Origin of the sequence: Sediminibacterium ginsengisoli, assembly GCF_900167075.1 — a bacterium.
GTDB classification, from domain to species: Bacteria; Bacteroidota; Bacteroidia; order Chitinophagales; family Chitinophagaceae; genus Sediminibacterium; species Sediminibacterium ginsengisoli.
The window spans coordinates 139,299-192,539 of record NZ_FUWH01000005.1 but is presented as its reverse complement, the minus strand read 5'-3'; the positions used below and the strand labels follow the sequence as shown (position 1 = coordinate 192,539).

Here is a 53,241-nt window from a genome sequence, read left to right as displayed (position 1 = left end):
AGCGACACAGATGGCTGCACCCGCGTGGAGGTTGGAATCTATAAGCAACTTTAGAAATGGTGGCTGCGTGCTGCGCTGAGTCCCCTTCGGGAGACGTCAGCGGAGGCAAGGTTGAAATCTATAAGCAGCTTTAGAAATCACAAGTGCGTGCTGCGCTGAGCCCCCTTCGGGAGACATCAGCGTGGGAAGAAAGATGAGGCCGGAGAAGGCTGTGCCGAACATGACTGGCACAGTTCTGCATCTTCAGACGGTACGAATAATTTAGTGTAATGATTAATTAGAAAGAATATCAAACTTGCTTTTCGGCCTTTTGGCTTCCTGCCAGATGAAACCTCTTAACCGAAGCTCTTCATGGTTTACCTGGCGCATAGGATAAGCTGTTCCCTCCAGCTTATTGATAAATGTGATCCGTTGCGGTTTGCCTTCTTTGAACCTGGCTTCGATCACATCCGACTGGTTCCGGCTCACACCGATGAATTTATTATTATCATCGATGCCATAATAAATATTTTCTGCATTGCCCTTGGCCCGCATGAAATTGATCTTGCCATCTTCGAACAAAGCGTTAATGGTATAACCTTTCAGCTGGTTGTAATACTTCATGGCGCTGTCTACACGGCTGATGCCGATCCCGTTATTGAATACATAAACACGTTCGGGTTTCTTATTCTTGATATACAGGTAAATCGTATCGCCATTGAGCTGGTTGCTCTGTGCCCACACGATCGGCTGTTTGAAAAGCCTGAACACTGAATCCTGCAGCGCGTAAAAAAGACTGTCGCCCGTTGCCTGCAGCGAGTCTGAATAGATGCGTACGTTATAATAAGCTTCAAAATATTTGTCGTTGCTGCTGTCGGCTGTTGTCCTGTCTATGTGCAGGGTCGCTCTCGATGAATCCCTGATCGAAGGTACTGGTCTTAGTTTCTGTAGTTCCGATAAACGGGCGCTGTATAAAGTATCTGCAGTGATAAAGATCGAATCACGGTTCTGCTTGATCAGTAATACCGGCTTTTCCGTGGCCAGCAGAATGTCTTTTTTCCGGTTGATCATCACGTGATTGGCAATCATGTCAACACCTTTTGCCGTATCCTTTTCATGATATACCACATTGCCGCGTAACTCGTTCATGCCGGTTGTGTCATCGAATGCCATGTCATCTGCCGTAATGGTATACGTGCTGTCGTCTATGACAGACCGCTCGTACATGGTTGCTTTTTTATTCTTTATATCGATGATCGCATTCCGGGTTTTGATAATACGGCTTTCGTTATAGATCGTACTCGGACTTGTAAGGGTTGTGATCTCCGTATTGGTATTGTAAAACAACGTGTCTGTGAGCACGCGGTATTCAGGGTCGTTCAGTACCACTTTCTTCTTGAAATGCACATCTTTGGTATCGCCGTAGTAATAGCCTTCAGTACTTGTCAGAACCGTTTTCTTATTCACCACTTTGCCGCCTTTGAGGTAGGTTCCTATTTTCAGGGATACATCGTATTCCAGTTCTTCTGTGGTGAGGGTACCTTTGCCGTCTGTAAGTTTTACTTTCTTCTTCAGAAATGCTTTTTTCTCATTTCCGAGGTATTTCATGTACTGGGCATAAGTGTGTATGCTGTCGGCATCGTTGATATGTGCATTGCCGAATGCTTCAAGGGTATTGTTCTTTTTATCGAGCAATACACTGTCTGCATAGAAATGGGTCTTGCCCTGTACCATATGCACTTTTCCGGCAAGGGAAACCAGGTTATTGGTATCGCCCTGGCGTACGTTATAACGTTCTGCTGAAATGAATTCGATCAGTATGCCGTTTCCCGGCTGCGTGGTATCGGCAGTCTGCTGCGCACTGAGCTTTCCCGCAAATACGCATGAGGCGGTCAGCAGGATCGTATATAGCCATCTGTACATCATTATTTACGCAGCGAATCTGGTACGGGCAGTGGGGCCATTAAAGGACCGCTTTTGTCTTTCTTGCCGAAAACGGAAATGTTCACATAGCGTTTCGGGTGTACGCGCAGATCGTCCATCAGGATATTGGCACTGCGAACCGTATTGGTAAGGTTGTCGTACAGGGTCTTATCGTTCATTAAACGCCCGAGTGTACCGTCTGTTGAGCTGACTTTCGCCAGTATATTGTTCAGGCTTTCTATGGATTTCTTCAAGCCCTCTACTGCGCCGTCTATATCTGCCTTAGACAGGTTCTCCGTTGTTTTTTCAACGTTGGCGAGCATGTTCGTTACTTTGTCGTTATTGTCGGCCAGGTTTTTCGTAAAGCTGTTCACATTGTTCATGGAAGCTGCGATAGCGCCGGTCTGTGCATTCAGCATGGATTGTATGGATGCGGAGGAAACGGCCAGGCTGGCTGTGGTGCGGTTAATATTTGCGATTACAGCCTGCATATTGTTTTTTGTAGCCGGATCGAAAATGCTGTTGATGTTGGAGAGAACACTGTCGAGTGAGTGCAGTGTGGCTTTCACCTGGTCTCCAACAGGTCCGAGGGCGTTCATCACCTGGCCCAGAATACCCGGATTGGTAGCTGTCAGAACAGTATCTCCGGATTTCAGAAACTGAGCGGCATTTCCCATCCTGATCTCGATACTGGAAGTGCCCAGCGGGTTTTCGCGGATACTGGCCAGGGAATTGACCGGGATATTATAATTGTCTTTCAGCTTGATTGCAACAATGATAGACGACAGGTTTTTATCGGCATTATCGATCTCATAAACGGAACCTACCTGGAAGCCGTTGATGAAAACGGGATTGGATACCATAATGCCCTTGGTGTCGGCATATTTGGCATAAATGAAATTACCGGTTTTGAACAGTGTTTTTCCTTTCAGAAAATTAAAGCCTAATATCAGCAAAGTGATGGCTATCGCCGTTAACGCACCCACTTTGGTTTCGTTCGATATCTTCATAGGGTACAAAACTAAGGTTTCTTAGGCTCTTGCCTGTAGCCGGAGGCTGTTAAAATATTTATTTTGAACGGGTTTACTTACCGCCGCTGCCTTCGCTGGTGATACCCAGCTGCTTTTCGAGGGATAGTTTATAGATCCTGAGTGAGCGTGTGATCACTTCGGCAATGTCTTTCTGTCCCTGTTCGCTGTTGAGATAATCTTCCTCATCAGGGTTGGAAATAAAGCCGGTCTCTACCAGCACGGCAGGCATTGAAACAGCCTGGAGTACCCAGATGCCTTTTTTACGCTGCTGTGCCTGGCGGCTGATACGCCCGATCTTCTGGAATTCTTCTTCTACCGTAAGGGCCAGTTTGGCGCTGCGCTGGAAATATTGCTGGGTCATCACGTTCGCAAGCATTCGTTTGGTAGGATCGTTGGAGCTTTCCTGCTCAAGCGCTTTGATCTCTCTTGCGGAAATGCTGTCCATATATTCATCCAGACCTTCGCTTGCCGCCGCTTTACGCTGTTCTGTTTTGTCAACCCCGTAAATAAATGTTTCAGTTCCTTTTGCCGGGTTGGGCGTATACCAGGTACGGTATTCTTTTACCTTGCGGGTTAATTTTTTCCGGTTTTTGCCCTTTCCCTTATAATAGGTTTCTGTTTTATAGCCCACAAACTCGCGGTTCCGGATCGGGTCGGCAGAGTTTACGTGGATGCACACAAAGAGATCGCCTTTGGCCTGGTTGGCAATACGGGCTTTGGTTACCACGGAATGATAAATATCCGTTTTACGGGTGAGCACCACTTCCACATCCGGCATCTGTTCTTTCAGCTCCTGCTCCAGTTTAAGTGATACGGCCAGCGAAATATCTTTTTCTGTTGAGTACCGTCCTTTAGCCCCGATATCCTGACCTCCGTGCCCCGGGTCTATAATGATCCGTTTAAGCACCTGCTTCTGCATGGGCGGGGTATTTTTCGTCGAAAATGCACACAAAGCCAGAAATCCGAAACTTAACAAACCAAGGACAACATATTTACTCCGCATCATATCAATTCGTTAAAGGATTTTTTTGATAATACGATTTACAGGTTTAACACTATTTTTGCCCACTTGTGATTATGAGCAAACTCCGTAAAATTAACGTAAAAACATGGCTGCCTATTGTTGCCGGCGGATATTTGCTTTTATTTACCTTTTATGCGCAGGCCGGAGGTACTCCCGCTACCTACATGCGCCTGCTTACCGACACCATCCCTTCTTCACCGAAAACAGCAGTTCCGGGAAACGCCGACAGTACCCGAAAGGCAGACACAACCGGCCGGAAAGACAGTACCCTGCATATAGATTCACTCCGTATTTCAAAGGATTCGCTCGATGCCCCGGTGAAATACAGTGCTGAAGATTCGGGCGTACTGATCATGGAAACGGGCGATTTTTACCTCTACGGTAAATCGAAAGTAGACTACAAGAACCTGAAAGTGGATGCCCAGATCATCAGCTTCAATCAGAAAAGCCAGACCCTGAAAGCATATGGCGCGCTGGACAGCACCGGTAATCCCCTGAGCAAACCCAAGTTTGTACAGGATGATATGGAAACAGTGAGCGATTCCATCTTCTTCAACCTCGAAACAGGGAAAGGGCTTGTAAAAGGCACATTCCTCAAACAGGGGGAAATGTTCGTATATGCAGAACGACTGAAAAAAGTAAATGCCGAAGAGGCTTTTGCCTGGCGGGCACGTATAACTACCTGTAATCTCGATACACCGCATTTCGCTTTCCGCACACGCAAGCTGAAAGTGATCAATAACAAACTGGGCGTTTCCGGAAGTGCTTACCCCGAATTTGAAGGCGTGCCCATGCCTATCGGTATTCCTTTTGGTATATACCCGCTTTACCAGGGCCGGCATTCTGGCATCCTGGCGCCGGCATTTACATCGAGCGAGGATTTTGGACTGGGGATCGAAGGACTGGGTTATTATAAAGTGATCAACGATTATGTGGACGTTACAACAAAAGTCAATCTCTACTCTTATGGCGGCTGGCTTTTAAATGCCAATTCCAAATATATACAGCGTTATAAATTCACAGGAAGCCTGAACATTACCTTGCAGAACAGCAAAACGCTGAACCGTTTCGGCGCATCTAAGGAGGAGTTCAGCAAATCCAGGTCCTTTATGATCAACTGGACACACAGCCGCGACAGCCGTGCCCGTCCCGGAACCAATTTCAGTGCCAGCGTAAATTTCGGAAGTACGAAATTCAATGAGTCGCTGCTCAATAATCCATACCAGAATTACCAGAACCAGCTGAGTTCATCTATTTCGTACAGCAAGGACTGGAATGGTAAATACAATATATCGATCAACGCCAACCACAACCAGAACAATAACCTGAGGCTGGTGAACCTGAACCTGCCTACGGTAAACTTCAACGTTGTTACATTCTATCCTTTCCAGAAAGAGGAACAGATCGGAACGGGAAAATGGTATGAGAAGATTGGTATCGGCTATAGCGGTAACATACAGAACCAGCTGGCGTTCTATGATACTGCATTCAATTTCCGCCGCCTGCTCGATACCATCCAGTGGGGAGCAAGACATTCCATTCCTATTTCATTACAGCTGCCTTCACTCGGTCCGCTGACCCTTACGCCGGGTATTTCCTATGAAGAACGCTGGTACGGGCAAAGCATGTTCGCGAAGTGGAATACCACTACAAAACGTATCGATACAACCATCTCGAAAGGATTTTATACAGCCAGGCAGGCCGCGTTCAGCCTTGCGGCGAATACCAGGATCTTCGGAACCTATCTGTTCGGGCCTAAAAGCAATATCGTAGGGATCAGGCATGAAGTAAGGCCAACCATCAGTTTCAATTATACGCCGGATATGGCAGCATCATACTATTATGACCTGCAGGTAGATACCACAGGTCGTAAAGTGCGTGCATCGAGATACCAGGGATCACTGAACGGCAGTTTTTCCGAAGGTGCTTTTGGTGGTGTTTCTTTTGGTATAGATAACCTGCTCGAGATGAAGGTGAAGAATAAGAAAGATACTTCCGAGCCCGACCGTAAGGTTAAACTGCTCGATGGTTTCGGTTTCACATCTTCCTATAATTTCCTGAAAGACAGTATGCGTCTCGGAACCTTCAATCTCTACGCGCGCAGCACCCTTTTCGATAAGATCAACATTACCGCAACCGCATTGCTGGAGCCATATGATACAGACAGTATGGGCTTTGCAATCAACAAACTCATCTTCGATCCCACTAAATTCAAATTCGGACGGCTCTCTTCCGGTAATATCGCTGTAACTACTTCATTCCAGAGTAAGACGAAAGATGGCAAGGAGGCAAAAGACAAACAACTGCCTGTTGATCCGTTCATGACGCCTGATGAACAACAGCGCCAGTTGCAGTTTGCCAGAGCGAACCCGGCAGAGTTCACTGATTTCGATATTCCATGGTCGATCTCGTTCACCTATTCACTCAACTTTACACGCGCCGTAAAAGCGGATTACAGCGGCTTTGAAACCAGGACTTTCTCTACCCTGAACTTCAATGGCGATTTCAGTCTTACGGATAAATGGAAAGTAGGAGCCACCGGTTATTACGATGTATCGGGTACAGGACTGCAGCAGCTCAGTATGTTCATCACAAGGGAAATGCATTGCTGGCAGTTATCGATCAATGTAACACCGATCGGCCGCTATCGTTCGTTCAGCATTCTGATCAATCCAAAATCAGGTATCCTCCGCGATCTGCGGATCAACAGGAGCCGTACATTCTCGAATTACTGATCTGCCTGAGTGATGAAGCAGTCAGATAAAGTGAAGCTGTTTGGGGTACGCAAAGGTTTAGACAACTGAGATCGTTATTTGTTCCTGCTTTCGTAATAATCCCACATCTGCCTGAAGATCTTTTCTTTCAGTTCCTTCGCAGAAACTCCCTCTGATGCTACCGGCGGCAGAAAATGCATTTCAAGACGATGTGGTACAAGGTAAAAGAACTTGTTCGGTGGTAATACTTTTTTTGTGTGAAAGAGCAAGGTTGGTATCACCGGTTTCCCTGTTTCTGCAGCCAGCCTGAAAGCTCCGTCGTAGAAGGATTTCAGCGGATCATTGCTTTTGTTCCTGGTTCCTTCGGGATAAATAACCATGTCAAGCCCGATGCGCAGTTTCTCTTTCATTTCCTCATAACTTTTCCGCTTGCTCTCGTCGCTTTTGCGGTCTACAAGCACACTGCCGAATGTATAGACCCAGCCAAACACCGGTACTTTAGCAAAACTTTTCTTGGCAATGGTTTTATTGGCGCGCGGCATAAACGGCGTACTTACGGGAACATCCATCAGGCTGTTATGGTTGCAGACAACCACATAATTGGTGTCCGGACTGAAATGCTCTTTGCCATATACACTCAACGGACAACCGATCAGGCGCAGGTAGATCCACATCCATACAGCCGATACATGCCTGTGCCACCTTGCTTTGGCCGGATCCTGCAAAAGAAAACAGGGCAGGTAAAAAATGATCGCGATGAGTAAAGTGGCAATAAAAAGTACTAGTCCCCATAAGGCCCAGATCCTTGCAAACAGGTTCTTCATGAACGGTGTTTTTGGAATGAATAAATGATGATGTCTGGATTATGTCAGGGCCGCCAGTCGATTGGTTCAAGTCCTTGTTTTGCCAGCAGTTCATTGGTGCGGCTGAAATGTTTGCAACCGAAAAATCCTTTGTCGGCGCTGAACGGCGATGGGTGTGCAGCTTTTAATACGCTGTGTTTTGTTTCGTCTATCAGCACCTGTTTTTCCTGTGCAAAGCGTCCCCATAAGAGAAATACAACTCCTTCTTTTTCTGCCGATATTTTCCGGATCACCGCATCGGTGAAATCCATCCAGCCGATCTTGGAATGACTGGCCGGTTCGTTGGCTCTTACCGTAAGCACTGCATTGAGCAGCAGTACGCCCTGTTCTGCCCAGCGTGTCAGGTTGCCGGTAGCAGGGATCGGCATCCCGATGTCCGTGTATAATTCTTTGTAAATATTTACCAGCGATGGCGGCGGTTTAACACCATCGGGTACGGAAAAACTCAGACCGTGTGCCTGTCCGGGATTGTGATAGGGGTCCTGGCCCAGCAGCACTACTTTCACCTTGTTAAACGGTGTCTTCTCAAATGCATTGAAAATAAGGTGTCCGGGCGGATAAATGACTGCGCCGGTAGCTTTCTCCGTTTTAAGATGTGCGGAAAGCTGCATGAAATAGGGTCTGTGGAATTCCTGTTTTAATACTTCCTTCCAGCTGGGTTCTATTTTAACGTCCATAACCAGTGATTGGCTCGAGTTGATAAAACACGAATGTACTGAAGAATCCTGAGCTTGACCGGGGGCTACTTCAGCAATGTTACACTACCTGAACTTGGCTGGTGGAGGCTGCTTAGCCTGATGATGTAATAATAAGTTGCCACCGGCAGTTTTTTGCCTTCAAAGATGCCGTCCCAGGGTTTACTGTAGCCGTTTGAAGATTTGTAAACAGCATGACCTGCCCGGTTGTAAACCTCCACACTGCATTCCGGGTAATATTGCAGGATCGGAATCAGCCAGGTGTCGTTGATGCCATCACCGTTAGGAGAAAACGCATTGGGGGGAATGATCGGCGGATCTATAATGGTAACCTGCACGGAATCGACCAGGCTACAGGCATATGGGGTGATGGCTTTTACGTAGTATTTACCTGTCTTGGCAACCTGCTGGTATGCGCTGATCGGCCTGACCGCAGTTCTGTCGTACCAGTAAGAATAAACCCAGCTGCTGCTCACAGGCACAGTCTGCGTGAGATCCACAACTGCGGGACGTGTGGCAGGAAGCGGGTCGGTAGCTTTAAATACAGGTAATGGATGAATAGTTACTTTGGCGGGTTTCATAACGGCACAACCAACGGGTTCGGTTCCTTTTACATAAAAGGATGTAGTTGTCTTGAAAATATGACCGGGTGTTAAAGGAGAGGTAGTGCCGGCCGCGTCCAGCCAGTAAGAGAAACTGGTAGATGTAACAGCACTGCGCACACTTCTGCTGGCCGCATCTGTTAATGCGATCGCATCGCAGGCTTCGATATCCGATACACTGAATGCAGGCGGATTACTCAGCGTAACCATTACGGGCATTACATCGCTGCAATTATTGGAATTGGTCCCTTTAATGTAGTAAGTACCTGTTCTGGTAAGCGCTGCCGGTGTACTTAATGGTTTGGTTGCAGCCGGGTCTTCCCAATAACTGAAGCTAAGGCCCGGAGAACTTCCTGCTGTTACGGCTGAAACTGTGAGATCGACAGCGCCGGGGATACAGGCAACCGGAGGGCTTGTGATCTGCACGTTGGGGGTATTTAAAATTGTTACGCCGATCGGCCGTGTTTCACTGCAACCTGCAGCATTATTCCCTTTAATATAATAGATTCCGGACTTGATCAGCTTTTCCGGAGACGGAAGATATTCGGTCTCGCTCACATCCGTAAAATAAGTGAATGAGATACCCGGCGAACTCCCTGTGGTGACCGAGGCGGCCGTAAGATTTACGCCCGTGGCTTCACAGCCCGACAGCGATTGAACTGTAACCATATTGAAAGGATCGCTGGAACCTTTGATCTCAGTTTTCAGTGTATCCAGACAACCCTGGTTAGGAAAAGGTGTGATCTCAAGCACGATCTTCGTGCCCACAGGCGGGAGTGGGCTCAACTGCAGTATATTGTCTGTGCCCAGCAGCGTTGAAAAGTCTTCCGTATACCATTTGTAAGCCTGGAAACCGTAAGGTGCTTTAAGGTTAATAACAGAAGATCCGGCACAAAAAACGTTTCCGGTAATCGGCTCTGAACAGTTTTCATTCACATCGAGATATGCATAACCGAAATGACCTTTTCGCGCGCAGTCGTTTACGGTGAATTCAAGGCGGATCGTTTTTCCTTTAAATGCGGAAAGCTTCAGTGTGATCGGTGCCCATGGCTTATAATACACTTCTCTTTTTACCGTAGACTCTTTGAAGCCGGGCAGATTGGAAGAGGCTACAAACTGGAATGCACCGCAATCGATATACTGGTTAGCAGTTACATCAAATACTTTTACGGTGAACTGCGGCTGTTCAAAAGCATCATGCGGCGGGTTCTCCAATACAACCGCGTAATTATAGATGATGCTGTAATCCGATTGCACATTCGGTACAACAAATGTGTAAGAAACCCCGACAGCCCTGCCGGACGGATTACCCCCTGTATTCAATTTCAGTGAATATTTGCTTCCGTTCGGACAGCTGACCGGGAAATCGCCGAAATAATCTTTTACTTCAGTTGATCCTTTTTCGATCAGGGTATGCAGGTCGTTAGGCGGACCTTGTGCAAGCGAGATCTGGCCGGCCCTGTCGATTTCCCCGGTAAGGCATACCCAATTGTCAAGCGTACCTTTCTCAAAACCGATATTGTCAGGACAGTTTTGTCCGAATATGCACGCCGGCATAATAATCAGTAACAGAGAAATAAAGTGCTTCACAATAGTTACGGGGGTTTATTGATTGATCACCTGCACAAACAGAACGCTGCTTAAAAGCTTAAATATAAACGAAATAGCGCAGTTACTGAACTTTTGGAAAGTTTCAGAACTTTCCAAAAGTTGACTGAACCAGTGCAGTATGCTCATCGAAATGGATCAAAGGACCTCAGGTGTTGGGAAGAATTTAATAAATCTACCAGTCTTTGCAGAGGCGCCTCTTTGGTTCGGAACCCAGCGCAGGTAATCGAAATGCTGCGCAGCACACTTCGATAGAGGCTAAAGAAGCGCTGGCGCAAAGACGAGGCCCAGCGGCCGGGCAGCCTGAAGCAACTGACTTGAATCGATTATAGAATCGAAATACCTTCCGAACACTTGTGATCAAAGGACCGAAGTGCTGAACTTTTGGAAAGTTCTGAAACTTTCCAAAAGTTAATTTCCCGAAGGAAACTACTTTCTTTTCGGAAACCACTATCTAAAATAAAGTAATCTGCTTAATTTTGATGTTTAAACGCTGAGCATCGCTGCCGGCGTAATATCAAAAACCTCAAAACATCATACCATGGAATTACTCAACGCATTGCAATGGCGTTATGCTACCAAGAAAATGAATGGGAGCAGGGTGCCCGAAGAAAAAATAACCGCAATACTGGAAGCTGCAAGACTCGCACCTACTTCTTCCGGTCTGCAGCCTTTCGAAGTGATCGTGATCAGCAACCCTGAACTGAAACAACAATTACTGCCCATCGCGAAAAACCAGCAGCAGATCGTAGACAGCTCTCACGTGCTTGTGTTTGCAGCCTGGGACGATTATACAAAAGAAAGGATCGAAGAAGTATTCGACCGTACGGCAAAAGAACGGAATGTGCCTTCTGAAAGTATGGATATGTACCGGAATATGCTGCTTGGATTGTATGTAGGACGCAGTGCCGATGAAAACTTCGCGCATACAGCACGGCAGGCTTATATCGCATTCGGCCTTGCCATCGCGGCTGCCGCTGAACTGAAAGTGGATGCTACACCGATGGAAGGATTCGACAGTAAAGCATTGGATGAATTACTCGGACTGGATAAGAAAGGGCTGAAGAGTGTAACACTTCTTCCGCTGGGTTATCGCGATGCGGATAACGACTGGCTGGTGAACCTGCCCAAGGTTCGTATGCCGAAAGAGCGTTTCATTACCGAGTACAAATAATTTTTGATCACTTACAACTTCTGATATGATATTGATAACAGGAGCAACAGGGCATTTCGGAAATGCAGTCATTGATTTCCTCTTGAAAAAGATCCCTGCTGCAGAAATAGCGGCCCTGGTCCGCGATGAACAGAAAGCGGCTGGCCTGAAAGAAAAGGGCATTGCAATACGCACCGGTAATTATTTTGATAAGACTTCGCTGGTAAAGGCATTCACAGGCATCGACAAATTGCTCCTGGTGTCATCCAATGATTTCAACGACAGGTTCGGGCAGCACAGGAATGTGATCGATGCTGCGGTGGAAGCTGGTGTTAAATATGTGGCATATACAGGTGTTTCGCTGAAAGATGTAAACACATCAGTACTGAAAGATGCCATGCAGTCGCATACCGATACCGATGAATACCTGCGTAATTCCGGTCTTACGTACACGTTACTGAACAACAGCTTGTATGCAGACATCATACCGATGTTTACCGGCGTGAACATTGCCCAGACAGGAATTGCAGTGCCGGCGGGGAACGGTAAAGTACCGTTTGCAACACGCTCCGATATGGCAGAAGCTGCTGCCAATGTATTAACGCAGCCGGGCCATGAGAACAAACAATACCCGATAGGCAATGGTATCGCTTACTCTTTTGCTGATATTGCAGCAACCTGTGCAACTATTACAGGAAAGCCCGTTAATTATACGGATCTGAGTCATGAAGCGTTCCTCGAGAATTTAAAGAATGCGGGTGTGCCAGACGGTCTTGCAGCATTTACAGCCGGGTTTGCGCTGGCAATCAAAAATGATGAATTCAATCTCCCCGACGATACACTTGAAAAACTGCTCGGCAGAAAGCCGCAATCGCTGGAAGCATACCTGCGGTCAAGGCTTTTCAATGAACATAATACCGGCGTATAGCACAGCATCGTGTACATTTGTGCCCTTCAAAGCAATCTTGTGGATTTTTTAAAAGGGCTGATATTCGCAATACTGTGGGCTTCTGCTACTGTGGCTACCAAAATAGGACTGCATTCTGTAGAACCCTTTCTGCTTACCGCCATTCGTTTTGCGGTAGTAAGCATATTGCTGCTTTTATATGTTCATGGGTATAAAGGCAGGCAATATGCTTTTCCGCGCACGAAAGATTTCCGCGGGCTTGTATTGCTGGGTGTGCTGAATATCACCGTTTACATGACGGGTTATATCATCGCCATCAAACATGTATCTGCCGGGCTGATCAGCCTGGTAAGCGCCACCAATCCGCTGATACTGATCCTGCTGTCCGCAGCGGTATCAGGCCGTAAACTGAAATGGTATGAATACACCGGTATGGTGATTTCGCTGTCCGGACTTTGTCTTGCAGCAGTGCCCAATCTTTCCGATCCCCATGCTACCTTCACCGGCATCGCAGCTCTGGTGGCGGGAATTGTGGCATTGTCGGCCGGGAGTGTTTATTATTCCCGTTGCGGGCTTACCTTACCCAAGATTGTTGTCAATACCTGGCAGATCACGATCGGAGGGCTGCTCTTTATTCCTATCGTGCTGCTCGATCCCACACCACATTATCTTATACCGGATACCCGTTTTTTCCTTACCCTCGGCTGGCTGGTGCTGCCTGTTTCTATTGTGGCATCGGGCCTCTGGCTGTTCCTGGTGCATAAAGATGCCGTAAGGGCAGGGATGTGGCTATTCCTTACGCCCGCATTGGGTTATTTCCTTGCCGTACTGATCCTGCACGAAAAACTTACCTGGTTTGGCATCTGTGGTGCGGTGCTGGTGGTAACCGGGCTCATGATCGCCCGTAAGCGGAAACAACTGGCATAGCTTTTACAGCAGTTGAAGTAAAAAACATATGATTACAAGAATTACAGATGTGCCAGATAATATGGTCGCTTTCCATGCCGTAGGGAAAGTAGATGCCGCCGATTTTGAAACGGTGGTAGTGCCGGCAGTAAGTGAACTCGTAAAGCGTACGGGAGAACTTAATTACCTGATGCTGATCGATACGGAATTAAGTGATTTCACTGCGGGAGCCTGGTTCCAGGATATGTTGCTTGGTATTACAAAATTCACGAAATGGAAAAGGGTGGCGATCCTCACAGATTCAGCCGCAGTAAACAAATTCACAGATATATTCAGCATTGTGGCACCGGGTGAATTCAAAGGCTTTCGCAAAGAAGAATTCGATCTTGCGGTGGAATGGGTTTCAGCGGCTTAGCAGTAGATCAGGCTGCAACAGGCTTGCGGACAGTGCCGGAGCGGAGAATGCGTTTTCTGTGCTGCGCTCCCCATTTTGCGATCTCCCCGATGATCACATGCAGGGTTTTCCCGTATTCGGTGATCTCGTATTCAACAGTTACGGGCTTGGTATCATAAACGGTCCTTTTTACAAGCTCGTTTATTTCCAGTTCTTTCAATTCTTTGGAAAGCATTTTGGAGCCGATACCTTCCACTTCGCGCTGCAGTTCCATGAAACGCCTGGTACCGAAACTCAGCACACCGAGGATACGGATCTTCCATTTTCCGTTGAGGATATCCATGGTATCGTCAATGGCCTGGAGATGTACCCGGCAACTTTCAGGAAAAGGCTTTTTTTCAATTTTCTGGTTCATGGATCATGTGGTTTCTGTGGGGAAAGTACTTCCTGTCCGGAAATCGCTTTCAAAAATAAACTATTCTTTTGAACTTTGCATTCAGATCAATCAACGAAATAATATGGAATTAGGAATCAGTACGTTCGGAGAAGTGAGCCCCGACGGCAAAGCCGGTAAAGCGGTCAATGCGCACCGCAGGATGAAGGAAATGCTGGAAGAAGTAAAACTGGCGGATGAAGTGGGGTTGGATGTATTTGCAATGGGCGAACACCATCGTCCGGATTTTATCATTTCCGCTCCGGAAGTGATGCTTGCGGCAGCTGCGGCCATTACCAAGAATATCAAACTCTCGAGTGCAGTAACGGTATTGAGTTCTGCAGACCCGGTACGTACTTTCCAGGGTTTTGCGTCGCTGGATCTTTTGTCTGACGGCAGGGCTGAGATCATGGCAGGCCGCGGTTCTTTCATTGAATCCTTTCCACTGTTCGGATACGACCTTGGTGATTATGATGAACTCTTCATCGAAAAGCTGGATCTGCTGATGCGCATCAATGAATCGGAAAAAGTAAACTGGAAAGGTACTCATCGTGCGGCTATTCCCGGGCTCGGCGTTTATCCGAGACCTTTACAGGAGGCTTTACCCATCTGGCTTGCAGTTGGCGGAACACCCGCATCGGCGGTTCGCGCAGGTAACCTGCAGCTTCCGATGGCTCTGGCCATCCTTGGCGGTAACATGAAACAATATGTTCCCTTCGTGGACCTTTATAAACAATCCTGGGCAGAAGCCGGTCATGATGCATCGAAACTTCAGCTTGCCATCAATACGCATTTTTACCTGGCAGATAACAGCAATCAGGCGGCCGATGAACTTTACCCTTCCTATATCGCCATGATGAACAGGATCGGGCGGGAGAGAGGCTGGGGCGCAATGGGCAGACCTCAATATGACCAGTTACGTTCTGCGCAGTCGCCACTGATCGCCGGCAGTCCGCAGGAAGCCATCGACAAAATACTTTACATGCATGAACTCTTCGGTAACACGCGTTACCTGGCCCATATGGTAACCGGTTCCATCCCGCATGAAAAGATCATGCACTCGATAGAGATATATGGTACGGTTGTGGCACCTGCCGTTCGGAAAGCTTTGGGGCACTAATTCTTTTTATAGACATAAGTACCGCCATCGGCAACACAGTTGGAACTGCCGATCGTCATCGAGTCGCCTGCTGCATTGAAGCTGAGATAGCCTTCCTGTTTGAAGCTGCCTTTGTTCATGATGAGGTAGGTGTTATTTTCACGGGCGCTGCAATCATCTTTGGTGCCCACTACATACAAACCATTGATGGTGGCGTTTCCGGGATCTTTCTTGTCGAACCTGCCATCGCCCATAAATACCAGTATATGCCCGTTGCCGGCCGGATAATTGATATTGCCGGGATAGCCGATAAACCGGGCCAGTTCCCAGGTACCGGTGATTTTTGCAATATTGGGATCGTCTGCCTTCTTGTTACACGCAAACATGGCCACACAGGCAAGCAGGGGAAAAAGTTTTTTCATATGGCTTTTTTGGGAATGACGGCAAAATGTTTGCCAGCGTTGCAAATCATTAAGTCTTTATTTTTGCAGCTTCAAAAAAAGAGTATGAGAATAGCGATCAATGGTATGGGACGTATTGGCCGGTTGCTGCTGCGTCGCCTGGTGAAGATTGAAGGCCTTGAAGTAGTAGCGGTGAATGATATTATGACGCCGGCCCAGCTGGTTTATCTCCAAAAATATGATTCCGTATATGGTGCAGCGGAAGATGAAGTAGCACTTGAAAACGGTCAGCTGTGTATTGCCGGTAAAACGGTTCAGATACTGCAGCAGCCTGATCCGGCAAAGCTTCCCTGGAAAGAGCTGGATATAGACCTGGTACTGGAATGCACCGGGCTTTTCATGGACAGCGCCGGCGCCGGCACGCACCTTCAGGCCGGAGCGCGTAAAGTATTGCTGTCTACCACGGGAGCGCCGGATATACCGCTTTGTATCTATGGCTTCAACCAGCACCAGGTATCAACCGGAAGCCTGATCGTTTCCCCGGGCGGCTGCATGACCAACTGCTCAACCCACCTGATATACCTGATGCAATCCATCGGTATTGAGGCGGTTCATCTCAATGTAGTTCACTCTTATACTTCGCGCCAGCACCTGGTAGACGGTCCTCATAAAGATATGCGCCGCGGAAGGGCAGCAGCAGAATCCGTTATTCCCGTACCTGTAGACCTTGCAGAATCGCTCGAACGTCTTTTCCCGGTGCTGAAAGGCAGGATCCATACGGTAACCACCCGGGTGCCGGTGGCAAATGGTGCGCTTGCAGATTTTACTTTCCAGATGAAAGCGGATACCAGCGTGCAGGAGATCAACAGGATCTTTAAAGAAGCGGCTGCGTCTGAATACAAAGGCATCATTGCGTATACGGAAGATCCGCTGGTATCAAATGATGTACGTGGAAATACGCACTCCGCAGTTGTGGAAGGTTCGCTTACCGCAGTCACGGGTAGGATGGTAAAACTGATGGCTTTCTTCGATAATGAATATGGTTATACCTCACGGGTGGTTGATTGGGTTAAACTGCTGAAAGAGCAGCAGGCTTCTTAAACAGGCAGAAGTTTTACCAATGGTGATCAATTATGAGTAACTTGAAGCATGACTGCCAGAAAAAAATTCCTGCTTCTGTTCTCAGCTGTTGCATGGTTTGCCCTGATATGCCAGTTCATGCTGCAGCAGCAGGTAACTGCGATCGCAAGAGCAGAATTACTTATCCGGTTCTTTAGTTTTTTTACGGTGTTATCCAACCTGCTCGTTGCTGTTTGTGTAACATCGCTCCTGATGAGGCCGGCAGGATTTTTCCGGCGGCCGGGCGTGCAATCTGCTGTTACGCTTTATATTCTTATTGTAGGACTTGTTTACAACATGGTATTGCGTCATTTATGGTCGCCGGAGGGTATGCAGGCTGTTGTGGATGATCTGCTGCATTCGGTTATCCCGTTGATGATGTTGTTTTACTGGTGGCGATGGACGGATACCCGTTCGCTGCGCTATAACCAGGTTCCCTTCTGGCTGATCTACCCCGCCTGTTATACTCTTTTTATTCTTTTACGCGGACATTATGCGACATGGTATCCTTACCCTTTCATAAACGTAACGGTGCTTGGGTATCCGGAGGTGATGGTCAACAGTTTTTTTATAATGCTGGCATTCCTTGCGGTGGCATTTGTTATAGTGTGGTATGGAAAAAGAAAAAAGTACGGCCCGGTAAATGTTGCCGCATAATGATCAGGCGGATAAATACAACTCCTCAACAAGCGCAGGTAATGCAACCGGGATTTCAAGAAAGAAGCGGCATTGCCATTGCTGCGTGCGTTTTGCCTGCGGACTTTCCGTAGCATCCCAGGGCGCATAGACACGGATCCCTCGCTTTCCTTTTTTCCCCGAACCGGATATGATTCCCTGTTTGTGAAACTGGGCTGCGGGGAAAACAAACTGACCAAGCCGATTGCCATTGCTTACGGCGATCACGAAAAGATCGATTCCATCGGATAAATCAAAAGGTGCTGTCAGCCCATCAGCATCTCTTTTCCATATGGTAACGAACTGGCCCGTTTTCAACGGTGTGATCTTAGCTGCCCGGAACACAACAACGCGATCGTTAAGGCGGAATCTGCATGCTTCATAAGCAGCACTTTCTGGTTCGGTAAGCAGCCCGGCGCAATGCAGCCCGAATTTTTCAAATACATATTCCTGCGCAGTTGAAAACTGTTCCATGTTGCCTTGTATCAGAGATGAATATCAGAACTGCCTGATCAACTGAGCGAGCAGGTTCATGTCGGTTTTCTCAATAGCATGCGGTGTTCGTGGCAGAACGGCGAAAGCTGCGTCGGGCAAAGCCCTGTATACGGTCAAAGTTTCTTCCGCAGGAGCCATTTTGTCTCTGTCACCAACCATCACCAGGCATGGGCAAAGAATGTTTGGGTAATCCTCTTCTTTCAATGGATTGTTGCTGCCGACCGCGAGCAGCATATCGCTGGTTCTTCGTACTATTTCCTGCCAGCTGTTCGGGGCATGACGGCTGGCAAGTGTTGCTGCAAATGCAGGCACTTTAGCAGCTATCGCATCGGCATCGAGCATTTTGGTTTCCTGGCGTGCGATGGTTTCTGTCCACCGGAATTTCGTACCCAGGCAAATCACTTTTTCGATTATTTGTGGATAATGGCGGGCCATATATAATGCCGTATATCCGCCCATGCTGTAACCAAAAATGACTACTTTTTCAAGTTGCTCCTGTATGATATAGGCAAGCGCGGCTTCTGCAAAAAGCTGAATAGAAAAGGGTGCGTCGGGCAATTGTTTGCCGCCGTGTCCTGGAAAATCGAACAGGTGAACTGTATAATCTTCTTCCAGTTTTGCAGCAAGCGGCACCAGTTCCGCAGCAGAGCCGATTGCGCCATGTAAAAGCAACAGGTGTTTTTTCATAAGTATGAAGATAGGTTCTTTATACAGGTTGCATGTGTAAAATCCAGCAATGGTAATACCGGCAGATTGCCCTTCATCAACAGGCATGCAGCAGGTTTGGTGGTCGTTTTTTACATAAGAGAATGAAGGCGCAGAGAGGGCTGCGTATCCCGGCATATTACTCTATCATTTCAGTAGCCTTTTTTGTCATTCTGTTCCTTTCGCATTAAATTTTTATCATCGGTTATGTCTATGAGGGTTCATCTAAATTCCTTCATGAATATGAGTAAAAGACTAACTCTACTATGTGCCTTATTCTGCATGCTGGCAAGCAGTTTTGCAGTTAAGGCCCAATCCGTTTCAGTGAACGGGGTGGTGCACGACAAGACGGGTAATCCTTTGTCGGGCGCCTCTGTTACAGTAAAAGGTACCGCCCAGAATGCGGTAACCGGTGCAGATGGTAAATTCCAGTTAACGGCATCTGCCAATCAGAGCCTGGTGATCAGTTTCACAGGTTATGCAACAAAAACGGTATCACTCCGCAATGCAACGTACCCGCTTAAAGTTGTTCTGGAAGAAGATGCAGCACAGCTGGATGAAGTGGTTGTAACCGGTCTGGCCACCACTGTAAAAAGACGTAATTCAGCCAATGCCGTAGCCGTGGTATCTGCAAAAGATCTTACGGGTACAGCGCCTGCACAGACTTTCGATGCGGCGCTGAACGGTAAGATCGTTGGTGCGAACATTACAGCCAATTCAGGTGCACCGGGTGGTGGTATCTCTGTGAAAATGCGTGGTGTGACTACCATTTACGGTAATACCCAGCCCCTGTATGTGATCGATGGTGTGTATGTCAGCAACCGTACTGTATCTACCGGTCTCAACGCAGTAACAAGGGCTTCAGATAACGGAAGCATTACTTCAGACCAGGATAACGGAACCAACCGTATCGCAGATATCAACCCTGCGGATATTGAAAATATCGAGATCCTAAAAGGGGCATCGGCCGCAGCGATTTATGGCTCACAGGCTGCAGCGGGTGTGGTGATCATTACAACCAAGAAAGGTAAATCTGGTAAAACAAGGATCAATGTTTCGCAGGACCTGGGTGTGTTATCTGCGTCTCACCTGCTTGGTCAGCGTCAGTTCACTGCAGAAACAGCTGCCAATCTCGGTGGCAGTGCTACCAGCACTAATCCTGCAACCATTGCCGCAAGGGCAGCTATCCGCCAGCAGTTCCTGGATGCGCAGGCGGCAGGAAAGATCTATGATTATGAAAAAGAACTGTATGGTGAAAAAGGATTTATCCGTAACAGCCGTATTTCTCTGAACGGAGGTAATGATAAAACAACTTTTTTTCTTTCAAGCGGTACGCAGAAAGAAGATGGTATCATTAAAGGAACAGGTTATCAGAGAAGCAGTATCCGTCTTAATGTGGATCACCGTATCACCAATACGGTTAAAGTGGGATTAACTTCATCTTACACCAATTCATCTTCAGACAGGGGTGTGACGAATAACGATAACGCGAGCGTTTCATTTGGTGTTGCGCTGGCCGGAACTCCTGGTTTCATGGAATTGCATAAGAATCCGAATGGTAGTTATCCGCGCAATGGTTTCAGCTCTTCCAACTTCCTTGAAACAAGAGATAAAATGAAGAACAATGAAACTATTAATCGTTTTACTACCGGGTTTAATTTTGAAGCAGGTCTTCAGCAATCTGAAAAATCTGTAACAAAGCTTGTGGCCAGGGGTGGTATCGATTTTTATCACCTGAAATCATTTGTGCTGTTCCCTTCATCACTTCAGTTTGAAGAAGGAGCAACAGGCGGACATAATATACAGGGCAATGTAAATGAACTGAACACCAACTGGAATGCAGGTCTGGTAAACGTTTTCAGGCCTAATGAAAATCTTTCATTCACCACTACAGCCGCGCTGACGCATGAGTATGGCAGCTATGATAATATTATCAATAATGCAACCCAGCTGATCGGTTCAGAAACCAACATCAACCAGGCCGGTGCGATCAACGTAACACAGCGCAGAACAAGCTACAGGAACGACGGTCAGTTTGTGCATGAAGAGGTCAGCATCAACGACTATCTGAATATTACTGCAGGTGTGCGTTTCGATAAATCAACCAATAACGGTGACCATAAAAAATACCTCGCTTATCCGAAAGGTAGTGTGGCGCTGAACCTTTCAAAAATGCCGTTCTGGAAATCAAACCTGATCAATGATCTGAAACTGAGGGCTGCTTACGGCGAATCAGGAAACTTCCCTTCTTTCTCCAGCCGCTTCATCACTTTGGGCGGAACTAATATCGGCGGACTTGCGGGTTCCCGCGTAGACCTGGGCTGGGGTGATCCTTCCATCAAAGCAGAAAGGCAGACCGAACTTGAAGTAGGTGTGGATATGAGCCTGTTCAATGGCAGACTCAATCTGGAACTCTCTTATTACAACAAACTTATCAAAGATCTGTTACTGCTGAGCGATGTTCAGGGTTCTACAGGATTTGCGAGCAAATGGGTAAACGGTGGTAATCTGCGCAACCGCGGTATTGAGGTTGGATTAAGAACAACACCGGTATCGAATAAAAACCTGCAGTGGAATTCAAATGTAAACTTCTGGTTAAACCGTTCTAAAATGACCAAACTGGATGTTCCTGCATTTGACCCGGGTAGTGCTTTTGGTGCTGGCTTTGGTTCACTGTTTATAGAAGAAGGTAAGTCTGTAAGCCAGATCCAGAGCAACCGTGGTGGTGTTGTTACCCAGGTGGGAGATATGGAGCCTGATTTCCAGATGAACTTCTTCAACGAGATCACTTTTAAAAAGAACCTGAGTCTTCGTTTCCTGCTCCATTGGAAAAATGGTGGTGATAACGTGAACCTGACACAACTGCTTTCTGACCTTGGAAGAACAAGCGTGGATTATGATGAGGTTAAAGGAAACAGCACAGCCGGTGCAACACGTCTTTCCCAACTCGGCGTAGAAGCACCTTATGTACAGGATGCAAGCTTCGTTCGTTTGAGGGAGATTGGTCTTTACTACCGTTTGCCACTGACTTCGAAAGTATTACAGAACGTAAGGGTAGGTGTTTCAGCGAACAATTTCTTCACATGGACAAATTACAAAGGATATGATCCGGAAGTATCCAATTTCGGCGCAGGCTTCGGTGCGGGTGTTGACGTTGCACCTTTCCCGCCTTCCAAAAGATTGCAGTTCCATTTATCCTTTGACTTTTAAATCTAAACTTCTATGAAGATAAGTAATATGATATGTGCGGCTGCTGTTGCAAGTTTGTCGCTATACAGTTGTAAAAAAGATGCGATTCCTAATCCGAATGCACCAACCATTGAGGAGATCATCAAAAACCCGACCATCGCGCAGCTGAATAACCTTGTTACTGGTACAGAATCGGGCATGCGCAGTGAACTCGCCACCTATACAGATGTGGTGAGTGTACTTGGTCGCGAATACTACCGTATGTCTTCTTCAGATTCAAGGTTCACGCAGGATCTGCTTGGACTTGATAATACGGTACTGGATAACAGTGCTTTCTATATCGGTAATCCATGGCTTTACCGCTACAATACCGTGCGTACGGCTTATGTACTGATAGAAGGTGCTAAAAATTCACAGTATATTTCTGCAGAGCAGCGCAAAGCTTATAACGGTTATGCAAAGACCATTATCGCTTACCAGCTGCTGATGAACCTGAACCTTACGTATGCCAATGGTATCAGAACGGATGTCAGGGATTACAAGAACCTTGGGGCAATCGTTTCCAAAGATCAGGCTTTGACTGATATCGCCGCAATGCTTGACGAAGCGCGTACCGATCTGACAGGATCTACTGTCAGCTTTAGCCTCTCGTCAGGGTTCGATGGTTTTGCCGATGTGGCCGGCCTCACTAAATTCAACAGGGCTCTCGCTGCCAGGGTTGCCGTATATCGCCAGAACTGGCCTGCAGCGCTCACCGCACTTGCCGCTTCTTTCATGAATATGAATGGCGATCTTAACACCGGTGTGTATCATGTATATGCTGCTGCTCCGGGCGATCAGCTTAATCCGCTGTTCGTTGATAAGAACAAGACAGGTGAGATCCGTGTTGCACATCCTTCCTATGCAACATCCATCGATGCAAATGATGACAGGATCAATAAAACCTCTCTGCGTACCACGCCAGCCAGCCAGGACAATCTGACCAGCGACAGGGATGTATGGGTTTACCACAGTAATACTGATCCGATCCCAGTGATACGTAATGAAGAACTCGTACTGCTGTATGCAGAAGCCAGTCTTCAGAGCGGAGGTACAGGACTGAACGATGCCAGGACGGCTATAGACAGGATCCGCGCCGCGCACGGTGTTGGTCCTTATGCAGGTCCTTTTACTGCAGCTGCACTACTGACCGAAGTATTGAAACAACGCCGTTTTTCACTTTTCGGAGAAGGTCACAGGTGGATCGATCTGAGAAGGAACGGCCTGCTGAATACATTGCCAAAAGACAGAACGAACGATGACATATGGCCCCAATTGCCTTTGCCATTGAGCGAGAACTAGACAATCTCGTGTGCTTTTAAGTTTTGGGAGGCTCCGGTGACGGAGTCTCCCTTTTTTTTGTCCCGCTCTCGCTGAAATGTAAAAAAGCGTAACCGGTAATTACTGATGAACGGTAGTTTTTGCTTTTCACCAAGGCATCACCGGCCACGCTAACCGGATCATAAGAGGCATTAATTTAATCGTCCCTGTAAGACCGGAATTATACGAAGCTTATGAGTTATTATCCTTTTATCAGGTTGAAGAACATGGTCAGATCTTTAACGTTCAGGTTATTCAGTTTTTATAACCGTGAACTGAAACATAAATTACCAGTGTATGACCTTCAAACCATAGAACTGATCCGGCGCCTGCCGGCAGATGCCGTATGTGTGGACATCGGTGTAAATGAAGGTCAGCTTTTTCATGCCATGACCAGGCATTGTACAAAAGGCACCATACATGGCTTTGAACCGATCCCGCACCTCAACCGTTATCTCGCCAGGCGTTATGCTTCGGGAAGAGTAAGTATCTATCCTTATGTTCTTTCCGATACGATTGAAACGGCCAGTTTTTATTATTTCCCCGGAAGAACAGGTGTAAGCGGACTTTCGAGACGATGGAATGTATTGCGCAAACTGGAAGCCAGGGAATTAAAGGTGCAGACCAACAGCCTGGATGCGTTGCTGGAATTGCAAAAGCTGGATCTGATCAAAATAGACGTAGAGGGTGCGGAACTGAAAGTGCTGAAAGGGGCAAGAGCGAATATTATGCGATGCAGGCCGGTCATCGTATTCGAATGCGGTTATGGCGGGCTTGATTATTTCAAAGGCACACCTGAAGAAGTCTATGCATTTTTTGAAGAAACAGGCTATGTGATTTCCCTGCTGCGTTATTACCTGGATGGTTTGCTGCCACTGGATAAGCATACATTTCTGTATATGTATAAGCATCGTTATGAGTTCCAGTTTGTGGCGTATAGTGCATGAGCAGGAGACGCGGAACACTGTAGTTTGGAAGATTAAGTATAGTGAGGGAGAATTGAGGAATGGTGCGGGTGTAAGGTTGGCAACCTCACTTCTCCTCACCATATGATCAGTTTAAATCCCTGTACAATACCTGTATGGTATCAGGCGAGCGTTGCATCAATACAATGCTTTTACCTGCGGTTAATGTTTGTGTGAGTTTTTCATTGCCATGCCGGATGGTGAGCAGGTGCAGCCCTTTTTCTATCTGCACATCAAAATGCTCACTGGCAGCCGCAGCAAGCTGGTCTGTTTTATCGCCTTTGTCGTCGAGGCAAACCATTACGCTGATGGCACCTGTCTGTACCAGATTGGTGCTGATGCGCAGTTTGCTGAATAATTCATAAAGCGCGGCAACCGGTTTTTCTCCCACGAACGAAAAATCCTGGCTGTTGAGCTGCACCAGTGCCTGGTTGTTCTTGATTACAAAAATAGGAGGCAGGTTCTTGTTCGTTTTACCGTGAATGACCGTACCTGGTAAGGCGGGGTTGAGGAAACATTTTACGTAAAGCGGGATATTCTTGTTTTGTAAAGGCTTGATGGTTTTCGGGTGAATGACCTGTGCACCGTAATAAGCCATTTCGATCACTTCCCTGAAGCTGAGCTCGCTGATCAGTTGTGTATCTTCAAATGTTTTAGGATCGGCATTCATCACGCCTTCCACATCTTTCCAGATCGTAAGGCTTTCTGCGTTGAGGATATTGGCAAATACTGCGGCCGTATAATCACTCCCTTCTCTGCCGAGCGTGGTATTTTCATTGTCGTTCGTAGAACCGATAAATCCCTGGGTAATATATAATGCGCCATCGCCGATCTCATCACGGATGCGTTGCGTAGTGGCAGGCCAGTCAATGGCGGCATCCCGGAAATTATTGTCAGTCCGGATCAGGTCGCGTACATCCAGCCATTCGTTACCAATGCCGTCCTCTGCCAGGAAATGACTGATAATGGCCGTACTGAACAACTCACCGGCGCAAACGATCTGGTCGTAATAATAATCGAACTCTCTTACCGGCTGATCATGCAGCAGCCATTCAACCTCAGTGAAAAAATCGTTCAGCTGGCTGTAGCAGGCATTGTAGCGCGTAACCAGCAGGTACTTCGCCGTATTAAGATGCTGGTTTTTAACTGTATTGAACAATTCAAGGGCTTCCTCTTTTTTGCCGGCATAAAAAGCTTCTGCCACTTTCTCCAGCGCATTGGTGGTTTTGCCCATGGCTGATATAATAACAACCAGTTGTTCCGACGGATATTCACGCAAAACCGCGGCCAGGTTTTTGATCCGTTCAACACTGTTAACACTTGCGCCTCCGAACTTAAATACTTTCATATGTTTACTATTACCTGCTCTCTTAAAGAAAACCATAAAAATAGTTAATTCCCTTATTACAAAGCGGCGTTGGTACATTTGTTGCATTCATGCAGGAAAAAAACAATGACCATTTCCCTCATCTCCAAACATATTGCAACGGCCCTGGTGATAACTGCCATATTATCCTGCAGCAGGAATACACCCGTTGCCAGTACACCGGCACCGCCTGTTAAGGCCGCACCTGCGCCTAAAAATGCGCTCACGGGTAAACTGAATGAGGATATCTTATATTATGTGAACGATTACCGCCGCTCCCGGGGGCTTGCCCCGCTGCAGATGCTGGATGCTGCTTCGGTGCAGGCTTATAATCACAGCAAGAGCATGGCAACGGGCTCTACTTCATTCGGACATAACGGCTTCGAACAACGGGTTGCGAACCTGATGAAGACAGAAGGTCGTATCACGGCCTCCGCAGAAAATGTGGCATACGGTGAATTGTCGGCCAAAGAAGTAGTGAAAGGCTGGCTCAATAGTCCCGGTCATAAAAAAAATATCGAAGGCAATTACGCATTAACCGGCATAGGAACCTATAAGAACAGGGATGGAGTCATCTATTTCACGCAAATTTTCCTGCGTAAATAAGCAACATTCTCATACCGCATAAAGCATAAAAATTTTATCAGCAGGATTAAACGGCACTTACTACCTTTATCCAAACGATTCTGAGCTTTATGATGGTAAACAGGAACATCCTTACACTTGACGAATTTACACTACAGCAATTAAGACAATTTCCTTCCGCTACCGGCGAATTAAGCAGCCTGCTCCGTGATATCGGCCTGGCTGCCAAGCGGGTAAATGTAGAAGTGAACAAAGCCGGCCTGGTAGATATCCTTGGCGATGCCGGCTCGGTGAATGTACAGGGTGAAGATGTGAAAAAGCTCGACATCTATGCCAACAACCAGTTCATGGGCGTACTGAAACACGGGATCAGCTGTGCTGGTATCGGAAGCGAAGAACTGGATGATTTTGTGGTATTTAATGATGAGGTTAGCAATAACAGCAAATACGTAGTACTCTTCGACCCGCTCGATGGCAGCGGTAATATTGATGTAAATGTTTCTATCGGTACTATTTTCAGCGTATACAAAAGGGTAAGTGAAAAAGGAAAACCCTGCACCAAAGAAGATTTCCTGCAGCCCGGCAACAGGCAGGTGGCAGCGGGGTATGTGATCTACGGATCCAGCACCATGCTGGTATATGCCACACGCAGAGGCGTAAACGGTTTTACATTGGATCCTTCTATCGGCGAGTTCTCGCTCAGTCATCCGGACATTCAATGCCCGGCGGAAGGCAAGTTCTATTCTGTCAACCATGGTAATTTCTTTCAGTATGAGGAACCCGTGCGCAGGTATATCGATGCCTGCCAGCGGAAAACCAAAGAAACCGGCGGTCCTTACACCCAGCGGTATGTGGGTAGCATGGTGGCGGATGTGCACCGTAACCTGATCAAAGGCGGCATATTTATGTACCCCGGAACTACAGACAAGCCCAAAGGCAAGCTCCGTCTTCTATACGAAGCAAATCCATGCGCGTTTATCGTGGAAATGGCCGGAGGCAGTGCTACAGACGGAAAGCAGCGCATCATGGATATCGTACCCGATGAACTGCACCAGCGTACGCCGCTGTTCATCGGCAGCAAGTTGATGATGGAAGAACTGGATAATTATCAGACAGGAAAAATATAAACATGAAGCAAATCTGTATTCTTCTGCTGGTTGTGCTGGCTTTGACAAAAAACGGCTCCGCGCAGCAGAGAATTGAACCGGGATTGATGAACTATATTGTTGGTGCCAAACCAAATAATATCATTTACAGGGATACTTTATATAAGGGCAGTACACAGTTCATGCGTTTATTTGCGCGTACGCGCGATGAAGAACTGATGAAACTGTACCGCAGACATCAATCGAATAAAATTACCGGGCAGGCGCTGGGGCTGGTGGGTACCGTTGCCATCATCGTTGGTGTTGGCCAGATCTCACGCGATAACAGCGGTGTTGGCTGGGGGCTGGTTGGCGGCGGTTTTGCGGCTACACTGGGCGGAGGCTACCTCACATTAATGGGACAGAAAAACCTGGCAATGGCCGTAACTTTGTTCAACCAGCGGTATAGTCGTGCTTCTATCGGAATCGGAGTATCTGACAATGCAGCCGGACTGGTTGTAAAATTCTGATCTATGGCTAAAGCGATTATTACAGTAAAGGACCTGCATAAGAAATACGGCGATTTTGAAGCCGTGAAGGGATTGAGTTTTGAAGTGTATGAAGGTGAGATCTTCGGTTTGCTCGGGCCGAACGGGGCGGGTAAATCAACTACGCTGGAGATCATAGAGACGCTGCGCGAAAAGACCAGCGGGGAGATCTGGGTAGACGGTATCAATCTCGACGAATCGCCCAACGAGATCAAAAAGATCATTGGTGTGCAGTTGCAGACCTCGGGTTACTATCCCGGGCTGAATCTTTCAGAACTGATTACGCTTTTTGCGGGGTTGTACAATGAGGATATCGATCCGGGTAAATTGCTCGATACCGTTAACCTGCGCGATAAAGCGAAAGCGAAATACAAGGAATTGAGCGGCGGACAAAAACAAAGATTTTCAATTGCAACCACACTGATCAATAAGCCCAGGATCATCTTTCTCGATGAACCTACCACCGGCCTTGATCCGCAGGCGCGCAGGAACCTCTGGGACCTGGTGCAGCAAATCCGCGAGCAGGGAACAACCGTTATTATCACCACGCATTATATGGATGAGGCAGAAGTGCTCTGCGATCGCGTTGCGATTGTAGACAGCGGCAGGATCATTGCCCAGGGATCGCCGGATAAACTGATCGATGACCTGGTGGCCAGCGGATTTGAAAGACCGAAAGAAGTGAAGAAGGCCAACCTGGAAGATGTGTTCATCCAGCTTACAGGCCATGCATTGCGTGGAGAGTGATTAAGGTTCTGATACTATAAACGATATTTATGAGCAGCGATCCCCGTTATCCCATCGGCCAATATGAACCGCAGCCTTTTTCGGAAAAACAGAAAAAAGAATGGTTGCTCGATCTCCGTTTCCTGCCCGAAGAACTGGAACGCTCCATACTGAATTTAGATTCGGCGCAATTACAGACGCCTTACCGCGAAGGCGGCTGGACTGTGCAGCAGGTGGTGCATCATGTTGCCGACAGTCATATAAACGCTTACACACGTTTTAAACTGGGGCTTACGGAAGACAAGCCGGTGATCAAACCCTACGAGGAAAAGGAATGGGCATTGCTGCCGGATAATGACAGCATACCTGTGAATGTCTCTCTCACTTTGCTGTATGCATTGCACCAGCGGCTTGTTGCCACTCTGCAGGATCTTACCGGAGAACAGTGGCAGCGCAGTATTGTGCATCCGGAACATGGAAAAGAGATGACGCTCTGGCACCTGCTGGGCATGTACGCATGGCATGGCAGGCATCATACCGCACATATTACGTCATTAAGAGAACAAAGGGGCTGGTAAAATGGAACGGAACCTCAGGTGGAAAAAACTCAAATCTGAATATGTTTATAAGGACAGGTGGTTCATTGCGCGTGCAGATAGCTGCGAACTGCCGGATGGCCGTGTGATTGAACCTTATTATGTAGTAGAACTGCCCGACTGGACCAATGTGATTGTGCTCACAAAAGACGAACGAATGGTCTTTGTGAAACAGTATCGTTATCCTGTAGATGCTGTAACCTATGAGTTGCCCGGCGGCATTATAGAAAAAGGTGAAGAGCCTCAGCAGGCAGCGCTTCGTGAAATGGAAGAGGAAACCGGTTATACGTCTGCGGACATATCGTTCCTGATGAAGTTATCACCCAATCCTGCCATTAATAACAATACAGCTTATTTTTATCTTGTGCGGAATGCAGAGCCCAATGGTAAACAGCAGTTCGATGCATTCGAAGACCTGGATGTAGTGAGCTTTTCAAAAGAAGAAGTGCTCAGTTTGCTTCGTGAAAACAAAATACAGCACGGCGTGCAGGTTGGGGCGGTATACCAGGCGCTGTTAAAACTGGGCTGGCTTACGGAACAATAAGAAAGTTTGATTACAACGATACTTCAGCTACAACAAAAACACTTCCGCAAACAAGGATCATATCCTTTTCATGTGCCCTGGTAAGTGCTTCGCGAACGGCGAGTTCAACGGTTGCATAGGCTTCGCCGTGGAGCTGATGAGCGGCGGCGAGTTCCTGCAGGGCAAGCGCATCCATAGCACGTGGTAATTGCGCCCTGGTGAAATAATAAGAAGCATGTTGGGGGAGATGTTCAAGCACCTGTTCCACATCCTTATCTTTTACCATGCCGATTACAATATGGAGGTGATGGTAGTCTGTGTATTCGAGCTGTTCACGCACCTGCTTTATTCCATCTGCATTATGCGCTACATCGAGTACAACCAAAGGTTGCTCCCGTACAATTTCCCAGCGTCCATGCAGCCCGGTACTCCGCTTTACCTGTTTTAAAGCTTTGTGAACGATTTCCCGCCCGATGTTCCAGCCCTGCAACTGCAGCTGGTGTGCCGCTTCCAGTACGGTAAGAAGATTGTGGCGCTGGTATATACCGGGAAGATCCAGTTCGTAAATATGATGGGTGTCCTGCTTCCGGTCAGCGACCTCTACATGCAGGTGATGGGCCTGGTATTTCCAGTCGGTTACGTACCTGCATTCCTGTGCAAAAATGATGGGGGCTTCTAATGCATTCGCCGTTGTTTCGAATACAGGTCTTGTTTCTGCAATAGCTTCACCAATTACAACGGGGATGTTTTTTTTGATGATCCCTGCTTTTTCCTCTGCGATCAGTGTTAACGTATCACCCAGCATATTCATATGGTCCATGCCGATATTTGTGATCACACTGAGTTCTGGTGTGATGATATTGGTACTGTCTAACCTGCCGCCCAGGCCGGTTTCGATCACGGCAATATCCACTTTCTGCTGTGCAAAATAATCGAAAGCCATGGCCACCGTGATCTCGAAAAAGGAGGGTTCGACACTATCGATATAAGGCTGTATGCGGCGGGTGAAATCGACAACAAAAGCTTCATCACACCATTCGCCGTTGATTTTGATACGCTCCCTGAAATCTTTCAGATGCGGCGATGTATACAATCCCGTTTTATAACCGGCTTCCTGCAGGATCGCTGCCAGCATATGACTGGTAGATCCCTTGCCGTTGGTTCCTGCAATGTGTACCATTTTTATATGCTGCTGCGGATTGCCGAGCGCTTCACATAAACGGTAGGTATTGGTAAGGTCTTTTTTGAATGCATCTGCGCCGATACGACTGAACATGGGCAGCCTGCTGAACAGGTATTCGACGGTCTCAGGATAGGTCATGGGATTACATGTTTGAAATCAGGTGCAATATCCTGAACATGCAGCAACTAACAATGATTATCCGCGTACTTTAAAGCTGAACACCAGTGTGCCGCTCTGTTCTTCATTGCCGGCAGTCAGCTTCAGGCTTCGTGCTTTCCGGAGCGCAATGTTGCGGATATTCTGATTGGTGGTTGTGGTTCCTTTATTATTGACAATCGCCTGCAATACATTACCTGCTTTGTCCACCGTAATATCTACCGCTACTTTGGCGTTTTCATTAAAGTCATCTTCAAAAGAAGGCAGCCTGGAAAACCTGCGGCCGTCCAAACCGTTACGGATGCTTACTCCGCCACCACCTGCACCGCCGCTTCCTCCATTGCCACTGGCAGCATTGCCTTTGTAACTGTCTGAATTCGGATTGCCATTCGGATTTCCCTGGTCTCCTTTACCGCCTGCAATACCCTGGTCGCGCACGCCATTGTAGCTATCGGCCCTGTTGCCGCCGGGTGCAGCTGTTGTTCCGCCTTTAAACACGGCTTTTGCTTTCGGAGGTGCCGGCGTAACATTGGTCACCGTTGCTTTTACGGGCTTCTTTACGGGTGGGTTTTCCTTGATAACAGGTTTGTTCAGCGGTTTTGTGGTTTTATTGACCACCGGTGCATCTTCATCCGCATGTTCATCTGCCTCAACGCTGGGTTGTGCGGGTGTTTCTGCCGCTTGTTGTGGAGCGGCTTTCACATCTTCCAGTGCAGAAGGCTCACCGGGTATTTGCGGGGCGATATCGCCAAGTCCGGTCTCACTGTTCCCAAGATTCACTTCTATCCCTTCCCCGAACTCGGGCTGTGTTACCTGGGGCAGCGTCCACTGCAGGAAAAAGAACAGCAGGAACAGCAACACACACACGAGTGCGGTGATGCCTGATGCTTTCAGATTCTTTTCCCTTTCGAAGGAGGCAATGGCCATATATTGCTGATTGGTCATATCAAATATACGTTTACCGGGCAACGGGAACCGCCGGTGTTGAAAAGTACAGCTATAAGACTGCCATAATCCACTTTTTACAGATAAAGAAAGGTTAAGATTGGATCTCTGGCCAGCCGGAAGAAGAAATTCTATGCTTTACGGAAGAATACATCGTACCCGAAACGCAGCAGGGTGGCGGTAACCACCAGCAGGAAAAAAATACGGATAAACCGGTTACCCTTGGATAAGGCCAGTCTTGCACCCACCATTCCGCCCACCGCATTGCTGATGGCCATGGGAATCGTGACTGTCCACAGGATACTGCCTTTCACCAGGAAAAAAACAATAGAGCCGAAATTGGTCGACAAATTGACCATTTTGGCATTCGCACTCGCATGCAGGAAGTCGAAGCCGAGAATGGAAATAAAAGCCAGTACCAGGAAACTGCCAGCGCCGGGACCGATGAATCCATCGTAAAACCCGATCACAGAACTGATCAGCAGACTATACCATAACATTGCCTTCGGCGAATGATTTCGCTGGGTATGCTGACCAAAATCTTTTTTGGCATAAGTGTAAACAGCAACAAGGATCAAGATCACGAATATCACCGGTTTCATGAAACGGTTGCTCACCACTGATAATAACATCGAACCCAGGAATGCCGCTGTAAACGCTGTGATGCACATCAATCCAAGTATGCGCCAGTTCATTTTCACCCGCCTGAGGTATTGCCTGGCCGCAAAAGCTGTTCCGCTGAACGCCGGTATCTTCAAAGAGCCGATCACGGTGGAGACGGGGTATTGAGGTAGTAATACCAAAGCAGAAGGTGTCTGAATCAGTCCGCCACCGCCTACAATGGCATCTACAAATCCGGCAGCGAAAGCAGCAGTACAAAGAAGGGTCAGGGTGATTGCGTCCATAGCTGCCGCAAGATAAGCCGCTATGCTTTATCTTTTCGCGCAAACAGTGATTTCATGCTCAGTAAACCTGATACAGGTCCGGGCACAAGCAGTAAGAACAACCATTGCTGATAATGGGATGTGGTAAGCGAGAACCAGAGTTCGTTCATCAGCCTGATGCTTACAATGGTAATGGCGAAGCCGATGCTGGTTACCAGTGTCAGCGCCGTTCCCTTATGTGTCTGCTCTGCATTTCCTGCAACCAGTGCCGAGAATTGAGGCGAATCTGCCGCCGCCAGTGTTCCCCAGCAAAGCATGCCTGATATAAAAACAACAGGTGGTGCAAGGAAAAGCAGCGGCAGTAATAAACAGAAAAATCCCGATCCGGCCAGTGCAACAAAAGCAATGGCTGCACTTCCTTTTTTCTGCGCAAGGATACCGCCGGCCATACAGCCGATGCTGCCTGCGGCGATGATGAAAAAACTGGTAAGTGCTACCGGCAGGGTAGTGCCATGCTTTTCATTATATAAACTCAGCAGGGCCGGCGTGAATGCCCATAATGTATACAGTTCCCACATATGACCAAAATAACCTCTTGCCGCTGCGCTGAACTTTGGCGCACGGAACAGGCTCCTGAATACAGACAGCTGAAACCCGCTGCCTTTTATGCGGAAGGGGCCGTCCTTTACAAAAATCCCTACCAGTAATCCACCCGTTGCAGCGAACAGGCTGGTAAAGGTAACCACCTGCTGCCAGGGTAATTCATAAGAACCGCTTCTTACAAGATAAGGCAGCGCTGTTCCTGCAACCAATGCACCCACGAGTAGTCCAAGGGCTTTGCCGAGCTTGCCTGCAAACCAGTCGGCCGCAATCTTCATCCCGATCGGGTAAACGCCGGCGAGACTGCAACCCGTCATGAAACGGAATGCCAGCAGTAAAGGGATACTTCCGTTTGCATAGATCACCAGCTGGTTGAATAAGGCTGCGGCCAGTGAAGAGACCAGGAATAGCTTTACCGGTGAAAACCGATCAGCGAGCATGAGGATCGCAAAGAGTAATGTTCCGCTGATAAAACCCAACTGCACCGCAACGGTCATATTCCCCAGCAGGCTCGCCGGTAACCGGAATTGCTGTTGTATGCCCGGTAATATGGCATTGCCCGCAAACCAGGTTGACGTACCTGCAAACTGGGCTAGTACAATAACTGGTAAGATATAAGGAGGTGTTTTCTGCATCGTTATGTTTTAGTCCTGCGGTTCGCTATGATGATCCCCGCAATAACAAGTATGCCGCTGTAAATATGGATCGCCGTGATGCTTTCGTGCAGCAGTGCTACCGCTTCCAGTGTGCTGAACACCGGGATCAGGTTGCCGAAGAGCACGGTCCTTGTTGCTCCCAGCGTTTGTATGGCATTGTTCCAGCAGAGAAAGGAGATCACTGATGCGCCGAGCGCCACATATAAAATAGCTGCTCCGAGCGGCCAGCTCCAGTCTGTTGCCGGCGTATAATGGCTTTCATAAAGATAAAAGGGGAACAGTAAAAAAGTACCCAGTGCAAAAACAACGAAAAGAAATGCAACAGGCGGTAATGTTGCCGGTTTGCGTTTTACAAGTATGCTGTATACAGCAAAGGCAAATGCACCGGCAAGGATCCACAGATCGCCACGTGAAAAACGAAACGCAGCCAGTTGCTGCAGACTGCCGCCGGAAAGCAATAGCAGGATACCCGAAAGGCAAAGCAGCATTCCCGCAAGACGCGCAAAAGTCAGCCGCTCTTTCAGAAAAACAACCGCCATTACCGTTGCGAATACAGGTGAAGATGTTGTGCCGATCAGTGCCATATTGATGGCAGATGTATGATGTCCGGCGATGTACACACAGGTATTGAATATCGCGATTCCTGTGAGCGCTACCGCAAAGAGATAAAATTTGTTTTGCAGGAAAAACCTGAATGCTGCGCGCAACTGCGACCAGGCCAATGGTGCAATCAAAAGAGAGGCGAGCAGCCAGCGGTAAAAAGCAAAACTCACCGGCCCGATCTTACTGATCACGCCGCGCGACAATATGAAATTTCCCGACCAGATAATCACGGCCGTTAATGCCAGCATCACACCGGCAAGCTGGGATCTGGAGGTAATACCGGTGTCAGATGGCGCCTGCAAAGTCTTTGTTATAATCGCCTCTGATACGTTCCATCGGCGGGTTGAAATAACCGAATTTCAGGTTGGTGAACTCTTCCCTTATCAGGCTCATCAGCTGTTTGATGCCCAGCATATCGCCGGTCTCATTCACGCCGATCTTTCCCATATACCAGTCTGGATCGATATTGAAATTCCGCCACTGGATCATGGAAAGGTCTGTGTCTATGATCAGTTTGCGCAATGCTTCATATTCTTCCTCGCTGTCTGTCATGCCCGGGAATACAAAGTAATTGATACTTGCCCAGCCTCCGAAACTCCGCACTACTTTCAGACTTTCAATAATGTCTTCAAAACGGTAATTGTTGGGGCGGTAATAGGGTTCGTAAATATGTTTGCGGGCAGAATTGGTGCTCACGCGGATACTGTCCAGTCCTGCTTCGCACAATGCCTGAACTGCCGCCGGCTTGGATCCGTTGGTGTTGATGTTGATGCTGCCGCGTGGTGTATGCTTCCTGATCTCGATGATGGATTCACGGATCGTTTCCCACATCAGCAATGGCTCGCCTTCGCAACCCTGGCCAAAACTCACGATCGGGAAGGGCGCTTCCATCAGGTGCGGTACGGTAAATTCCACGATCTCTTCTGCCTTTGGTTTAAAAGTAAGGCGGTCCTGTGTGGATACGATCGTTTCTTCTTCCGGCTGGAATGAAATGCAGCCGATGCAGTTTGCATTACATGCCGGCGATGTTGGTACCGGGCATTCCCAGCGCGACATGGAAAAATTCCTGGCTGCAGGGCAGTGGTATGTCATACAGCAGGTTTCCATCAGGTGTTTTACAAGCCTGTTGTGCGGGTAGGTCTCTAACAGGTGTTCTGTTCCTGATTTGATCAGTTTGTCGTCATAACCGGCACATTCCTGCCTGATATCCTGTTCTATCCTTACTGCCGGAACATAGGTCTTTTCGTTCAGCCAGCCTGCGGCCGTGTAACAGAACAGCGGTAAAGTGGGTGCGTCTGGTAATGTTTCGTAAGCCGCGATATAAAGCCCGGTATGCGCCGGCGGAATGAATGCTGCTACAGCCCAGCCTTTTTCACAGATACGCATTTCACCTGTCTCCACGTCTATGCCAATGCCCCTGCGGCCCGGCAGTTCGTAAAGATTACCACCTTCGGGCAACTCTATCCAGTCTTCCTCCGGGATGGGAAATGCATCCCAGCCCGCCCGGCCCGTTACATAAAGGCTGGTATCCTCAAAAATGTTACCGTTGCCGTCTGAATACATCAGGTAAGGCGATTGTGTTAATGCCATATTGTTTCTATTCCTTGATCAGATTTATTCGCTTACTGCCTGGCGGCAATGAGCTGCGCTTTGCAAAAGTCGTTAAATTCCTGTTCTGTACGCGCGTTCACTGTGGTGGATGTTTCTTTCTGGAACAATTTGTTGTTGGTGAAGTCGATCGTCAGTAATCCGTCCTTCAATACCACATTATTCAGCTCAGACCAGCTCACCCTTCTTTTGGGTAAACTGTTGAAAATGATCTCTTCGTTGTCAAAACCTATTTCCTGCGGGAATTTTACCTGTTTTTCCACCAGTGCGGCCACGAGGTAAACGATACCCGGGATAGTACCGTCCGGCAGGTTGAACCATCCTGCGGAGGCAAAGATCAATGCCAGCCTGTAATAAGGATATTGTCCTTTTTTACGCTGGATGTAACAGTACACACACCAGCCCGCGATCAGCGCTATGATAGTAAGTAAGTAATAATTTTTCTGCTGTGCGGGTTCCTGAAGTGTAAACAGAAAAATGGATACTGCCAGCAGGAGCATGAAAAGACTGATCCTGTCTGCCAGCTTCGTGCTTCGCTGCTTCAGCGTAATGATATAATCGTAGGTTTTCATTCTTAGTGATCTGCAGCAGTGGTTTTCGGCTGTTGATTTTTCATCAGCAGGTTACACATCCTCCATAATAATTGTGCGCCCACCACACTGTCCCAGTCCGTTGCGCCGATGCCTATTTCCACCAGGTCGAAACCGATGATCTCACGGCCGCTCGCAGTTATTTTTTTGAAAAGATAAAGTATTTCCTCGCTTTCGAAGCCTCCGTGGACCGGTGTGCCGGTATTGGGGCAGAGTTTCCTGTCGAGCCCGTCCACATCAAAACTGATATATACTTTCTGCGGCAGCTGCTCTATGATATCTTCCGCGATCCGTTTCCAGGTTTCGCCTTCGTATTGTTTTTCCTTGATCCAGCGGTCGAGATAGGTAAGCACCCGGCCGTTGCTGTTGCATACAAGATCCCATTCTTCCTGACAGAAATCCCTTACACCTACCTGTACCAGCCTGATGAGTTCGGGTATTTCGTTCAGTGCGTTGTACATCACAGACGCATGTGAATAAGTGAAATTCTCATAACCTTTGCGCAGATCGCAGTGTGCATCTACCTGCAGTACGCCGAAATCGCCGTGTTTTTCTGCCAGTGCCTTCATAAAACCGAGTGAAATGCTGTGGTCGCCGCCAAGCAGCCCTACCAGTTTACCCTTTGCCAGCAGGTTCTTCGACTGTTCATATACCCACTGGTTCATGTAAACGCCGCCTTCGTTGATCTCTTTCAGGCTTTTACACATGAACTTGTTCTTCTCGATCGCTTCGCCTTTGGAAATATAATCGATATACAGTTCGGCTTCCTTGCGCAGGTAATCGCTTTTAAGGAGCAGGCGTTTGTCGGTTTCCTTCATATAGAATCCCTGCTTCCAGCCATCGGGCATGTCGCTGTCGTAGAGATCCACCTGTGTACTGCATTTGAACACATGGTCGGCCGCGCGGGCCGTACCGGCTCCGCAGCTGACGGTAACTTCCCAGGGAACGGGTAAGATCACCAGGCGTGCATCTGCTTCCGTAAAAGGAAGACCGAAAATGTTGTTGTTGGGATTTCCGACGGCGTTGGGGTCGAAATTCGATAGATCTGCCATGACAATGCTGATTTGCAAACAGCGCGCAAAGTTAGGCTAAACTTTGGGGTTTGGATGAGCGGGGTGTTAAATTTATCAAACTTCGCATAACAGGGCCTAAACATCAAACTAAGACGTACTTTTGCAGCCTAAAAGGGGCCAAATGAAGAAATTGCACATTGTACTGCTCGTAATGATTGCCGCTGCCATTGTTGTACTGATCAGCTATACCGGCGACCTTACCACTTATGAAACCATCGCTTCGGCTAAGCAGAAAGAAGGAAAATTCGTGAATCTGATCGCGAAGCTGGATAAAGAAAAGCCGCTTGAATACGACGCCGTTAAGAATCCCAATTACCTGAGTTTTACAGCGATAGATACGCTTGGTCACAGCATTAAAGTCATTTATCACAGTAATAAGCCAACCGATATGGAAAAAAGCGAGCGGCTGGTACTGAAGGGAAAAGTACAGGGAGATCATTTCGAGTGCAAGGATATCCTGCTGAAATGTCCTTCCAAATACAAGGACGATCCCAAAGCCATGCAGAATAACCTGCAGGCATCCAACAACTAATTCAGATCCCGATCCCGGCACTGCAAGCAGCCGGTTCTCTGTATCCTAAAAGCACCTGCGTACATGAAGTATCTTGGAGAACATTTACTACCCGGACAAACAGGACATTTTTTTGCGATCCTTTCACTCGTAGCATCCATTGTAGCAACGATCGCTTATTTCAGAGCATCAAGAATACTGGCACCTGCAGAAAAGCAAAGCTGGATCCGCATGGCGCGGGTGGCATTTTTCGTGGAAACCGTGAGCGTGCTTGCCATGTTCTTTACTTTATATTATATCATTTCGAACCACCTGTTCGAGTATAAATATGCTTATTCACACAGCGACCGCAGCCTGCAGGTGGAATACCTGCTGAGTTGTTTCTGGGAAGGTCAGGAGGGAAGCTTTATGCTCTGGAGCTTCTGGCATTGTGTACTGGGCTGGGTACTGATCAAACGTGCGGGCGACTGGGAGGCAGGTGTAATGACGGTGATCAGTTTTGCACAGTTCACGCTGGCAACCATGCTGCTCGGGATCTATTTCTTCGGAACGAAAGTAGGCAGCAGCCCGTTCTCGCTTCTGAGGAACGAGATGGATGGTCCGATCTTCAGCAGGCCGGAATACCTGAGCCTGATCAAAGACGGAACGGGTCTGAATACCTTACTTCAAAACTACTGGATGGTGATCCACCCGCCGGTACTGTTCCTCGGTTTTGCATCAACCATTGTACCTTTTGCTTACGCGATCGCAGGATTGATGAGCAAAAAGCATGAGTGGGTGAAACCGGCATTGCCATGGGCATCGTTTTCAACTGCGGTGCTTGGAACCGGTATCATGATGGGTGCTGCATGGGCTTACGAAAGCTTGTCGTTCGGCGGCTATTGGGCATGGGATCCGGTGGAGAACGCATCGCTGGTGCCATGGCTGACACTGGTGGCAGGGTTGCATACCAACCTGATCTATAAGAACAGTGGTTATTCGCTTCGTCCCACTTATTTCTTCTACATTATTACATTCTCGCTGATCCTTTATTCAACGTTCCTGACCAGGAGCGGAATATTGGGCGATACTTCGGTGCACGCATTTACGGATCTCGGCATGAATACGCAGCTGCTGCTGTTTGTACTGGTATTTGTGCTGCCGGCATTCTTCCTGTTCTTCAGGAATTATAAAACGATCCCGTCAATCGTAAAAGAGGAGAATACCTACAGCCGTGAGTTCTGGATGTTCATCGGTGCACTGGTATTATTCCTGTCGGGCGTGGTGATCATTGCAAAGACCTCTACACCGGTAGTGAATAAATTATTCGGGACCAATATCGCACCGCCGGAAGATCCGGAGTTTGCACATAACCAGATCCAGGTATTTGTAGCGGTAGTGATCGGCGTGCTGACAGCCGTTTCACAATATTTCAAATACAAGGATACGCCTAAGGCCTTCTTCGGTAAGAAGATCTGGCTGCCTACATTGATCGCAGTGCTGATCAGCATTATGATCAGCGGCTTCGGGCAGGTGGGGTATGATAAAAAAGGACCAGGCTTCCTGGTAGCGATTCATCTCGCCATTTTCGCAGCTGTTTACGCGGTGGTGGCAAACAGCGCTTATATCTGGCTGGGACTGAAAGGTAAGCTCAAGGCAGCCGGCGCTTCTGTAGCGCATATCGGTTTCGGTATGGTGCTGGTAGGGATCCTGATATCGAGCAGTAAAAAAACGGTACTGAGCTGGAATACAACCGGTGTAACGCCGCTGCAGGGCGATCCGAAAGACAGGAATAACCCGGCCGGCAATCCCGCTGAAAATATTACCCTGTTCAAAGGTGTAGCTACCGATATGGGTAAATACATGGTAACCTATACCCAGGATACGATTAATGAAAAAGACCGCAAACGTTATTTCGAGATCGATTTCAAGGGGAAAAATGGCGACGAACAGTTCAAACTGTACCCGGATGTGATCAAGAACAATAAGGGAATGGAAGGTTTTGCGGCAAACCCGGCGGCAAGGCATTACTGGTATAAGGATATATTCGTTTATATCACTTCTTTCCAGGAAAATACGGGTGAAGACACTACCGGGTTCCGCAACCGCGAAATGAAAGCGGGCGATACGGCATTCTACAGTAATGGTATGCTGGTATTCAATAAAGTGATCAAGAATCCTGCAGATAAAAAAGCATTATACCATGATGATGAAACGGCATTGTTCCTCGACATGACCGTGATCTCCAAAGACGGCAGGCGTTATCCTGTTTCGCCGGGTATTGCACTGCACGACGGAGGCGCGGATATGAGAGCCATTACAGATACGGTGATCTCACAGAGCCTGGTACTCAAATTCAATAAAGTGATCAACCAGGAAGAAGGCAAACTGGAGATCGGTGTGAAGGAAAGCGGGGCCATTACCGACCTGATTACGCTGAAAGTGTATGAATTTCCGATGATCAACGTATTGTGGCTGGGGATCCTTGTAATGGTAACCGGCCTGGTGATGTCGATCGTGCAACGCGTAAAGAAAACCGGCAGCAGCAGGCTCAGGTCTATTTAAACAGCACTGGTTTTGCCGGGAATTGTTAGCGAAAGATTAAACGCGGGTTACTTTTTCATTGCAGCGGCTATTAATAGGGCAGAATCCCTAATTTTAACCGAAGTGAAACCTGGCCGGGCAAATATTATCCCTGTAATATTATGTGTAGCAATTGCATGCAGCTGCTTTTGTACAACTGCCGGCGCGCAGGCAAAAGGCCCGTACGATACGGTGAAAGTATACGCCTATATTACGCCCGAAGGCGATACGATCGGCCAGAGTATTCTGCCGGGTGTTGAAGTGATTGGCAAGCTGACACGTAAGTGGCGGAATTACTGGGCCGACTGGACAAGGCTCCGCAACGCGGTCTATGTAACCTATCCTTATGCCAAAGCAGCCAGCCGGATCATGAATGATATCAACAGCAGGCTGGAGCATGTGACCGATAAAAAGCAGCGAAAAGCCATCATCCGTTCGAAAGAGAAAGAACTCAAGAAAGAATTTACCGACAAACTCACACAATTATCGATTTACCAGGGTAAGGTATTGATGAAGCTCATCAACCGCGAAACCGGTAACAACTGTTACGAGATCATAGAAGAGTATAAAGGTCTGGTAAGTGCGGCATTCTGGCAAACTGTGGCGCTTGTATTCGGCAGTAATCTCAGGCAGAGTTATGATGCTGCGGGTAAGGATGCGGCCATGGAACAGATTGTGCGGGATGTGGAAGTGATGTATGGTTACAGGCGGGGCAGCTGATGTTATAAATTTTTCTCCAGCATATTGATGAATTCAGTTCTTGAGATCATGCGGGCGCCGAGGCTTTCAAGATGTGCGGTATAGACCTGGCAATCGATCAGCGCTACATTTTCCTGCTGGAGTTGTTTTACGTATTGTATAAAGGCAAATTTGCTCGCATTGCTTTTACGGCTGAACATGCTCTCGCCGAAAAATAGTCTACCCATTCTGATACCATAGAGTCCACCCACCAGTTCATCACCCTGCCATGCTTCCGCACTGTGTGCATAACCAAGTTGATGTAATTCGTTAAAGGAAGTTTCCAGTTCATCTGTGATCCAGGTGCCATCCTGGCCTTCTCTGTTCTGGGTTTTACAGGCGGCGATCACATCGGGGAAAGCAGTATTGGTAGTGAACCGGAAGCTATTTTTCCGTTGCAGCACTTTCATGCTTTTGCTTTCTTTCAGCTCTTCCGGGAAAAGGACAAACCTGGGGTCGGGGCTCCACCAGAGCGGTATATCACCATCAAACCAGGGGAATATCCCGCAACGATAAGCCAGCAGTAATCTTTCTAGGCCCAGATCGCCGCCCATGGCCAGTAAACCGTCTTCCAGCGCTTCATGCACCGGGGGAAACCAGATCTGATCATCGAGTGCGTAAAGTGGCATATGCTGCTGCGGGTAAGAGAAATGAGTTGTATCAGCCGGAATTAATCGGCAATGGCTTCTATCGTGGCACCGATACCGCGGTCAGTAATGGCATCACACATGGGTTTGAGTGTTTCGTAATCGCCTTTTTTAACTGCGTATTTACCTTTGAAATGGATGAGAATGGCAGATTGTTCGGCCTGCTCGTGCGAATGGCCGCAGATGGTGACCAGTGTTTCGATCACCCACTCGAATGTATTCACCTCATCGTTCCATACAATAAGGCTGTACGATTGCGCAGTTTCAGTAAGAACATCGTGTTCTGCTGATTCCCAGGGCCGGGTTGCGTCATTAAACGGAGAGAGGTTCATCCGGCAAAATTAGAAATTGTAAGGGGGATTTTAAAATTTGAGCTGAAAAGATGGGAAAAATGGTTTTCTGAACGGGAAGCTGATTGTTGGTCAGGAGACCCCGGGTCTGCGGAAGACTCTTAATTCTCTAACCATTTTAAATTCATTGCTTGCGGTTGCTCGGAACGCCGGCCTCATCTTTCTTCTCTCGCTGATGTCTCCCGAAGGGGACTCAGCGCAGCACGCATTTGCTATTTCTAAAGTTGATTGTACATTTCAGTCTCAGACAGGTGCAATCATCCGCTCAGGCGACCAATAACGGTTGAGGTATTAAAAGGCCGATTCGTCCTTCTGCTATACATGGAATGACATTTGTCAGGATCTTATTTATGTAAGAAAACAGGCTGAAACTGATTTTAGTTCGGGTGGATGGCCGGAGTTGTTAATAACTCCGGGGGACTACAATACAAAGTTTGCTAACGGCGGATATACCATTTGGCTTTTCCAGTCAATAGAGAATACCTTTTTGATTTTTTCAGCCAGATCTGCAATAGAATCAGCCTTTCTGATAAATAAGTTAGCACCTAACCTGTATGTTGTTTCTATATAAGAGCCTTGCCGCGCGGCTGTTAACATAATAACAGGCATTTCGTCATACCGTGAATCCTGCCTGATTTCACGTATGCAGGAAATGCCATCAGTACAAGGCATCATAATATCCAGGAATAATATATCGGGGATTTGCTGCCTGAGCATGTCGAACAGGGTTTTGCCATCCTGCGCATGCCTGATTTTAACTTTGATGGAGATATCGTTCAGTGCAAGTGTGAAAATAAAAACCTCTTCCTTGTCATCGTCGGCAATAATGATATCTTCAATCATTGATGTGTTGGCCACGGAGCTATTTTTTAATAGTCAAAAGCAACAATATCATGATTTGATTATCATTACTAAGAATGAAAGTAAGCTTTATAGTTGATTTTTAAGCTAAAAAGGCAAACAATTACCGTATTAACCCGGACTGTGTAGAGGCTGGCAGATTTTCTACTGTGTCGCCGGAACCATGAGGTCTCGTTCCCTCAATCTCTGTAAAAGCCATGTTGTATATACGGTACAGAACGCAAAGAACCGTTTCTGCAAATACCGGTAGATTTGCTATTGAATGTGAAGGCAGGATCGTAAATTCAGGGTTATATCTTCTGAACGATAATCATTTTTTTATAATACGCACTATAAACTGAAAATGTCAAACCCATCAGCATCAACCCATTTCGCTCCACAATTGTATATTCCTAAAGGGCAAACCGATATACAATTTTATATCAACCTGGGCGCAATAGAAATCTTTTGTTTCCGCAACGATGACGGCACGATCCACGTTGCGGAACTGGAGCTTGATGGTGCGATCTTTCATGTGCATGAGACCATGAGCTCAACTGCGATCATGGATCCGTCAAAACTGGGGGCGGTTACATCGATCATCGGCCTGTTTGTTCCGGATGTGGATGCAATGATGCAGAAGGGAATAGCTGCAGGCGCTGTTGAAATCGATCCGGCGCAGGATTATGATTATGGTTACCGCCAGGGTATGTTCCGCGATCCTTACGGGCATTACTGGCAGATCCAGAAAAAGATCGGGCTCAAATAAAAGCGTTGATTTGTCAAACTTTATAATATTGAATCATGGTTGTACAGGAATTTACGCTTAAGTTATGTGTAGCATTGGTATGCGGGTTGCTGATCGGCCTGGAAAGACAGGTCAACCGGAAAGAAGCGGGCATGCGGACGCACAGCCTCGTGGCATTGGGCTCGGCGATCTTCATATTGATGTCTTACGAAGTGGTGACCAAATTCGGCGGCGATGTGACGCGTATCATCGGTCAGGTGGTAACCGGCGTAGGCTTTATCTGCGCGGGCGTGATCATGCATAAGGGTGCCAATATCCATGGCCTTACCACATCAGCAACCATCTGGTGCGCTTCTGCGGTGGGTTGTATTGCTGCCGGTGGTTATTTTGCCGAAGCATTCATCAGCACCGCGCTGGTAATCTTTGTGAATGCAGTGCTGAAGAACGCGGATATGTATATTAATGCAAGATATAAGAATAAGAAGGGGGAGGAGGATAATGTTTAGATTTCATCCGTTTATTATTTCATTCTATCATAAATCAACTCTTTAATTTCCTCGCCGTTGTTGGTCGCTGACCAACAATAACGTTATATCGCAGCAACATGCATTTCTTTATTTGAAAGCTGTTTATCAATTCCCACCTTTAGGCGCATGCTGTCATCCGTGTCACTCAGCCGCTGGGCCTCGTCTTTGCGCCAGCGCTTCTTCGGCCTCTGTCGAAATGTGCTGTGCATCATTTCGATTACCTTCGCTTCGCTGGGTACCGAACCCAAAGAGGCAGCTCTGCAAAGACTGGCAGATTTATTAAATAATTCCGAATACCTCGGATTTATAACAAACCAACTCTTTAATTACCCCCCGCCGCATCATCATTATTAATCCCCCTGCGGTTCTTTTTCAAGCCACTGCTCAATCCCCCGAACTTATAACTCACGCTCAGGTTGAAATTACGGTAGATCATATGTGATGTGTTGGATTGATGAAAATCTTCCGTAGCGGTAAACATCGTAAAAGAATAATGTGTCATGAACGGGTTATTCGCAATAGCCGAGAATGACCATTTTTTCAGGTTGCAGGTAGCGCTGAAGCTTGTGTACCAGTAATCGTTCGAGCCACCCTGCAGATTCACGTAACGCCTGTTGTAGCCGCCGCTGGCACCAAACTGCCAGATGCTGTTCGGTTTGTAGGTGGCATTGGCAAATGTGTTGGTACGCGGACCATGATTGCTGAAAAATTTCCCGTTGTATACGCCGCGGACCCACACATAAAAAATACCGGTATTGAAATTCACAGACCATTTGGGGTTGATGGTAAAATTGCCTGCCACATTAATGCGCGCAATACGACTCTGGCCCACATTATCGAACGTAGTCTGGCTAAGCGTATCCGCCAGTATCCTGGTAACCGATTCTATGTTATTGTTGGTATACATATAACTCAGTTTGGTATTCAATGATCCGCTTTTATACACTTTATTATATCCCAGCTCAAACAAATGACTGATCACAGGGCGCAGGTCAGGGTTACCGCCGCTGATGATCTGCGGGTTGCTCCTGTCAACAAAAGGATTGAGCATGGTAATGCCCGGACGCATCAGGCGGTTGGTGATCCCGAATGTGAGTGTGCGGCCTTCCTCCAGCAAACGCATGACCGATACTGTTGGTACAAGGTTGGTGTATTCCAGGTTGAGCCGGGTAGCGGTAGATGTAAAGTCCGCCGCAATGCGGGTCAGTTCTGCCCGTACACCGCCCTGGAAAGTCCATTTGGTAAGTTTCGCCTGGTAGGAATTGTATATACTATATACATCCTGCGAATAACGGAACTGGTTGGCACGTGTCGGATCGTTTATATACCCGTTGGCAGTTGATGAATAGATCTGTCCCGTTGCATCACTGTTCATGGTACGCAATATAGCTTTGGCACCGGCTTCCATTGTTATTTTGTTCAGGGGATGAACATAATCAACCTGGATCGTGTGCTCATTGAAGTTGGCATCGTTACGCTGCGTATTGTTGGGTTGGGTGAATTTGAATACATCAGTTATCCGGATGTCTGCCGCCTGTTCATTGAGTGAGTAAGAATAACGGTACGATGTGGTGAGTAACTGGTCTTTTCTGTGTTTGAAACCGAGCTGGTAATTAAGTCCCACATCGATGCCTTTATTCCTGTAATAGCCTTCGCTGCTCAGGCGGTACGACTGAAGAACGGCGCCAGAAACGTCTTTATTGGTGCTCATGCGATCAAAAAACTGTTCGATCCGGCCCTGGAAATAATTCCCTGAGGCCGTTAATAACTGCAATGAATCGATCTCATAACTCAATTCTCCGCCGGCATACACGAACTTGTTATTGCGTCCGGAAGTGCCGGTTTGAAACAATGTGGAAGGCGAAGCGCCAAAGGTTTCACGCAGGTTATCCTGCCCGGTAGTGGTGATCGGACTGATCCCTGTTCCGCCATACATTGACAATCCGAACTTATCTTTTTTATACGTGCCGTTAATATTGATGTTAGGGCCAAACGGTATGTTTTGACGCAGCGAAACGGTTCCATTATAACCTTCTGCCGTTTTTTTCGTGGTGATGATATTGATGATGCCCGCCAGTCCCTCACTGTCATACTTAGCAGGCGGCGTAGTGATCACTTCAATTTTTTGTATGATGCTGGCCGACATAGATCTCAATACATCTTTCGGATTATTGGTTACCAGTGCCGAGGGTTTGCCGTTGATGAAGATGCGGTAGTTACCACTTCCCTGCAGCTGGATATTATCATCGCCGTCTACCGTGAGCAGCGGTACGCGGCGCAGCATGTCCATGGCGGACTGGCCTTTGCTTTGCGGATCGGACTGTACATCGTAGGTGAGCCGGTCGATCTCCTGTTTCACGAGTGGCGGGCGTGCTGTCACGGTCACGCCAGAAAGCTGGTCAGCAACGGGAGCGAGTAAGATCTCGCCGAGTGCGCTGGCAGAAGCGGGCAGACTGATCAGTTTTGAATCATAACCAACATAAGAAACGGCAAGCTGGCTGCCGGGTGATTGTGTTGCAACCTGTAAAGCAAACTGTCCCTTCTCGGTCGTTACCGTTGTTTTCAGTTTAGTACCTGCAGCAGACTGCAATGCCACATTTACCAGCGTCAAAGGTTTATGGGTTACAGAATCGAGCACAGTTCCGCTAATGGTACCAGGCTGTTGGGCCATACCATTTATTGTAAACAGGCAAAGAAAAAGAGCAGTCATCCAGTTTCTCATGAGAGTGGTTTTCTATAAGAACTCAGGATTTGAAAAATGTTGCAGAAAAGTGTGCGGGAAAGTGTTGAACGGTCAGTGGGTGGGATGGATGAAAAAATGAGATATCGCTGCAGGTTGCCGGAATGGTGTTTCAAACGAAGATACTTCTGTCATGAAAAAACATAATCAGCTTAATCGGATAGAATGAATACTTTATTCCTATTATTAAAAAAGAAAGCGGAATACGGGTAACGTGTTTATACGTAAAAAATAAAAATAAAATTCATTTTAATTCAATATTGACAGCATTTTGAATATATATATCATTTTACCAAAGAAAGAAATCAACACCTTTTGTGGAAAAAATAATGCATTGAATCTCTTGATTGGGAGCAATAAAATTGCACATATTTGTTGCGTTCCCCCCAGAACATTATTTAACCAAACTAACTGACAGCTTTGAGATATTTTCTCATACTGCTATTGGCTTGCATGCAAGGCAGATCGTTGCATGCACAGCAGTTGACCGGGGGCACAAGTCCAGCCGGAGTAGCCGATTCGGCCTCACATACCGGTTTGCATTTAACTTCCGTTACTAAAAATTACGATCAGCTTTCCTCCGGGCTTGACCGTGCTGCGGAACGCGCACTTTCACGTTTTGAAAAGCTGGAACAAAAGCTGAAGCGCAAACTTGCCCGCAGGGATAGTACTGCAGCTAAAAAATTATTTGCCGGATCAGAACAGCAATACCGTCAGCTGGAGCAAAAGTTGAAAGGTAGTGATTCACTATCTTCCGTTCCCAATCTCAATACTTACTTACCCGGACTGGATAGCCTTAAAACCAGCCTTCGCTTCCTGGATCAGCCGGGAACAACGCTGAAGAATATTACCGGCGGAGAGTTGTCCAAAGCTACTGCAGCCGTAAGCCTGGCAGGTAAAAATTTACAGGATGCAGTGCAGGTACAGCACTTTCTCAAAGAACGCCGTCAGCAACTGAAAGAACAACTGGAACAACTGGGCCTGGTCAAAGACCTGAAGAAACTGAACAAAGAAGTATACTATTACCAGCAGCAACTCAATGAATACAAAGATCTGCTGAACCATCCGGATAAACTGGCGCAGCAGGTAGTAAGCCGCCTGCGCGATCTGCCTGCCTTTAAAGATTTCATGAGCCGTAACAGTGAATTGTCGCAGTTGTTCCGGGCGCCGGGCAATGCCAATATACCCGGTTCGCTCGCGGGGCTTCAGACAAGAACTTCCGTACAACAGCAACTGAGCCAGCAGATCGGCAACAATGCGAATCCGCAGCAATACCTGCAACAGCAGATGCAGCAGGCGCAGGGCGAGCTGAATAAACTGAAAGACAAAGTGAACCAGCTGGGCGGCGGCAGCAGCGATATGGAGATCCCGGATTTCAAGCCCAACAATCAGAAAACGAAAAGTTTCTGGAAAAGGCTGGAGTACGGTGTGAACATCCAGTCGCAGAAGCCGAACGGTCTGATGCCTGTAACCAGCGATCTCGCTTTAACGGCAGGGTATAAGCTGAACGACAAAAGTACGATCGGTATCGGTGCCTCATATAAGATGGGCTGGGGGAAAGATATCAGCCATATCCGCATCAGCAGCCAGGGACTTGGCCTTCGCAGTTATGTGGATGTAAAGCTGAAAGGCAGTATCTGGATCAGCGGCGGTTATGAGTACAACTACCAGCAGGAGTTCTCGCGGCTTGACCAGCTGCGGGATCTGAATGCGTGGCAGAAGAGCGGGCTGATCGGCCTGAGTAAAAAGTACAAACTGGGTAAGAAGAACGGTAACCTGCAGCTGCTCTGGGATTTCCTGAGCTACAGCCAGGTGCCAAAAACACAGCCGCTGAAGTTCAGGGTGGGGTATGTGTTTTAAAAACTAAGGAGTTAAACATGCAGACCAATAAAAGTAAAATGAACAGGAAAAGAATTTTGCATTATGCATTAATTGTATTGCTGCTGACCTGGGGCAATGCTTATTCGCAAAGCGGTCCGGGAAAAAGCGCGGCAAGAGGGGTGGCAGGTTCAGATCAGCCTCCGGCTTTCGGGAAACTGGATAACAGTATGGTGCCGCATTCTCCGGAAGCAGAAGCCATCATTAAAAATACTGCTTTGCCTGTTACGTTATATACAGGTATGCCGCAGATCAGTGTGCCGATCTATGAGATCAAGGGTAAGAGTATTTCTTTACCCGTTGCGCTTACCTATAATTTCAACGGTTTTAAACCCATGGAGGTAGCGAGCCGTTACGGCCTGGGCTGGAGTTTGCAGGGGGAAGGTGTGATCACCCGGATGGTCAAGGGCAGATTAGATCAGGAAGATGGTAATGTGTTACAGCAGTATGATGATTACGCGGATGCCAATATGCTTACAAGAAAGCAGGTTGAGTTAAGCCATATTGCAGATGGCCAGTTTGATGCCGAACCGGATCTGTATGTATTCAACTGTAACGGGCTCAGTGGCAAATTTATCTGGATGCATGGCCAGGCCTATATGTTCCCGCACCAGAATATCCGTATCCAGAAATATGGCGAAGGCTTTCTTATCACAGCAGAAAATGGTACCCGTTATTCTTTCCAGGCATATGAAACCAGCACAAAGCCACAGGTGGAGGGCGCCTTGCCATTGCCGACACATAAATCTGCATGGTTTATAACCGAGGTTATTAGTGCGGATCTGCGTGATACGATAAAGTATCACTATGCAGATTACAATTATCTGCAGCAACCTCCGATGACGGATAGTTATACCATTCAGAATGTGGAAGCCATGGGGAGTGCGGTGCATAACTGGAGCAAAACAGCCGATGTGGGCACTCAAATCACTACCCAATTATTGACCTCTATTACCTATAAGAACACCCGTATTTTATTTGGTGCAGCAGGAGAAGCGAGAACAGATATATATGGCGGATCATCTGCAATAGGATCTATCGAAGTCAGCAGTAATGAACCAGGATCGAAATTTTCAAAGGTTTTCCGTCTGAAGCATGATTATCAGAACAGTAAGCTGAATCTCCGGTCTGTTGAGCTGACCAATGCTGCACTTGATACGGCAAGGAGTCAATGGTACAAATTTGATTATGAAGGTGGCCTGGGTAGTGGGGTCGATATGTATTCCTGGCACAACGTTGCAAGAAGTATTGACAAATGGGGGTATTATAATGCAGCTGCTAATGAGAACAGGATGATGTTCACAGCTGATGAGATCTATAATCCGCGTTATACTGCCGGCGATCGTTCTGTGAATGAATCGGCCAGCAAGACAAATATGCTGAAGAAAATGACCTTTCCAACGGGAGGCTATACATTGTTTGAATATGAAAAAAACCAACATGGCAATAATCTCGATGATGGACCTGGTTTACGTGTAAAGAAGATATCGATGTTCGATAATGCTTATGCAGACAGTGCCGCTTTGGTAAAAGAATATGCTTATAACACAGGGCTGAGTTTTTATGTTGATGGTATTTCTTCCAGTACTGTAGTAGTTAATAATGTACTATGCGGCGCATTGCAGAATACTACGAATATCACGTATCGAACAGGTCCTGCATCTTTGTTAAGTGATTTGCTGAGCACTCCGTTTTATTATCAGCACGTTACCGAAACGAATCGTTCATCTTCTGCTGCAGGTGTTTCTGAGTACGAGTTTAGAAACTTTGTAGATGAAAATCCAGACATTTATCTCTACCAAAAGATTGATAAAGCTTATAAGGGCGGGACGTTGGTTCCTGTTAAGCGGGTGATTAATAAAGAGGTTTCAATTCAGCGTGAAATTTTTATTGGAGGAGGCGCTGAATTGACGGATGTAATTGGTACTCCTGATCCACCTAATACCTGGGCTTGCCAACTCGTGCCTACACCAGATCAAACTCAGAATGTTGATGGCCTGGAAAAAGTATTCAGATCGGTAATCAATTCTAGTTATGTATCGGCATACCGGCGAACGGATGAAGTGATCGACAGTACCTGGGATTCGAATGGCCTGAATCCGATCAGGGTTGCCAAAAAATATTATTACGATAATCCTTCTTATAGGTATCCTACCCGCATTGCAACTGCGGATGCTTTTGGAGATTCGCTGATCACTTATATGAAATATCCGCAGGATTATCTTCCGGCCGGCGTTGCTTCGAGATATACACTTGATACTGCCTTTTCTACAGCCAGGTGGCGTGCAGCTTACAATTATGGAAAATGCTATGACAGTCTTGTTACGGCACTGATTCCGTATCAGCCATTTTCCAGTAATCCGGGCATGTTCTCTGCAACAGCTAATTCCTTTCATTGTGAAACAAATTTCAAAACTGCTTCTTCGGTTGTCTGGGCAAACCGCGACACCGCATTGGCGCAATATTACCGCGGCCTTACACTTGCCCGTGCCGCCAGTACCATTCCGCAGCAGAAAGCCATGTACTGGATGCAGGAGAATAATGTATTGAATCCGGTGATCGAAAGTTATACCGTGCGTAAGATCGGCAGCAATGAATTCATGCTGAGCGCTACCCGCAATGAATACAACCTGTTTAATGACGCGCAGGGTTCAACCGTGGCTATGCCTGCCGGAAGCAGCCAGCTGGAAGTGAGCGATTATCTGCAGAAAAGCAGCTTTCTTGCTAATACCGGTGATTTCTATATCAGGCAAACACAGGCAGAATACGACAGCGTACTGAATCTTGCCGCCCAATGGAAGATCAATGATGTGAAACAGACTTTCCTTTGGTCGTACAATAATCAGTATCCTGTTGCAGTTGTCACGAATGCTGCCGCAACTGAAATTGCTTACAGCAGCTTTGAAGCAGATGGTAAAGGCAACTGGCAATACGGCGCATCTGGTGTTACGAGAGATCTCACAGCAGTAACGGGTGATCATCATTACCGGTTAAGTTCAGGCAATATCAGCCGCAGCGGGTTAAACAGTAATACAACATATATACTCAGTTACTGGCTGAAAAGCGGCAGCGCATCTGTAAATGGCGGCAGTGCAGGAACTTCTGTTGCTACCCGTAATGGCTGGACGTTGTATCAGCAAAGCCTTACAGGTGTTACCAGTGTTACATTAAGCGGCAGCGGCTATGTAGATGAACTGCGGTTATACCCCGGTAATGCCCGCCTGACCACTTATACCTATGAACCACTGATCGGTCTTACCAGCACTACCGATGCCAACAACAAAGTGATCTATTATGAATATGATGGACTCAACCGGCTGGTGTTGATCCGTGATGAAAATCGTAATATCCTAAAACAAATCTGTTACAGCTATTACAGCGATTCCACCCAGCCTTGTTCGGAAGTGAATGTCGCAGCCAGTTGGGTGAACAGTGGCAACGCTACCTGCCAGACAGGTACCGGTTCTTATCTGACGGGCCATCAATTACAGCTGCAGGTTGATGAGAACCGCAACAGTCCAACTTTTAACCAGTCGAGGATCACAGATCTGGGACTTAACACCACCGCCTGTCCTGTTAACGCCGATTGGGCTGCAACCGGTAATCTTCGTTGCGTAACCGGCAGCGGCTATAATACCGGAGCACAGGAGAAAGAAGAACATGATAATAATCCATACAGCGCACTTGGCAACCGCTGGGTGAGCAATGGAACAAACACTACTGCCTGCCCGATC

The 53,241-nt window shown here is 47.4% G+C and carries 47 protein-coding genes; 24 read left to right on the top strand and 23 right to left on the bottom strand.

The genetic code is table 11. From position 1 onward, the window contains the following. Positions 1-273: 273 nt before the first annotated feature. The 3 genes from B5D42_RS10680 to B5D42_RS10670 all read right to left on the bottom strand — a co-directional run bounded on the left by B5D42_RS10680 (position 274) and on the right by B5D42_RS10670 (position 3,852). Positions 274-1,905 (bottom strand): OstA-like protein, encoded by a 1,632-nt coding sequence (locus B5D42_RS10680; RefSeq protein WP_078831493.1) that lies wholly within the window; start codon positions 1,903-1,905, stop codon positions 274-276. Next, positions 1,905-2,912, bottom strand: a complete 1,008-nt coding sequence (locus B5D42_RS10675) for an MlaD family protein (protein WP_078831492.1) — start codon at positions 2,910-2,912, stop codon at positions 1,905-1,907. Before B5D42_RS10675 ends, B5D42_RS10680 begins: the two co-directional genes overlap by 1 nt. A gap of 73 nt (positions 2,913-2,985) precedes the next feature. Then, entirely contained in the window at positions 2,986-3,852 is an 867-nt protein-coding gene (locus B5D42_RS10670) for an N-acetylmuramoyl-L-alanine amidase family protein (RefSeq protein WP_176112974.1), read from the bottom strand. A 158-nt stretch (positions 3,853-4,010) separates the two neighbouring features. Here B5D42_RS10670 and B5D42_RS10665 point away from each other — a divergent pair, with 158 nt between their 5' ends. Beyond that, entirely contained in the window at positions 4,011-6,692 is a 2,682-nt protein-coding gene (locus tag B5D42_RS10665) for a putative LPS assembly protein LptD (protein WP_078831490.1), read from the top strand. 74 nt (positions 6,693-6,766) lie between these two features. Here the strand turns inward: B5D42_RS10665 and B5D42_RS10660 are convergent, their stop codons facing one another. The 3 genes from B5D42_RS10660 to B5D42_RS10650 all read right to left on the bottom strand — a co-directional run bounded on the left by B5D42_RS10660 (position 6,767) and on the right by B5D42_RS10650 (position 10,388). Continuing rightward, positions 6,767-7,495 carry a lysophospholipid acyltransferase family protein gene (locus tag B5D42_RS10660; protein ID WP_078831489.1) on the bottom strand — a complete coding sequence of 243 codons (729 nt, stop codon included), beginning with the start codon at positions 7,493-7,495 and terminating at the stop codon, positions 6,767-6,769. A 44-nt stretch (positions 7,496-7,539) separates the two neighbouring features. Continuing rightward, the gene (gene ung / locus B5D42_RS10655; protein WP_078831488.1) at positions 7,540-8,211 is read right to left on the bottom strand and encodes a uracil-DNA glycosylase; all 672 of its coding nucleotides are present in this window, start codon (positions 8,209-8,211) and stop codon (positions 7,540-7,542) included. A 65-nt stretch (positions 8,212-8,276) separates the two neighbouring features. Continuing rightward, positions 8,277-10,388, bottom strand: coding sequence for a T9SS type B sorting domain-containing protein (locus tag B5D42_RS10650; protein ID WP_139367107.1), 2,112 nt, complete (start codon positions 10,386-10,388; stop codon positions 8,277-8,279). Positions 10,389-10,980: 592 nt separating this feature from the next. Between B5D42_RS10650 and B5D42_RS10645 the strand changes: the two genes are divergently transcribed. Genes B5D42_RS10645 through B5D42_RS10630 form a run of 4 tightly spaced genes read left to right on the top strand, consistent with a single transcriptional unit; the run spans position 10,981 to position 13,820 of the window. Continuing rightward, positions 10,981-11,613 (top strand): nitroreductase family protein, encoded by a 633-nt coding sequence (locus B5D42_RS10645; protein ID WP_078831486.1) that lies wholly within the window; start codon positions 10,981-10,983, stop codon positions 11,611-11,613. Positions 11,614-11,638: 25 nt separating this feature from the next. Then, a complete protein-coding gene (locus tag B5D42_RS10640) occupies positions 11,639-12,520 on the top strand; it encodes an SDR family oxidoreductase (RefSeq protein ID WP_078831485.1) in 882 nt (293 codons plus the stop codon). A 39-nt stretch (positions 12,521-12,559) separates the two neighbouring features. Continuing rightward, on the top strand, positions 12,560-13,426 hold the full coding sequence (locus B5D42_RS10635; protein ID WP_139367106.1) for a DMT family transporter: 867 nt from the start codon (positions 12,560-12,562) through the stop codon (positions 13,424-13,426). 28 nt (positions 13,427-13,454) lie between these two features. Then, positions 13,455-13,820, top strand: coding sequence for a SpoIIAA family protein (locus B5D42_RS10630; protein WP_078831483.1), 366 nt, complete (start codon positions 13,455-13,457; stop codon positions 13,818-13,820). A 7-nt stretch (positions 13,821-13,827) separates the two neighbouring features. On the opposite strand, the gene B5D42_RS10625 is transcribed toward B5D42_RS10630, so the two are convergent. After that, on the bottom strand, positions 13,828-14,214 hold the full coding sequence (locus B5D42_RS10625) for a winged helix-turn-helix transcriptional regulator (protein ID WP_176112973.1): 387 nt from the start codon (positions 14,212-14,214) through the stop codon (positions 13,828-13,830). 103 nt (positions 14,215-14,317) lie between these two features. On the opposite strand from B5D42_RS10625, the gene B5D42_RS10620 reads away from it, so the two are divergent. After that, positions 14,318-15,352, top strand: a complete 1,035-nt coding sequence (locus tag B5D42_RS10620) for an LLM class flavin-dependent oxidoreductase (RefSeq protein ID WP_078831580.1) — start codon at positions 14,318-14,320, stop codon at positions 15,350-15,352. Here the strand turns inward: B5D42_RS10620 and B5D42_RS17865 are convergent. Beyond that, the gene (locus B5D42_RS17865; RefSeq protein ID WP_176112972.1) at positions 15,349-15,753 is read right to left on the bottom strand and encodes a hypothetical protein; all 405 of its coding nucleotides are present in this window, start codon (positions 15,751-15,753) and stop codon (positions 15,349-15,351) included. The two genes, B5D42_RS10620 and B5D42_RS17865, sit on opposite strands and share 4 nt — an antisense overlap. A gap of 84 nt (positions 15,754-15,837) precedes the next feature. Between B5D42_RS17865 and B5D42_RS10610 the strand changes: the two genes are divergently transcribed. Together B5D42_RS10610 and B5D42_RS10605 are read left to right on the top strand one after the other, a co-directional pair. Then, a complete protein-coding gene (locus B5D42_RS10610; RefSeq protein WP_176112971.1) occupies positions 15,838-16,833 on the top strand; it encodes a type I glyceraldehyde-3-phosphate dehydrogenase in 996 nt (331 codons plus the stop codon). 48 nt (positions 16,834-16,881) lie between these two features. Next, positions 16,882-17,508, top strand: coding sequence for a Pr6Pr family membrane protein (locus B5D42_RS10605; RefSeq protein ID WP_078831480.1), 627 nt, complete (start codon positions 16,882-16,884; stop codon positions 17,506-17,508). A 3-nt stretch (positions 17,509-17,511) separates the two neighbouring features. Here B5D42_RS10605 and B5D42_RS10600 read toward each other — a convergent pair whose 3' ends face one another. After that, positions 17,512-18,000: a MepB family protein gene (locus tag B5D42_RS10600; RefSeq protein ID WP_078831479.1), complete on the bottom strand. Its 489-nt coding sequence runs from the start codon at positions 17,998-18,000 to the stop codon at positions 17,512-17,514. A 24-nt stretch (positions 18,001-18,024) separates the two neighbouring features. Next, the gene (locus tag B5D42_RS10595) at positions 18,025-18,708 is read right to left on the bottom strand and encodes an alpha/beta fold hydrolase (protein ID WP_078831579.1); all 684 of its coding nucleotides are present in this window, start codon (positions 18,706-18,708) and stop codon (positions 18,025-18,027) included. Between the two features lie 261 nt (positions 18,709-18,969). Between B5D42_RS10595 and B5D42_RS10590 the strand changes: the two genes are divergently transcribed. From B5D42_RS10590 to B5D42_RS10580, 3 genes are all read left to right on the top strand, one after another. Continuing rightward, positions 18,970-21,936, top strand: a complete 2,967-nt coding sequence (locus B5D42_RS10590; protein ID WP_078831578.1) for a SusC/RagA family TonB-linked outer membrane protein — start codon at positions 18,970-18,972, stop codon at positions 21,934-21,936. A 12-nt stretch (positions 21,937-21,948) separates the two neighbouring features. Continuing rightward, a complete protein-coding gene (locus tag B5D42_RS10585) occupies positions 21,949-23,256 on the top strand; it encodes a RagB/SusD family nutrient uptake outer membrane protein (protein WP_078831478.1) in 1,308 nt (435 codons plus the stop codon). 212 nt (positions 23,257-23,468) lie between these two features. Further along, the gene (locus tag B5D42_RS10580) at positions 23,469-24,221 is read left to right on the top strand and encodes an FkbM family methyltransferase (protein ID WP_078831477.1); all 753 of its coding nucleotides are present in this window, start codon (positions 23,469-23,471) and stop codon (positions 24,219-24,221) included. Between the two features lie 106 nt (positions 24,222-24,327). On the opposite strand, the gene B5D42_RS10575 is transcribed toward B5D42_RS10580, so the two are convergent. Beyond that, a complete protein-coding gene (locus B5D42_RS10575; protein WP_078831476.1) occupies positions 24,328-25,587 on the bottom strand; it encodes an aspartate kinase in 1,260 nt (419 codons plus the stop codon). 105 nt (positions 25,588-25,692) lie between these two features. Between B5D42_RS10575 and B5D42_RS10570 the strand changes: the two genes are divergently transcribed. From B5D42_RS10570 to B5D42_RS10545, 6 genes are all read left to right on the top strand, one after another. Beyond that, positions 25,693-26,211 carry a CAP domain-containing protein gene (locus tag B5D42_RS10570; protein WP_078831475.1) on the top strand — a complete coding sequence of 173 codons (519 nt, stop codon included), beginning with the start codon at positions 25,693-25,695 and terminating at the stop codon, positions 26,209-26,211. Positions 26,212-26,300: 89 nt separating this feature from the next. Then, positions 26,301-27,317 carry a class 1 fructose-bisphosphatase gene (gene fbp / locus B5D42_RS10565; protein WP_217698813.1) on the top strand — a complete coding sequence of 339 codons (1,017 nt, stop codon included), beginning with the start codon at positions 26,301-26,303 and terminating at the stop codon, positions 27,315-27,317. A 2-nt stretch (positions 27,318-27,319) separates the two neighbouring features. Beyond that, positions 27,320-27,805, top strand: coding sequence for a hypothetical protein (locus tag B5D42_RS10560; protein WP_078831474.1), 486 nt, complete (start codon positions 27,320-27,322; stop codon positions 27,803-27,805). 3 nt (positions 27,806-27,808) lie between these two features. Continuing rightward, the gene (locus B5D42_RS10555) at positions 27,809-28,570 is read left to right on the top strand and encodes an ABC transporter ATP-binding protein (RefSeq protein WP_078831473.1); all 762 of its coding nucleotides are present in this window, start codon (positions 27,809-27,811) and stop codon (positions 28,568-28,570) included. A 29-nt stretch (positions 28,571-28,599) separates the two neighbouring features. Then, positions 28,600-29,127 carry a YfiT family bacillithiol transferase gene (locus B5D42_RS10550; RefSeq protein ID WP_078831472.1) on the top strand — a complete coding sequence of 176 codons (528 nt, stop codon included), beginning with the start codon at positions 28,600-28,602 and terminating at the stop codon, positions 29,125-29,127. Position 29,128: 1 nt separating this feature from the next. After that, positions 29,129-29,689 (top strand): NUDIX hydrolase, encoded by a 561-nt coding sequence (locus B5D42_RS10545; protein ID WP_078831471.1) that lies wholly within the window; start codon positions 29,129-29,131, stop codon positions 29,687-29,689. Positions 29,690-29,699: 10 nt separating this feature from the next. Here the strand turns inward: B5D42_RS10545 and B5D42_RS10540 are convergent, their stop codons facing one another. The 8 genes from B5D42_RS10540 to B5D42_RS10505 all read right to left on the bottom strand — a co-directional run bounded on the left by B5D42_RS10540 (position 29,700) and on the right by B5D42_RS10505 (position 37,945). Continuing rightward, positions 29,700-30,989, bottom strand: a complete 1,290-nt coding sequence (locus B5D42_RS10540) for a bifunctional folylpolyglutamate synthase/dihydrofolate synthase (protein WP_078831470.1) — start codon at positions 30,987-30,989, stop codon at positions 29,700-29,702. A gap of 57 nt (positions 30,990-31,046) precedes the next feature. Continuing rightward, a complete protein-coding gene (locus B5D42_RS10535) occupies positions 31,047-31,952 on the bottom strand; it encodes a hypothetical protein (protein WP_078831469.1) in 906 nt (301 codons plus the stop codon). Positions 31,953-32,083: 131 nt separating this feature from the next. Further along, positions 32,084-32,857, bottom strand: coding sequence for a sulfite exporter TauE/SafE family protein (locus B5D42_RS10530; RefSeq protein ID WP_078831468.1), 774 nt, complete (start codon positions 32,855-32,857; stop codon positions 32,084-32,086). A 20-nt stretch (positions 32,858-32,877) separates the two neighbouring features. Next, on the bottom strand, positions 32,878-34,071 hold the full coding sequence (locus tag B5D42_RS10525) for an MFS transporter (protein WP_078831467.1): 1,194 nt from the start codon (positions 34,069-34,071) through the stop codon (positions 32,878-32,880). Between the two features lie 2 nt (positions 34,072-34,073). Next, a complete protein-coding gene (locus B5D42_RS10520) occupies positions 34,074-34,997 on the bottom strand; it encodes a DMT family transporter (RefSeq protein ID WP_139367105.1) in 924 nt (307 codons plus the stop codon). Beyond that, the gene (locus B5D42_RS10515; protein ID WP_078831465.1) at positions 34,981-36,285 is read right to left on the bottom strand and encodes a radical SAM family protein; all 1,305 of its coding nucleotides are present in this window, start codon (positions 36,283-36,285) and stop codon (positions 34,981-34,983) included. The genes B5D42_RS10520 and B5D42_RS10515 overlap by 17 nt, the downstream gene beginning before the upstream one ends. A gap of 32 nt (positions 36,286-36,317) precedes the next feature. After that, positions 36,318-36,875 (bottom strand): hypothetical protein, encoded by a 558-nt coding sequence (locus B5D42_RS10510; RefSeq protein WP_078831464.1) that lies wholly within the window; start codon positions 36,873-36,875, stop codon positions 36,318-36,320. Positions 36,876-36,877: 2 nt separating this feature from the next. After that, on the bottom strand, positions 36,878-37,945 hold the full coding sequence (locus tag B5D42_RS10505) for an agmatinase family protein (RefSeq protein ID WP_078831463.1): 1,068 nt from the start codon (positions 37,943-37,945) through the stop codon (positions 36,878-36,880). A 142-nt stretch (positions 37,946-38,087) separates the two neighbouring features. Between B5D42_RS10505 and B5D42_RS10500 the strand changes: the two genes are divergently transcribed. The 3 genes from B5D42_RS10500 to B5D42_RS10490 all read left to right on the top strand — a co-directional run bounded on the left by B5D42_RS10500 (position 38,088) and on the right by B5D42_RS10490 (position 41,759). Then, complete coding sequence (locus B5D42_RS10500) at positions 38,088-38,498, top strand: cytochrome c maturation protein CcmE domain-containing protein (RefSeq protein WP_078831462.1); 411 nt, start codon at positions 38,088-38,090, stop codon at positions 38,496-38,498. A gap of 63 nt (positions 38,499-38,561) precedes the next feature. Beyond that, the gene (gene ccsA / locus B5D42_RS10495; protein ID WP_078831461.1) at positions 38,562-41,021 is read left to right on the top strand and encodes a cytochrome c biogenesis protein CcsA; all 2,460 of its coding nucleotides are present in this window, start codon (positions 38,562-38,564) and stop codon (positions 41,019-41,021) included. A gap of 102 nt (positions 41,022-41,123) precedes the next feature. Further along, entirely contained in the window at positions 41,124-41,759 is a 636-nt protein-coding gene (locus tag B5D42_RS10490) for a DUF4294 domain-containing protein (RefSeq protein ID WP_245825646.1), read from the top strand. 2 nt (positions 41,760-41,761) lie between these two features. Here B5D42_RS10490 and aat read toward each other — a convergent pair whose 3' ends face one another. From aat to B5D42_RS10475, 3 genes are all read right to left on the bottom strand, one after another. Further along, on the bottom strand, positions 41,762-42,406 hold the full coding sequence (gene aat / locus B5D42_RS10485; RefSeq protein ID WP_078831460.1) for a leucyl/phenylalanyl-tRNA--protein transferase: 645 nt from the start codon (positions 42,404-42,406) through the stop codon (positions 41,762-41,764). Between the two features lie 41 nt (positions 42,407-42,447). Beyond that, entirely contained in the window at positions 42,448-42,756 is a 309-nt protein-coding gene (locus tag B5D42_RS10480) for an ATP-dependent Clp protease adaptor ClpS (RefSeq protein ID WP_078831459.1), read from the bottom strand. A 438-nt stretch (positions 42,757-43,194) separates the two neighbouring features. Beyond that, complete coding sequence (locus B5D42_RS10475) at positions 43,195-43,632, bottom strand: response regulator (protein WP_139367104.1); 438 nt, start codon at positions 43,630-43,632, stop codon at positions 43,195-43,197. Positions 43,633-43,978: 346 nt separating this feature from the next. Here B5D42_RS10475 and B5D42_RS10470 point away from each other — a divergent pair, with 346 nt between their 5' ends. Beyond that, positions 43,979-44,383: a VOC family protein gene (locus B5D42_RS10470; RefSeq protein ID WP_078831457.1), complete on the top strand. Its 405-nt coding sequence runs from the start codon at positions 43,979-43,981 to the stop codon at positions 44,381-44,383. Between the two features lie 35 nt (positions 44,384-44,418). Continuing rightward, the gene (locus B5D42_RS10465; RefSeq protein WP_078831456.1) at positions 44,419-44,868 is read left to right on the top strand and encodes an MgtC/SapB family protein; all 450 of its coding nucleotides are present in this window, start codon (positions 44,419-44,421) and stop codon (positions 44,866-44,868) included. A 343-nt stretch (positions 44,869-45,211) separates the two neighbouring features. Here B5D42_RS10465 and B5D42_RS10460 read toward each other — a convergent pair whose 3' ends face one another. After that, entirely contained in the window at positions 45,212-47,611 is a 2,400-nt protein-coding gene (locus B5D42_RS10460; RefSeq protein ID WP_078831454.1) for a TonB-dependent receptor, read from the bottom strand. 471 nt (positions 47,612-48,082) lie between these two features. On the opposite strand from B5D42_RS10460, the gene B5D42_RS10455 reads away from it, so the two are divergent. Both B5D42_RS10455 and B5D42_RS10450 read left to right on the top strand, forming a co-directional pair. Then, complete coding sequence (locus B5D42_RS10455) at positions 48,083-49,489, top strand: hypothetical protein (protein WP_078831453.1); 1,407 nt, start codon at positions 48,083-48,085, stop codon at positions 49,487-49,489. 38 nt (positions 49,490-49,527) lie between these two features. Beyond that, positions 49,528-53,241 (top strand): RHS repeat domain-containing protein (locus B5D42_RS10450; protein ID WP_217698812.1); only part of this gene is annotated, 3,714 nt, incomplete at its 3' end.

Excerpts from the sequence above, each read along its gene's own strand:
- B5D42_RS10505 (WP_078831463.1), bottom strand. The coding sequence starts at position 37,945 with ATGGCAGATCTATCGAATTTCGACCCCAACGCCGTCGGAAATCCCAAC.
- B5D42_RS10600 (WP_078831479.1), bottom strand. The coding sequence starts at position 18,000 with ATGGAACAGTTTTCAACTGCGCAGGAATATGTATTTGAAAAATTCGGG.
- ung (WP_078831488.1), bottom strand. The coding sequence starts at position 8,211 with ATGGACGTTAAAATAGAACCCAGCTGGAAGGAAGTATTAAAACAGGAA.
- B5D42_RS10460 (WP_078831454.1), bottom strand. The coding sequence starts at position 47,611 with ATGAGAAACTGGATGACTGCTCTTTTTCTTTGCCTGTTTACAATAAAT.
- B5D42_RS10610 (WP_176112971.1), top strand. The coding sequence starts at position 15,838 with ATGAGAATAGCGATCAATGGTATGGGACGTATTGGCCGGTTGCTGCTG.
- aat (WP_078831460.1), bottom strand. The coding sequence starts at position 42,406 with ATGCCACTTTACGCACTCGATGATCAGATCTGGTTTCCCCCGGTGCAT.
- B5D42_RS10670 (WP_176112974.1), bottom strand. The coding sequence starts at position 3,852 with ATGCAGAAGCAGGTGCTTAAACGGATCATTATAGACCCGGGGCACGGA.
- B5D42_RS17865 (WP_176112972.1), bottom strand. The coding sequence starts at position 15,753 with ATGAAAAAACTTTTTCCCCTGCTTGCCTGTGTGGCCATGTTTGCGTGT.
- B5D42_RS10650 (WP_139367107.1), bottom strand. The coding sequence starts at position 10,388 with ATGCCGGCGTGCATATTCGGACAAAACTGTCCTGACAATATCGGTTTT.
- B5D42_RS10530 (WP_078831468.1), bottom strand. The coding sequence starts at position 32,857 with ATGGACGCAATCACCCTGACCCTTCTTTGTACTGCTGCTTTCGCTGCC.
- B5D42_RS10545 (WP_078831471.1), top strand. The coding sequence starts at position 29,129 with ATGGAACGGAACCTCAGGTGGAAAAAACTCAAATCTGAATATGTTTAT.
- B5D42_RS10660 (WP_078831489.1), bottom strand. The coding sequence starts at position 7,495 with ATGAAGAACCTGTTTGCAAGGATCTGGGCCTTATGGGGACTAGTACTT.
- B5D42_RS10560 (WP_078831474.1), top strand. The coding sequence starts at position 27,320 with ATGAAGCAAATCTGTATTCTTCTGCTGGTTGTGCTGGCTTTGACAAAA.
- B5D42_RS10625 (WP_176112973.1), bottom strand. The coding sequence starts at position 14,214 with ATGAACCAGAAAATTGAAAAAAAGCCTTTTCCTGAAAGTTGCCGGGTA.
- B5D42_RS10585 (WP_078831478.1), top strand. The coding sequence starts at position 21,949 with ATGAAGATAAGTAATATGATATGTGCGGCTGCTGTTGCAAGTTTGTCG.
- B5D42_RS10510 (WP_078831464.1), bottom strand. The coding sequence starts at position 36,875 with ATGAAAACCTACGATTATATCATTACGCTGAAGCAGCGAAGCACGAAG.
- fbp (WP_217698813.1), top strand. The coding sequence starts at position 26,301 with ATGATGGTAAACAGGAACATCCTTACACTTGACGAATTTACACTACAG.
- B5D42_RS10680 (WP_078831493.1), bottom strand. The coding sequence starts at position 1,905 with ATGATGTACAGATGGCTATATACGATCCTGCTGACCGCCTCATGCGTA.
- B5D42_RS10640 (WP_078831485.1), top strand. The coding sequence starts at position 11,639 with ATGATATTGATAACAGGAGCAACAGGGCATTTCGGAAATGCAGTCATT.
- B5D42_RS10620 (WP_078831580.1), top strand. The coding sequence starts at position 14,318 with ATGGAATTAGGAATCAGTACGTTCGGAGAAGTGAGCCCCGACGGCAAA.
- B5D42_RS10605 (WP_078831480.1), top strand. The coding sequence starts at position 16,882 with ATGACTGCCAGAAAAAAATTCCTGCTTCTGTTCTCAGCTGTTGCATGG.
- B5D42_RS10455 (WP_078831453.1), top strand. The coding sequence starts at position 48,083 with ATGCAAGGCAGATCGTTGCATGCACAGCAGTTGACCGGGGGCACAAGT.
- ccsA (WP_078831461.1), top strand. The coding sequence starts at position 38,562 with ATGAAGTATCTTGGAGAACATTTACTACCCGGACAAACAGGACATTTT.
- B5D42_RS10575 (WP_078831476.1), bottom strand. The coding sequence starts at position 25,587 with ATGAAAGTATTTAAGTTCGGAGGCGCAAGTGTTAACAGTGTTGAACGG.
- B5D42_RS10500 (WP_078831462.1), top strand. The coding sequence starts at position 38,088 with ATGAAGAAATTGCACATTGTACTGCTCGTAATGATTGCCGCTGCCATT.
- B5D42_RS10515 (WP_078831465.1), bottom strand. The coding sequence starts at position 36,285 with ATGGCATTAACACAATCGCCTTACCTGATGTATTCAGACGGCAACGGT.
- B5D42_RS10535 (WP_078831469.1), bottom strand. The coding sequence starts at position 31,952 with ATGACCAATCAGCAATATATGGCCATTGCCTCCTTCGAAAGGGAAAAG.
- B5D42_RS10645 (WP_078831486.1), top strand. The coding sequence starts at position 10,981 with ATGGAATTACTCAACGCATTGCAATGGCGTTATGCTACCAAGAAAATG.
- B5D42_RS10665 (WP_078831490.1), top strand. The coding sequence starts at position 4,011 with ATGAGCAAACTCCGTAAAATTAACGTAAAAACATGGCTGCCTATTGTT.
- B5D42_RS10595 (WP_078831579.1), bottom strand. The coding sequence starts at position 18,708 with ATGAAAAAACACCTGTTGCTTTTACATGGCGCAATCGGCTCTGCTGCG.
- B5D42_RS10525 (WP_078831467.1), bottom strand. The coding sequence starts at position 34,071 with ATGCAGAAAACACCTCCTTATATCTTACCAGTTATTGTACTAGCCCAG.
- B5D42_RS10465 (WP_078831456.1), top strand. The coding sequence starts at position 44,419 with ATGGTTGTACAGGAATTTACGCTTAAGTTATGTGTAGCATTGGTATGC.
- B5D42_RS10675 (WP_078831492.1), bottom strand. The coding sequence starts at position 2,912 with ATGAAGATATCGAACGAAACCAAAGTGGGTGCGTTAACGGCGATAGCC.
- B5D42_RS10550 (WP_078831472.1), top strand. The coding sequence starts at position 28,600 with ATGAGCAGCGATCCCCGTTATCCCATCGGCCAATATGAACCGCAGCCT.
- B5D42_RS10540 (WP_078831470.1), bottom strand. The coding sequence starts at position 30,989 with ATGACCTATCCTGAGACCGTCGAATACCTGTTCAGCAGGCTGCCCATG.
- B5D42_RS10580 (WP_078831477.1), top strand. The coding sequence starts at position 23,469 with ATGAGTTATTATCCTTTTATCAGGTTGAAGAACATGGTCAGATCTTTA.
- B5D42_RS10470 (WP_078831457.1), top strand. The coding sequence starts at position 43,979 with ATGTCAAACCCATCAGCATCAACCCATTTCGCTCCACAATTGTATATT.
- B5D42_RS10570 (WP_078831475.1), top strand. The coding sequence starts at position 25,693 with ATGACCATTTCCCTCATCTCCAAACATATTGCAACGGCCCTGGTGATA.
- B5D42_RS10555 (WP_078831473.1), top strand. The coding sequence starts at position 27,809 with ATGGCTAAAGCGATTATTACAGTAAAGGACCTGCATAAGAAATACGGC.
- B5D42_RS10480 (WP_078831459.1), bottom strand. The coding sequence starts at position 42,756 with ATGAACCTCTCTCCGTTTAATGACGCAACCCGGCCCTGGGAATCAGCA.
- B5D42_RS10590 (WP_078831578.1), top strand. The coding sequence starts at position 18,970 with ATGAGTAAAAGACTAACTCTACTATGTGCCTTATTCTGCATGCTGGCA.
- B5D42_RS10630 (WP_078831483.1), top strand. The coding sequence starts at position 13,455 with ATGATTACAAGAATTACAGATGTGCCAGATAATATGGTCGCTTTCCAT.